The following is a 57671-nucleotide window of genomic DNA, read 5'->3' as shown; positions in this document are numbered from 1 at the left end:
GTTTGACGCTATCGATAATTGTATTCGTCTGTTCATCGACGAGAATGATGTTGCTGTGGCGGCCCATCATTTCAATAATGAGTTGCTTCGTACATACATCACCAAGCTCATTTCTTGCTTTCACGTGAATGATGATGATGCGATCAAAATCGACTTGCGTAATCGCCTCGATGATGCCCCCTTCCATATGTTTACGCAAAAGCATGCAAAACATCGGTGGTTCAGACGGGTTATCGTACGTCTCATTTGTTAAATGAATACGGGCGTAAATCGGATGTGCACATAATAACAATTTATAGTTACGTCCGTGCGAGCGAACATGAAATACTAATTCATATGAAGAGGGTTGATAAATTTTTGAAATGCGCCCCCCGACAAGCGTGCGCTGTAATTCTTTTGTCATCGCATATGTAAATACTCCGTCAAACGACATAAAAAAACACCTTTCTCTTTTTTCTTTTGATTATACCATATCATTTTTTTGTACATGCCTGAATAAGCTGTCATAGATAAGATAAGCGGAAGGGGGAAAGAAATGAGCTGGCACGGACTGCGTGTTGAACAAGTCGAACAACAAGTAAACACAACAATCGGTTTCGGATTAACGGAAAAAGAAGCGAAAAAACGATTAAAACAATTTGGAAAAAATGAGCTTTCAGAAGAAAAAAAGCCGTCTGCGTTCAAACAATTTATCGGGCAATTTCAAGACTTTATGGTGCTCGTTTTATTGGCGGCAACGGCGATTTCTGCCGTATTAGGGGAATACATCGATGCGATCGCCATCGTAGCGATTGTGATCATTAACGCATGCCTAGGATTTATACAAGAGCGGCGAGCGGAAAAGTCGCTTGAGGCGTTAAAAAAACTATCCGCCCCAGAATCGCTCGTTTTACGTGACGGTCAATGGATGAAAGTGCCGTCTGCCGACCTTGTCGTTGGCGACATTGTGAAATTCGCAAGCGGCGATCGTATCGGGGCTGACGTACGCCTTATTGAAGCGAAGGGACTATATATTGAAGAATCGTCTTTGACAGGGGAGTCGCTTCCGGTTGAAAAACAAACAGCGCCACTTCCCCAAGACGTTTCGTTAGGTGATCGGACGAATATGGCGTTTATGGGCACGCTCGTGGCGAAAGGAAGCGGTGCAGGTATTGTCGTAGCGACAGGGATGAATACAGCGATGGGACAAATCGCCCATTTATTGCAATCTGCACCAACGATGACAACACCGTTGCAGCGAAAGCTTGAACAGCTCGGCAAAATTTTAATTGTCATCGCTTTAGCGCTCACAGCGCTCGTTGTCGTGCTTGGTGTATGGCAAGGACATGAACTGTATGACATGTTTTTGGCAGGCGTGTCGCTTGCGGTTGCGGCGATTCCTGAAGGATTACCAGCTATTGTCACTGTCGTATTAGCGCTCGGTGTGCAGCGAATGATGAAACGAAACGCCATCGTGCGCAAACTTCCGGCCGTTGAAACGCTCGGGTGCGCGTCCGTCATTTGTTCTGATAAAACAGGAACGATGACAGAAAATCAAATGACCGTCACACACGTATGGGTGAATCATCGCTTATGGACAGTAAGCGGGACGGGCTATGAACCAAAAGGAACGTTTTTGTTAAATGGTAAACAAGAAAAAATAGACACATCGTTGCAACAACTGTTACTGTTCGGGGCGTTGTGCAATCATGCTGAGCTGAAGAAAAAAGGGAAAGCGTATATGATTGATGGCGACCCGACCGAAGGGGCACTCGTTGTAGCTGCGGCGAAAGCAGGATGGACGAAAGACAAAATCGCTAATGAGTTTACGATTGAACATGAATTTCCGTTTGATTCGACGCGCAAAATGATGACCGTCATCGTGAAAGATCGTTCGAATCGGCGCTTTATCGTGACAAAAGGAGCACCAGATATGTTGCTCGAACGATGCCGTTTCCTATACATGAACGGTCAAGCCAAACCGCTTCGCGACCAAGAACGAAAAACGGTACAACAAACGGTCAATATGCTCGCCTCACAGGCGCTTCGAACGATTGCGATCGCGTATCGTCCGCTTTCATTCGCCGAAGCGATCAACGATGAAACGAAAGCAGAAAGCGACTTAACGTTCATCGGTTTACAAGGGATGATCGACCCACCGCGAAAAGAAGTGAAACAAGCGATAGCCGAATGTAAAAAAGCAGGCATTAAAACGGTGATGATTACAGGAGATCACGTATTAACAGCAAAAGCGATCGCTCAGCAACTACACATGTTGCCATCAAATGGAAAAGTGATGGACGGAAAGACGTTATCGCAACTCACTGTCGATGAGTTAGAAGACGTTGTAGAGGATGTATATGTTTTTGCGCGCGTATCGCCAGAACATAAATTAAAAATCGTGCAAGCGTTGCAAAAAAGAGGGCATATTGTGGCGATGACAGGCGATGGGGTCAACGATGCCCCGGCTATTAAAACAGCAAACATTGGCATTGCGATGGGGATCACAGGAACGGACGTCTCAAAAGAAGCGGCTTCCCTCGTTTTGTTAGACGATAACTTTGCGACCATTAAAGCTGCCATTGAAGAAGGGCGAAACATTTACGAAAACATTCGTAAATTTATTCGCTATTTGCTTGCATCAAACGTCGGAGAAATTTTAGTCATGTTATTTGCGATGATTTTAGCTCTTCCACTCCCGCTTGTACCGATTCAAATTTTATGGGTCAATCTTGTGACAGATGGATTGCCTGCCATGGCGCTCGGATTAGACCCTGCAGAAGAAAACGTCATGAAACGGCCGCCACGCCATCCGAAAGAAGGGGTGTTTGCGCGCGGGCTCGGTTGGAAAATTGTTAGCCGTGGCTTTCTTATCGGTATGGTGACGCTTATCGCGTTTCTCGTTGTGCATACGCGACATCCGGAAAACTTAACGTATGCGCAGACGGTCGCCTTTGCGACGCTCGTGCTCGCTCAGCTCATCCACGTCTTTGATTGTCGAAGCGAGCGATCGGTGTTTGACCGCAATCCGTTTGAAAATATATATTTAGTGCTTGCCGTTTTGTCGTCGCTTTTATTGCTGCTTGTCGTTATTTATTATCCGCCGTTACAACCAATTTTCCATACCGTTTCGCTTCCGCTTGCAGATTGGTTGTTAATTGTCGGCTTATCGGCTATTCCGACGTTTTTACTGGCAGGTTCGCTATTTGCGCGTCGCCGTTCATGAAATGTTTTCGCTATATAGTGATATATGTTATAATGAAAGAGGGTAATGGAGCGAATCTATTACCTTCTTTTATTGTCGATAACGTAGCAATGGATGTGAGAACATGATCATGAGTATGACAGGATTTGGTCGAGGGAAAAAAGAAGGCGAAAACGTACGCGTTACGGTGGAAATGAAATCTGTTAATCACCGTTTTTGTGAAATTTCGATCCGCATACCTAGACAGTGGATGATGTTTGAAGATAAAATAAAAAGAGTGATTACTGAACATATTGCACGTGGACGTGTTGAGGTGTTTGTGACGATTGAAGGAGAACAGCTCGTTGAACGAACGCTACACGTTGACTGGCAGCTTGTCGATGCGTATTATCGGATGCTGACTGATGTGCGCAGCCGGTTTCATTTGAAAGACGATGTATCGCTTCGAGATGTTGTACACATGCTATCAGATGCGGTGGAAATGACAGAACAGCCTGTGCAGAACGATGCGCTTCTCTCTTTACTTTTAGAAGCGACAAAAGAAGCGGTGGAGCAACTAAAATATATGCGCGAACAAGAAGGAAAAGCGCTATTAGCAGATATGCTGACGCAATTGGAAACGATTGAAAAAAGTGCACGTTGCATTGAACAACTTGCGCCAACGGTCGTCGCTTCTTACCGCGATCGCATACATAAACGGGTGCACGAGTTTGTACAAGGTATCGTCGACGAACAACGGCTATTAACAGAAGTTGCTTTATTTGCAGAAAAAGTCGACATTAATGAAGAATTAAAACGCATATATAGCCATATCGAGCAATTCCGTCGCATCGTTTCCGAAGGAGGATCTGTCGGACGAAAGCTCGACTTTCTCGTTCAAGAGCTCCATCGCGAAACGAATACGATCGGTGCTAAAGCAAACGATAGCCACATTGCTTCGGAAGTTGTTAACATGAAAAGCGCCCTTGAAAAAATTAAAGAACAAGTGCAAAATGTGGAGTAGTTTGTTTATTACAGAAGGGTAGGGATCAACATGAAAGAGCGAGGTTTATTAATCGTTTTATCAGGTCCGTCCGGTGTCGGAAAAGGGACGGTGCGTAAAGCTTTATTTTCACAGCCAGACATTCAATTGCAATATTCGATTTCCGTCACAACGCGCAAACCGCGCGAAGGTGAAGTGGATGGCGTTGATTACTTTTTCAAAACGCGCGAACAGTTTGAACAAATGATTCGTGAAAATGAGCTGTTAGAATGGGCGGAATATGTTGGGAATTACTACGGTACGCCAATCGCGTACGTGGAAAAAACGTTGCAAGAAGGAAAAGACGTCTTTTTAGAAATTGAAGTGCAAGGAGCGATGCAAGTTCGCAAAGTGTTCCCAGAGGCGCTCTTTATTTTCTTAGCCCCGCCAAGTTTAAGCGAATTGCGAAAACGAATCGAAATGCGCGGAACTGAATCGGAAGAACTCATTCGCGATCGGTTAAAGGCGGCAAAAGAAGAACTAGAAATGATGGATGCGTACGATTACGTCGTCGAAAACGACCAAGTCGAGCTTGCGTGTGAACGCATTAAAGCGATTGTGATGGCAGAGCATTGCCGACGCGAACGCGTCGCACAACGATACAAAAAGATGTTGGAGGTTGAGTAATATGTTGTACCCTTCCATTGATTTACTTATGACAAAATTAGATTCAAAATATACGCTTGTGACCGTGGCGGCGAAACGCGCCCGTCAATTGCAAGTCAAAAACGATTTAACAATCGAAAAACCTGTGTCGAAAAAATTTGTCGGCAAAGCGTTAGAAGAAATTGCGGCGGGTCATATTGAAGTCGTTAGCGAAGAAGAAGCAACGCAATAACCTACTTACGACAACCTAGTTTTAGGTTGTTATTTTTTTACAAATATCAAAACGAAAGGGGCAACGCTGATGCTTCAGCAAAAAAACATTTTATTATGTGTTACAGGTGGCATTGCTGTATATAAAGCTGCAGCGCTCACAAGCAAACTTGTGCAAGCGGGGGCGAACGTCAAAGTCGTCATGACGGAAGCTGCTTGTCAATTCGTCACACCGCTTACGTTTCAAGCGTTATCAAAAAATGAGGTGTACGTCGATACATTTGATGAAAAAAAGCCAAACGTCATCGCACACATTGATTTAGCTGATTGGGCACATGTCGTACTCGTTGCCCCTGCAACTGCAAACACGATCGCAAAGCTCGCACACGGTTTAGCTGACAATATGGTGACAACGATTTTGCTTGCGACAAAAGCACCGGTGTGGATTGCACCAGCGATGAACGTCCATATGTACGAACACCCAGCCGTCCAACAAAATATGCGCACGTTGCAGTCGTTCGGTTATCGCTTCATTGAACCAGCCGAAGGGATGCTTGCGTGCGGCTATGTTGGAAAAGGACGATTAGAAGAACCGGAAACGATCGTTACGTTGCTTGAACAACATTTTGCAACAAATCACATATTAAAAGGAAAAAAAGTGTTAGTAACCGCTGGTCCAACGCGTGAAAAACTTGACCCTGTTCGCTTTTTCAGCAATCATTCAACCGGAAAAATGGGCTATGCACTTGCAGAAGCCGCACGTGATTTTGGAGCGAATGTCGTTCTTATTTCTGGTCCGACGGCGCTTCCTAGCCCTCCGGGTGTACAAATGATTCGCGTTGAAAGTGCGCAACACATGTACGAAGAAGTGATGAACCATTTTCACGATAGTGACATCGTCATTAAAACAGCAGCGGTGGCGGATTATCGCCCAAAATACGTCGCTGACAATAAAATAAAAAAGCAACAAGGGGACTATACCGTTGTTTTGGAACGAACGATCGACATTTTACAAACGCTCGGTGAACAAAAAACGCATCAATTTTTAGTCGGCTTTGCGGCAGAGACGAACGATGTCGAACAATATGCCAAAGATAAGCTTGCGCGCAAAAACGCCGATATGATTGTCGCTAATAACGTCGTACAAGAAGGGGCGGGATTCGGAACGGATACAAACATTGTGACGCTGTTTAAACGAGACGGAACAGTGAAAAGCCTTCCGCTTTTACCAAAATCGGAAGTGGCAAAAGAAATTTTACGCGAAGTTCATCGTGAAATCGAGGGACGCGTATGACCATTGCTTCTGTCATTGTTGATATTCCAGCTAGTCAAACGGATCGCCCGTTTGATTATATCATCCCGCCTAAGTTTGTCGATATCGTACAACCAGGCATGCGCGTCGTCGTGCCATTTGGCAATAGACTTTTACAAGGATTTGTCATCGAAGTAAAAGAAACGACCGATATGTCCATCGAGCAACTAAAGCCAATCCATTCCCTTCTTGATGTCGTTCCTGTATTAAACGAGGAATTAATTCAATTAGGGAGGTGGCTAACCGAAACGACACTTTGTTTTATGGTATCTGCCTTTCAAGCGATGTTACCTGCGGCGATGAAAGCGAAATATGAGAAAGATATTCGACTCATCGAACAACATATGCCGCTCGTCCACGAAAACGTGCGCGCGCTGTTTCGTGACCGTCTCACCATCCCATGGAGCGAGGTTGAGCAAACGCCATACGTGCGCCTATTGCAACAAGAAATTGCAAATGGTCATATTGAAGTCGTTTATCGAGTTGAAGAAAAAGGAAAAATAAAAACAGAAAAATGGGTCGAATTATGTGCAAATGACGAACATGTCGCACATGCGCTTGCGTCGCTTTCAACGCGCGCAATGAAACAAAAGCAAGTGCTCGAACATTTGTTGACAGCACGGGCTTTACCTTTAAAACAGTTGTTGAGCGAAACAAATAGCGCATGGGCAACTGTTCAAACGCTCATTAAAAAACAACTTGTCGCTGTGAAAGAGAAAGAAATATATCGTGATCCGTACGCGAACCACTCATTTTCCAAAACAAAACCACTCGTCTTAACAGAGGAACAACGACAAGCGCTACATGCGATCGGACAAGCCATTGAACAAAACGTACACGACGTATTTTTAATGTACGGCGTCACCGGAAGCGGAAAAACGGAAGTGTATATGCAAGCGATCGATCTCGTTTTAAAAAAAGGAAAAGAAGCGATTGTGCTCGTCCCCGAAATTTCGCTTACGCCTCAAATGGTCAGACGGTTTAAAGAACGATTCGGCTCTAAAGTAGCTGTTCTTCATAGTGGATTATCACTTGGAGAAAAGTATGATGAATGGCGGAAAATTCAACGAAAAGAAGTGCAGCTTGTCGTTGGTGCTCGCTCTGCCATTTTTGCACCGTTTGAAAACATCGGTATCATCATTATTGATGAAGAGCATGAAACGAGCTATAAACAAGAAGAATCGCCTCGCTATCATGCGCGCGATGTTGCGATTTTTCGCGGCCGTTACCATCGTTGTCCGGTTGTGCTCGGCAGCGCTACGCCATCACTTGAATCGTTTGCGCGCGCGAAAAAAGGGGTATATAAGCAAGTGACGTTAACGAGACGAATGAATGATCATGCGCTTCCACCTGTTGAGATTGTCGATATGCGCGAAGAACTGCGCGCAGGAAACCGTTCCATGTTTTCTCGCCTTTTATATGAAAAATTAACGGAGCGGCTACAAAAAGGGGAGCAGTCTGTTTTGTTTTTAAATCGTCGTGGCTATTCATCTTTTGTCATGTGTCGTGATTGCGGTCACGTCATTCAATGTCCACATTGCGATATTTCGCTCACGTATCATCGCGTGCAGCAGCAACTGAAATGCCATTATTGTGGATACGAACAGCGCATGTCTGCCCATTGTCCTGCTTGTCAAAGCGAACATATTCGTTTTTTCGGAACAGGAACACAAAAGGTGGAAGAAGAATTAACTAAACTTCTCCCTCATGCTCGCGTCATTCGCATGGATGTCGATACAACGAGCCGAAAAGGAGCACATGAACGGCTGTTAAACGAGTTTGGCGACGGAAAAGCGGACATTTTACTCGGCACGCAAATGATAGCGAAAGGGCTTGATTTTCCGAACGTCACATTAGTTGGCGTATTAGCGGCAGACACGATGCTTCATGTCCCTGACTTTCGGGCGGCCGAAAAAACGTTTCAACTGTTGACGCAAGTGAGTGGCCGAGCGGGGCGGCATCATTTGCCGGGAGAAGTCGTCATTCAAACGTATACGCCCGAACATTACAGCATTCAACTAGCAGCCGATCATCACTTCGAAGCATTTTATGAGCGCGAAATGATGAACAGAAAAAAACATGGATATCCACCGTTTTACTATTTAACGCTCATTACCGTATCCCATGTCGATGCGCTGAAAGGAATAAGCATCGCTGAAAAAATCGCTGCACATGTGAAAAAACATTTGTCAGCTGAAGCGGTCGTGTTAGGACCTGTTGCTTCGCCAATTGCACGCATGAACGATAGATATCGTTACCAATGCATGATAAAATACAAGCGAGAAACGAACTTAACGACAGCGCTTCGCGCGATTGTCGAACATTATCAGCGCGACATGGCGCGCGGCGATGTGACGATTACGATCGATTTAAATCCATATATGATGATGTAAATAAGGGAGGAACCATTTTGGCCATTTTACCGATTGTGACATATCCTGCACCCATTTTAGAAACGGTTTGTCAACCAGTCACCGTATTTGACCGAAAGCTAATCAAGTTATTAAATGATATGTACGATACGATGCTTGCGGCCGATGGAGTTGGATTAGCTGCTCCACAAATTGGTGTCGATCAACAAATTGCCATTGTCGACATTGGCGACCGTCATGGGCGCATTGAATTAATTAATCCTGTCATCGTGGAACAGAGCGGCGAACAAATCGGGCCAGAAGGATGTTTAAGTTTTCCGGGATTATTTGGGGAAGTGAAACGTTTCCAATACGTGAAAGTACGTGCGCAAAATCGTCGCGGTCGCCCGTTTGAAATCGAAGCGACCGGCTTTTTAGCGCGCGCGTTACAACATGAGATTGACCATTTACATGGCATATTATTTACGTCAAAAGTGATTCGCTATTATGAAGAAGGGGAGTTCGAAGGATGAACATTGTGTTTATGGGAACACCTGATTTTGCTGTTCCGATTTTAGAACAATTGATCAAAGACGGATATAACGTCGTTGGCGTCGTTACACAGCCAGATAAACCGAAAGGGCGAAAACAACAATTGACGCCACCACCTGTCAAAGTGGCAGCGGAATCGTACGGCATTCCGGTATTTCAACCAACGAAAATTCGCGAGAAAGAACAATACGAGCACGTCATCGCTCTACAGCCTGATTTAATTGTGACCGCTGCATTCGGACAAATTTTACCGAAACCGCTTCTTGACGCACCAACGTACGGTTGTATTAACGTGCATGCCTCGCTTTTGCCTGAGTTGCGTGGAGGGGCACCGATTCATTACGCCATTTTACAAGGAAAAGAAAAAACAGGTATTACCATTATGTATATGGTTGAAAAACTAGATGCAGGCGATATATTAACGCAAGTGGAAGTGCCAATCGATGAGCGCGATACCGTCGGAACATTGCACGACAAACTAAGCCAAGCAGGAGCACGACTACTTTCTGAGACGCTCCCAAAACTGCTTCGAGGCGACATTACACCAATCAAACAAAATGATGAACAAGCGACGTTTGCGTACAACATTAAACCAGAACAAGAGCGAATCGATTGGACAAAAACAGGAGAAGACATTTACAACCATATTCGCGGCATGAATCCGTGGCCTGTTGCCTATACGATGTATGGTGAGGAACGGTGGAAAATTTGGTGGGGAGAAAAAGTACCCGCTTCTTCACAAGCGAAACCTGGTACCATTGTCGCCGTTGAACAAGATGGCATCATCGTTGCGACAGGGAATGAAACGGCAATTAAAATTACGGAACTACAACCAGCTGGGAAACGGAAAATGAGCGCAACTGACTTTTTGCGCGGCACGACGATTTCCATCGGGACAGTATTAGGAGGAACGAATGAGTAACGTGCGAAATGTAGCATTAGATGTGCTAATCGATATTGAAAAAAAACGAGCATATAGCAATTTATCATTACATCATGTGATCGAAACGAACGAATTATCCGCCCAAGACGTTGCCCTTTTAACAGAATTAGTATACGGCACGATTCAGCGACGCGATACGCTTGATTACTATTTACAGCCGTTTATCAAAGGAAAAATCGAGCCGTGGGTGCACCTACTACTTCGCATGTCGCTTTATCAAATGGTATATTTAGATCGAATCCCTGATCGGGCGGTGTTATTTGAAGCAGTCGAAATTGCCAAGCGTCGTGGTCATCGTGGCATCGCTTCGCTCGTCAACGGCATATTACGTTCTGTTCAACGGCAAGGATTGCGCTCCTTGGACGACATAAAAGATGAGAGCGAACGGTTAGCCATCGCGACAAGTCATCCCGTATGGCTTGTGCGCCGATGGATCGAACAGTTTGGCTTCGATGAAACGAAACGGATGTGCGAAGTAAACAACTTCCCACCAGAACAAACAGCGCGAGTAAACGTGATGCGCGTAACCGTTGAAGAAGTTATCGATCGCCTAAAAGAAGAGGGGATAGAAGCTATCCCTTCTTCCATCGTTCCGATTGGCATTAAAATAACAAAAGGAAATGCCGCTAAAACGAGCGTGTTTCGCGAAGGGCTTATAACGATTCAAGATGAAAGTTCGATGCTTGTCGCTTATGCCCTTTCTCCAAACGAAACAGATGTCGTGTTAGACTGTTGTGCGGCTCCAGGCGGAAAAACGACGCATATCGCAGAGCGCATGAACAATCGCGGGCGCGTTGTCGCGTTAGATATTCACGATCATAAAGTAAAACTGATTGAACAGCAGGCGAAGCGACTCGGTTTGTCGAATATAGAAGCGAAACAGCTCGATAGCCGTCAAGCGCATACGCAATTTGCCACTGAAACGTTCGATCGCATATTAGTTGATGCCCCGTGTTCAGGGCTTGGTGTCATTCGTCGCAAACCGGAAATTAAATATGCGAAAAATGAAAAAGATATTACACAACTTGCGGACGTTCAACTCAATATTTTACGATCGGTTGCCCCGCTTTTAAAGCGTGGCGGAACGCTTGTATATAGCACATGTACCGTTGATCGCGAAGAAAATGAACAAGTCATCGCCCAGTTTTTAGCTGAACATCCCGAATATGATCGCGACGAAACACTTGCTTCGCGTCTACCATCGTCTGTTGCGTCATATGTAGATCGCGGCATGTTGCAATTGCTTCCTCATCACGTATATAGCGACGGATTTTTTATCGCAACATTGAAAAAGAAAGGTGACATCATATGAAACCATCCATTTACTCAATGCGTTTAGAAGATTTACAAAGTTGGGTGGAACAGCAAGGAGAAAAGCCGTTTCGCGCCACACAAATTTTTGAATGGCTATATAAAAAACGGGTGACGTCATTTGAAGACATGACGAATATTCCAAAAGCATTACGCGAGCGGTTAGCTGAACATTTTGTCATTACAACGTTAAAAACGCTCGTACAGCAAACATCAAAAGACGGAACGATGAAATTTTTATTTGAGCTTCATGACGGTTATTCGATTGAAACGGTGCTTATGCGCCATGATTACGGAAATTCAATTTGTGTCACGACCCAAGTCGGCTGTCGGATCGGGTGTACGTTTTGCGCTTCGACATTAGGCGGATTAAAGCGCAATTTACAAGCAGGTGAAATCGTTGCTCAAGTCGTCAAAGTGCAAAAGGCGCTCGATGAAACGAATGAACGTGTAAGCAGCATCGTTGTAATGGGAATAGGCGAACCGTTCGATAACTATGATGAGCTAATCAAGTTTTTAAAAATCGTCAACCACCCAAAAGGGTTGCATATCGGCGCGCGTCATATTACTGTATCGACGAGCGGCATCATCCCGAAAATTTATCAATTTGCTGACGAAAATATGCAAATTAATTTTGCGATTTCGCTTCATGCGCCAAATACAGAATTGCGCTCAAAACTAATGCCGATTAATCGAGCTTATAAATTGCCAGAACTCATGGAAGCGGTGCGCTACTACATTGAAAAAACGGGACGACGCGTCACATTTGAATACGGTTTATTTGGCGGTGTAAACGATCAAATTGAACATGCAGAAGAGCTTGCGGAGCTCATTAAAGGATTGAAATGCCATGTCAATTTAATTCCAGTCAACTACGTACCTGAACGCAACTACGTTCGTACACCGCGTGAACAAATTTTTGCGTTTGAGAAAACGTTAAAAAAACATGGCATTAATGTTACGATTCGTCGCGAGCAAGGACACGATATTGATGCTGCATGCGGACAGCTGCGCGCAAAAGAACGAAAAGAGGAGACGAAAGCGTAAGATGTAGCAACACCTATATGAAGGGAGGAAGCGATACTCTTGTGAGTGTCGTGCGTGTATGAAGGCGGTGTTTCAAACGGATGTCGGGAAAATTCGGTCACATAATGAAGATAATGGTGGAGTTTTTATTAATCAGGCAGGCAATTATTTAGCTGTTGTCGCTGACGGGATGGGGGGGCATCTCGCTGGCGACGTGGCGAGTGAAATGACGATGACGCAACTAAAACAATTTTGGGAAGAAACAGGCGAAATGACCTCGCCGCAACAGGCAGAAATGTGGTTAAAAGAACATGTCATGAAAGTAAACGAATCGCTTTTTCATCATTCGCAAACGAACGAGCATTGTCAAGGAATGGGTACGACCGTTGTTGCTGCTATTTGTACAAATCAGTTTGCGACAATTGGACATATCGGTGATAGCCGTTGTTATTTATTGAACGCAAACGGATTTCAACAAATGACCGAAGACCATTCCCTTGTGAATGAATTAGTGAAAAGTGGACAACTATCAAAAGAAGATGCGGAGTACCATCCGCGTAAACATGTACTATTGCGTGCGCTCGGAACGGAACAGACGATTCAGTTAGATGTCAAAACGGTTACGATCGACAAAGGAGATATGTTGCTCCTTTGTTCTGATGGGCTTTCTAATAAAGTGACGGAACAGACGATGATCGACGTATTAACGTCCGACCGTTCGCTTGAGGAAAAAGCGCAAGCGCTTATCAACGTCGCAAACGAGCACGGCGGCGAAGATAATATTACGTTAGCGATCATACAATTTGTAGATGTGGATGAAAGTAGGTGATCGCTCGTGCTCATCGGCAAACGATTAAACGATCGCTATAAATTGTTGCAACTTATCGGCGGCGGTGGAATGGCGAACGTTTATTTAGCTAGAGATATCATTTTAGATCGCGACGTTGCTGTCAAAGTGTTACGCTTAGATTTTGTAAACGATGAATTATTTATTAAACGTTTTCGCCGCGAAGCACAAGCCGCAACAAGTTTAAATCATGAAAATATTGTCACGATTTACGATGTTGGGGAAGATGACGGCATTTATTATATGGTCATGGAATATGTGCGCGGCTGTACGTTAAAACAATATATTCAACAACATGCCCCGCTTCCTGTGCAAGAGGCGCTACGCATGATGGATCAACTAACAGGAGCAATTGCTCACGCGCATCAAAACGGTGTTATTCATCGTGATATTAAGCCGCAAAATATTTTAGTGTCAGAAGACGGAACATTGAAAATTACAGATTTCGGTATCGCTGTCGCGTTAAGTTCAACAACGATTACACAAACGAACTCGGTGTTAGGATCGGTTCATTATTTATCACCGGAGCAAGCAAAAGGCGGAATGGCAACGGAAAAGTCGGATATTTATTCACTTGGTATCGTCATGTTTGAACTATTGACCGGTCAGTTGCCTTTTTTAGGTGAATCGGCTGTCGCGATTGTGTTAAAACATTTGCAAACGGAGACGCCATCTGTACGACGATGGAATCCGAATATTCCACAAAGCGTGGAAAACATTGTGCTAAAAGCAACGGCGAAAAATCCGTTGCATCGCTACAATAGCGCGTTAGATATGCGACAACATATTCGTACCGCTCTTTCACCTGAACGTATAAACGAAGCAAAATTCACGCTCCCTATCGAAGACGATGATGAGGAAACAAAAGTAGTGCCGATTATTAAATCACCTCCTCCATCGCTGGAAAAAAGGGAAAACGTGCCCGCTCCAAAAGAAAAAAGGTCAAAAAAATGGATCGCTTTATGGGCGCTGTTTCTTTTGTTGTTCATCGGGGTTGGAGCGAGTGCGGTCACATGGCTTCCCGATTTATTTTTCCCGAAAGATGTTACTGTACCGGATGTGACGAACAAACATTATGATGATGCGATCGCGGAACTGACATCATTAGGTTTAAAAATCGAAGAAACGATCGAACAAGAACATGATGACATCACCGAAGGATTTGTTATCCGTACGAATCCACAAGCTGGAAAAGTCGTGAAAGCAGGAACGGCTGTCACCATTTATAAAAGTATCGGAAAGAAAAAAGTCGCGTTCGAAAATTATGTGGGTGAACAAATTGCTGATGTCGAACCGCAATTGCGTTCAGAAAAATATTTGCTTATCGATAAAAAAGAAGTATATAGCGATAAGCCAGCAGGGACGATTATTGAACAATTTCCGCTTCCGGGTGAAAAAGTTGTACCAGAAGAAACAGAAGTGCGCTTTACGGTAAGCCTTGGACCAGAAAAAATCATTTTAAAAGATTTAACCGGATATACGGAAAAGAGCGTACGTGACTACGCGGCAGATCAACAATTGTATGTCATCGTCAAACAACAATATTCCGATACGGTCGAAAAAGGACTCGTTATTTCTCAAACGCCACAAGCGAATGCAAAACTAGAAAAAGGAGCAACCGTTACGGTCGTCATTTCCCTCGGAAAAGAGCCGGTACAAACAAAGAAAGTAATTCAAGACATCGACATTCCGTATGAACCGCCTGTTGATGTGAACGAACCAGTCATGGCAGAATTATATATTGAAGACGAAAATCATTCGTTCGCTCAACCGTACAAACGTTATCGCTTAACTAATGACGTGAAAGAGCGTGTCGAATTCGTCATTCAACAAGGAAAACAAGGAAAATATCGCGTCGTTGTAAACGGCACGACGGTGCGCGAAGGTATTGTTCCATATCCAACAACACCGTAGAAGGAGGGAAGCTATGGCGGAAGGAAAAATTATTAAAGCGTTAAGCGGCTTTTATTACGTGTTAAGTGACGGGCAAGTGTATCAATGTCGTGGTCGTGGGGTGTTTCGCAAGCGAAAAGTGACGCCGCTTGTTGGCGATTACGTTTCTTTTCAGGCGGAAAATGAACGAGAAGGTTACATATTAGACGTGTTTGAGCGGAAAAATGAACTTGTTCGCCCGCCGATTGCGAATATTGATCAAGCGATCTTAGTGTTTTCAGCCGTCGAGCCGGATTTTAGCCCAGGATTACTTGACCGCTTTCTCGTGCTCATTGAAGCAAAAAACATTCGTCCGATTATCGTCGTCAGTAAAATGGATTTAGTCGACGATGAAACGAAGCCGCGCATCGAACAATATATTCGCGACTACCGTCAAATTGGATATGACGTGTTAGAAGTATCTGTCAAGACGCGTGCAGGAGTTGACGTGTTATTGCCTTACTTGGAAGGAAAAGTGTCCGTATTTGCTGGGCAATCTGGTGTCGGAAAATCGTCTTTACTCAATGCGTTACGTCCAGGATTACAGCTCAAAACAGGCGACATTTCCCATCACCTTGGACGTGGAAAACATACGACAAGACATGTCGAGTTCATTGAAATTGCCGGCGGCTTTGTCGCAGATACACCAGGATTTAGTGCGCTAGAATTCGATGAGATAGAACTCGAACAATTGCCGCTCTGTTTTCCGGAGTTTGTAGCTAGAAGTGCCGATTGTAAATTCCGCGGTTGTACGCATACAGCTGAGCCGAAATGTGCGGTGAAAGAGGCGTTAGCGTCAGGAGACATTCCATCTTATCGTTATGAACATTACGTAAGCTTTATCGAGGAAATAAAAGAACGAAAGCCGAGGTATTAAACATGGTTAAAATTGCGCCATCCATTTTATCTGCTAATTTTGCTAAACTTGGCGAAGAAATTATCGACGTAGAGCGCGGGGGAGCGGATTATATTCATGTTGATGTCATGGACGGGCATTTCGTCCCAAATATCACCATCGGACCGCTCATCGTCGAGGCGATTCGTCCTGTGACGACATTGCCGCTTGACGTTCATTTAATGATTGAACAACCCGATCGTTATATCCCGACATTTGCAAAAGCAGGAGCAGATTATTTGACGGTGCATGTTGAAGCATGTCCGCATTTACATCGCACGATCCATCTTATTAAAGAACATGGGGTGAAAGCAGGAGTAGCGTTAAATCCGCATACGCCGATTTCGATGGTTGAACATGTGATTGAAGACCTCGACCTCGTTTTATTTATGACGGTCAACCCTGGTTTTGGCGGACAATCGTTTATTCCAGCAGTGCTTCCAAAAATTCACGCATTCTCAACACTCGTTCGTGAACGAGGGGTTTCTGTTGAAATCGAAGTCGACGGCGGCATTCACGCAGAAACGGCAAAGCTTTGCGTCGAAGCCGGTGCGAACGTGCTCGTTGCTGGATCAGCCATTTATAATCAAGCCGATCGTGCTAAAGCGATTCGCGCTATTCGTGAGGGTGTGTCATCTTGACACATCCTTCTTTCTTAGGAGGTGAGCCCATTGATTATTCATCTTGTAGCAGGCGGACCGACCAATCTTTTGCCACATTTACAAGCTTATGACGGAGAAGATGTATGTTGGGTAGGAGTAGATCGCGGCGTTTTAGCGTTGCTTGATGCGGGAATCATGCCAAAGCGAGCATTTGGCGATTTTGACTCAATTGATGAACAAGAGTTACAACAATTGAAAAACAAATTACCTCACATCGACATATGGCCAGCGGAAAAAGATCAAACCGACACAGACATTGCGCTCGATTGGGCGCTGGAACAAAAGGCAACGAAAATTCGTTTGTTTGGGGTGACCGGCGGACGACTTGACCATTTATTCGGGAACGTACAGCTTTTGTTTAAAGGAAAAGACGGGCAAATTGAATTAATTGATCGCCAAAACGTCGTTACGCTTTATCGAAGCGGCGAACATACGGTTAAAAACGAGGGGAATTATTCGTATATTTCCTTTATCCCAATGACCCCGATTCGCGCTTTAACGCTTCGCGGATTTAAATATCCGCTTAATGCGCACGATATACCACTCGGCTCAACATTATGCGTAAGTAATGAACTCATCCATCATTTTGGTACTTTTTCGTTTACTGAAGGCATATTAATGATGATAAGAAGCAAGGATGAAAAATAAACGCTTCGAGGTACGATTTGTGCGGAGATGAATATAATGGTGGAAGAGTGTGCACAGTAGGGAGGGAATCATAGTGAAATTTTATACGATTAAGTTGCCAAAATTTTTAGGTGGAATTGTACGAGCGATGTTAAACTCGTTCAAAAAAGGATAAAAAGCACCAAATGATTGGTGCTTTTTTCTATTACACACGTTCTACTTTTCCGGATTTTAATGCGCGAGCAGAAACCCAAACGCGCTTTGGCTTTCCGTCAACTAAAATGCGAACTTTTTGAAGGTTCGCTTTCCATGTACGGCGGTTCGCATTCATTGCGTGAGAACGAGCGTTTCCGAATGATTTTTTCTTACCAGTTACAAAGCATTTTGCCATTTTGTTTCCCTCCTCACTTGCCAAACTACGTGCTCAAAACACTACTATAATTTATCATACATAAAAACGGATTGCAATACTTCCGATCAACTGTTTCAAGAAAATAACCTTGACATCTGTTTTCTGTTTCGGGTAAATATACTATGGGTAGAAGCTTTTAAAAATAAGCGGAGTATAGTACAATGGCGTTAGCTACCTAACAAGAAAGGGGACTTGAGCGATGTCCATTGAATTACAAACGAAATACGGTCGTGTTGAAATTAGTAACGATGTGATTGCAGCGATTGCTGGAGGAGCCGCGGTCGATTGCTACGGCATTGTCGGCATGGCATCAAAAAATCAATTAAAAGACGGCATTGCTGAAATTTTACGCCGCGAAAACTTTGCAAAAGGCATTGTCGTTCGCCAAGAAAACGATGAAGTGCACATTGATTTATACGTCATTGTTAGCTACGGCACAAAAATTTCGGAAGTTGCGCACAACGTACAAACGAAAGTCAAGTATACGCTAGACAAAACGTTAGGTTTATCTGTTCAATCGATCAACATCTATGTTCAAGGGGTTCGTGTCACGAATCCGTAGTGAGGAGGAACTAATCTGTGGCAATGACAACATTAGATGGGAAACGCTTTGCACAAATGGTGTTGCAAGGCGCGACACATTTAGCGAACAACGCAAAAACGGTAGACGCATTAAACGTTTTTCCAGTTCCGGATGGGGATACAGGAACGAATATGAATTTGTCGATGACGTCCGGTGCGAAAGAAGTAAAAAACCACGTATCTGATCATATCGGAAAAGTGGCGGGCGCATTAGCGAAAGGATTGCTAATGGGAGCGCGCGGCAACTCGGGCGTTATTTTATCACAACTATTTCGTGGATTTGCGAAAGCGATTGAACAAAAAAGCGAAATTAACAGCAAAGAGTTTGCAGCTGCGCTTGAAGCGGGCGTGCAGACAGCGTATAAAGCGGTGATGAAACCGGTTGAAGGCACGATTTTAACGGTTGCGAAAGATGCGGCAAAGCGCGCAGTAGCTGTGGCGAAAAAAGAAGCTGACATCGTCGTTGTAATGACGGAAGTATTAAAAGAGGCAAAAGCATCGCTGAAGCGCACCCCTGATTTACTTCCTGTATTAAAAGAAGTAGGTGTCGTCGACAGCGGCGGCCAAGGTCTCGTATTTGTGTACGAAGGATTTTTAGCGGCGTTAAAAGGTGAAACGATTGCAGAAACAGAAGCGTTGTCGATGGGACAGCTCGTTCGTACCGAACATCACCGCAACGTGCAAAGCCATCTTAGCGCAGATGATATTGAATTTGGGTATTGTACGGAATTTATGGTGAAGTTTGAACAAGATAAAGTAGCGAAACATCCATTTCGTGAAGAGACGTTCCGTCAAGATTTGAGCCGCTTCGGCGATTCGCTACTTGTCATTGCAGATGATGAAGTAGTGAAAGTGCATATTCACGCAGAACAACCGGGCGAAGTGCTCACATACGCGCAACGTTACGGAAGCTTAATTAATATTAAAATCGAAAATATGCGTGAACAGCATGCAAATATCGTCCATCAAGAGATGCAGCCGCCGAAAAAACAAGAGCGCATCCCATACGGCATCGTTGCGGTAGCCATGGGCGATGGCATTGCTGAATTATTTAAAAGCATTGGTGCTCATGCGGTCATCGAAGGCGGACAAACGATGAATCCGAGCACAGAAGACATCGTAAAAGCAATTGAAGAAGTAAATGCGCAAACGGTATTTGTGTTGCCAAACAATAAAAACATCATTTTAGCAGCCCAACAAGCCGCTTCTGTCGCTTCATGTGATGTGGTCGTCATTCCGTCGAAAACGGTGCCACAAGGCATGACCGCTTTGCTTTCATTTAACCCTTCTGCGACAAAAGAGGAAAATGAGCAAGCGATGACGGAGGCACTTGCGCGCGTGAAAACAGGACAAGTGACGTTTGCTGTCCGCGACACACATATTGACGGAGTAGAAATCGCGAAAGACGATTATATGGGAATTGCCGATGGCAAAATTGTCGTATCTCATAAAGAGCTTTATTCTGTCGTTGAGACGCTACTTACGCATATGATTGGCGAAGAAGATGAAATTGTAACAATTCTTTCTGGTGAAGATGCAACCGAAGAACAAACTGCGCACATCGTTCAATTTATTGAACAACAATTCCCGCATGTGGAAGTTGAAACACATCATGGCGGTCAGCCGTTATATCCGTTTATTTTTGCGATTGAATAAAACGCATGGTTGCTATTCACATACGATAAAAGAAGGGGAACGTTCCCCTTCTTTTTCGTGAAGATGACAAAGGGGAGGAAAAAATGAAATATCGCAGTGTATTTGATATTATCGGTCCGATTATGATTGGTCCGTCGAGCTCGCATACGGCAGGAGCAGTACGCATCGGCAAAGTGGCACGCAACTTATTCGGCAGAAAACCAACGTGGGCGGATATTTTCTTTTACGGTTCATTTGCCCAAACGTATAAAGGACACGGAACAGATGTCGCCATCGTCGGCGGTTTATTAAATTTCGATACGTTTGATGAACGAATGAAAACATCGTTGCAAATCGCCAAACAAGAAGGGATTCGCATCACGTTTCATGAAGAGGAAGCCATTCCTCCTCACCCAAATACAGCAAAAATTCGCCTCGGCGATGAACAAGGTGAGCTTGAGCTTGTCGGCATTTCCATTGGCGGTGGGAAAATCGAAATTATTGAGCTAAACGGTTTCGAGCTGAAGCTTTCTGGTCATCATCCTGCCCTTTTAATTATGCATAATGACCGTTACGGTGCCATCGCAGGAGTAGCGAACGTGCTAGCGAAATATGCGATTAATATCGGCCATATGGAAGTATCGCGAAAAGAAAAAGGAAAACAGGCGTTAATGGCGATCGAAGTCGATCAAAATATTGATGATGCGATCGTTGAGCAATTAAAAGCGTTACCACATATTATTGATGTAACAAAAATTGTTGAGTAAAGCGGTGCAAAGGGGAGGCAACGATGTTTCGAAATGTAGCAGAACTTGTCGAACGAGCAGAACGAGAACAAATGAAAATTGCAGAAGTAATGATTCGTCAAGAGATGGAAGTGACAGAGCGCAGCCGAGAGGACATTATTGCGCAAATGGAGAAAAACTTACAAGTGATGGAGCAAGCCGTCATTCGCGGACTAGCGGGTGTTCGTTCGCATTCCGGATTGACAGGCGGCGATGCGACACGTTTGCAACAATATATTGCACGCGGCCAATTTTTATCGGGAGAAACGATTTTAGATGCCGTCAGTAAAGCGATGGCAACGAACGAAGTAAACGCAGCGATGGGAATGATTTGTGCAACACCAACAGCAGGATCAGCTGGTGTCGTTCCAGGCACATTATTTGCGGTGAAAGAAAAACTGCAGCCGACGCGTGAACAAATGGTTGAGTTTTTATTTACAGCTGGTGCGTTCGGATTTGTTGTCGCAAACAATGCATCCATTTCCGGTGCGGCAGGAGGTTGCCAGGCGGAAGTCGGTTCAGCGGCAGGTATGGCGGCGGCAGCGCTTGTCGAGATGGCTGGCGGTACGCCAAGACAAGCGGCAGAGGCGATGGCGATCGCTTTAAAAAATATGCTTGGACTCGTTTGTGACCCCGTTGCAGGGTTAGTGGAAGTACCGTGTGTCAAGCGAAATGCAATTGGAGCGGCAAATGCAATGATTGCTGCTGACATGGCGCTTGCTGGCATACAAAGCCGCATTCCGTGCGATGAAGTCATTGAAGCGATGTTCCGCATCGGCCAGACGATGCCAGTGTCATTAAAAGAAACAGCACAAGGAGGGTTAGCGGCGACGCCGACCGCTCGCAAATTCGAAGCGGATATTTTCGGTAAGCCAAACAACGAACGTGAGTGACGTATTACATCAATCAGTCACAGCGATTAAAGGAATTGGAGAAGAAACAGCCGCCGCGCTTCATGAAATGGGGATTGATACAATTGAACAACTGTTGTATCATTTCCCTTTTCGTTACGAAGATTATCGCATATGTGCATTAGAAGAAGCAAAGCACGATGAAAAAATTACGATCATTGGCAAAGTGTATAGTGAGCCTGTGCTTACGTATTATAGCCGCAAAAAGTCGCGCTTAACGTTTCGCGTCCTTGTTGACCGATTTTTAGTGACGGCTGTTTGTTTTAACCAACCGTATTTGAAAAAAAAGCTCACCCTGCACGAAACGGTGACGATCACAGGCAAGTGGGACAAACATCGTCAAACGATCACCGTACAGCAGCTGCATATCGGCGAAATGAAGCGACAAAAAGAAATCGAACCGGTCTATTCAACGCGTGGCGACTTGACAGTAAAAGGCATGCGGCGCTTTATTGCACTCGCTTTACAACAATACGGTGATGCGATTGTCGACCCGTTGCCGAGCGAGCTATTGCAAACATATCGCCTTATATCAAAACGTGATGCGATTCGGGTGATTCATATGCCGCTTTCGCACGAGCAACTAAAGCAAGCACGACGCCGTCTCGTTTACGAAGAGTTTTTACTTTTTCAATTAAAAATGCAAGCGTTAAAAAAATATCGTCGTGAACAGTCACCAGGTATTGCGCATCGCTTTTCAGATGGGCAACTTCAATCGTTTATTCAATCGCTTCCGTTTCCGCTAACGAATGCTCAGCAACGCGTTGTACGTGAAATTGTGCAAGATTTAAAATCGCCATATCGCATGAATCGCCTACTACAAGGAGATGTCGGTTCCGGAAAAACAGTCGTTGCTGCCATTGCATTATATGCGGTGTATTTATCAGGGTATCAAGGAGCGTTAATGGTACCGACGGAAATTTTAGCCGAGCAACATGCTGAATCGCTTCGTGCGCTGCTTGAGCCGATGGGTATTCGTGTCGAACTGTTGACAAGTTCGGTAAAAGGAAAAAGGCGCAAACAGCTACTTGAACAGCTCGCTTTAGGTGACGTTCATGTTGTTGTCGGCACGCATGCCCTTATTCAAGACGACGTGAATTTTGCGAAACTTGGCGTTGTCATCACAGACGAACAACATCGCTTTGGAGTAGAGCAGCGACGCATTTTACGTGAAAAAGGACAATCGCCTGATGTGCTATTTATGACCGCCACTCCGATTCCACGCACGCTTGCCATTACGGCATTTGGAGAAATGGACGTGTCCATCATTGATGAAATGCCAAAAGGAAGGAAAAAAATTGAAACGTATTGGGTGAAACACGATATGCTTGAGCGTGTATTTCAATTTATGGCGAAACAAGTTGATGCGGGTCATCAAGCATACGTCATTTGCCCGCTCATTGAGGAATCGGAAAAACTGGATGTCCAAAACGCGATCGACGTGCATGCGATGTTGACGCACTACTATAAAGGGCGGTATCGCATCGGGCTTATGCACGGCCGTCTATCTTCAGAAGAAAAAGAAGAAGTGATGCGTGCATTTAGCGCCAATGACATTCATATTTTAGTATCAACAACGGTCGTAGAAGTCGGTGTAAACGTCCCGAACGCAACCGTGATGGTCATTTACGATGCCGACCGTTTTGGTCTTTCGCAACTTCATCAGCTACGCGGACGAGTTGGGCGCGGACAAGCCCAATCGTACTGTATTTTAGTCGCTGATCCAAAATCAGAAGCAGGAAAAGAGCGAATGCGCATTATGACAGAAACGAACGACGGTTTTGTGCTATCAGAAAAAGATTTAGAGCTGCGCGGACCGGGCGATTTTTTCGGCACGAAACAAAGCGGCATGCCTGAATTTCGTCTCGGCGACATCGTTCACGATTATCGCATTTTAGAAGTGGCGCGACAAGATGCGGAACGCCTCATTGCCTCGCCTTCGTTTTGGCGCGAAGAAAAATACGCTTTTCTTCGCGAACATTTACAACAATCAGGCGTTTTAAACGGCGAAAAATTAGATTAAAAGTTGTTGAAATGGAAGCACGGGTGTTATATACTACTATTAGTACCTAGTAATAATTCGGATGGTGGATCGAAAATGAGAAGAAATAAACGCGAACGGCAACGACTACTGCAAGCAACGATTGAAGAAAATCCATTTATTACGGACGAACAACTTGCCGAAAAATTTTCAGTCAGCATTCAAACGATCCGCCTCGATCGCTTAGAACTATCGATTCCGGAGTTGCGTGAGCGCATTAAACATGTTGCTGAGCGCACATTTGCTGATGAAGTGAAGTCGTTGCCTATTGAAGAAGTGATCGGAGAAATTATCGATATGCAGTTGGACGAAAGTGCAATTTCCATTTTCGATGTAAAAAAAGAACATGTATTTAAACGAAATCAAATTGCACGAGGACATCATTTGTTTGCGCAAGCGAACTCGCTCGCAGTCGCGGTCATTAACGATGAATTAGCATTGACCACCAAAGCAAACATTCGCTTTATGCGCCCGGTAAAAGAAGGGGAGCGAGTCGTTGCCAAAGCAAAAGTAAAAAATTTAAACGAAAACGGTCGCACGATCGTCGAAGTGAATAGTTACGTAGGTCAAGAGCTTGTTTTTCAAGGAGAATTTCATATGTACCGCTCAAACGTTGTTAAAAAGGATGGAGAAAATGATGAAAATCGCAATTGATGCCATGGGAGGAGATCACGCACCAAAAGAAGTCGTGATCGGTGCACAAAAGGCGATTGAGCATTTCAACGATATCGAAATTACGCTTATTGGGAACGAATCGCTCATTCGCCCGTACATAACAAACAATGAACGACTATCGATCATTCATACGGAACAAGTCATTGAAGCAACAGATGAGCCCGTTCGTGCCGTTCGCCGCAAAAAAGAGGCGTCCATGGTGCTAATGGCAAATGAAGTAAGCGAAGGACGTGCCGATGCGTGCATTTCAGCTGGGAATACAGGCGCTTTAATGGCGGCGGGGCTGTTTATCGTCGGTCGCATCGAAGGCATTGACCGTCCAGCGCTTGCGCCGACGCTCCCAACGATTGATGGAAAAGGGTTTGTACTGTTAGATGTTGGTGCTAACGTAGACGCCCGTCCAGAACATATATTGCAATATGCGTTTATGGGTGCAGCATACGCCGAAAAAGTACGCGGGGTTGAACGACCGCGCGTCGGGCTGCTAAACGTAGGGACAGAAGACCAAAAAGGCAATGAGCTAGCTAAAAAAGCGTTTCAGCTTATCCAACATACATCGTTAAATTTTGTCGGCAACGTAGAGGCGCGCGATTTATTAGAAGGCGTAGCTGATGTTGTTGTTACTGACGGATTCACCGGCAACGTCGCACTAAAAACGATCGAAGGCACGGCAATCGCTATTTTCTCGATGTTAAAATCGGCATTGACAAGCAATGTTGTAAGCAAAATGGCGGCGCTTGCGTTAAAGCCACAACTTATGCAGTTGAAGAAAAAAATGGATTATGCAGAATATGGCGGTGCAGCACTGTTCGGTTTACGAGCACCTGTCATTAAAGCGCACGGTTCATCTGATGCTCACGCGATGTTTCACGCTGTGCGTCAGGCGCGAGAAATGGTTGCAAACGAAGTAGTACAAACGGTAAAGCAATCGATAGCGGAAATAAAACAATAAGAGGTGACATGATGGGGAAAATTGCATTTATTTTTCCAGGACAAGGTTCACAAACGGTCGGCATGGGGAAAGAATGGGCAGAAAAAGACGAGGCGGTAGCTGCGATCTTTCGCCTAGCAGATGAACGGTTGCAAATGTCTTTGTCACAACTTATTTTTGAAGGACCACAAGATGTATTAACAAAAACAGAAAATGCCCAACCGGCATTACTCACGACAAGCATCGCGTTTTTGCAAAAAGTAAAAGAAGCAGGTATTGCCCCTCATTATGTGGCAGGACATAGCCTCGGGGAATACAGTGCACTTGTTGCAGCATCGGTGCTGTCGTTTTCTGACGCTGTATATGCGGTGCGTAAGCGCGGAGAATTTATGGAAAAAGCAGTGCCGTCAGGACAAGGAACGATGGCTGCGGTGCTTGGGATGGATGAAGCTTTATTGCAACAAGTAGTCGATGAAGCTTCAACGGAATCATCTCCGGTTCAATTAGCGAACTTAAACTGCCCGGGACAAATTGTCATTTCAGGAGCGAAAGAAGCGGTTGAGCGAGCGTCACAACTAGCAAAAGAAAAAGGAGCGAAGCGAGTCATTCCGCTCGAAGTAAGCGGGCCGTTCCACTCCATTTTAATGAAACCGGCGGCAGAACAGTTTTTATCGGTACTTGATACGTTGGCGTTTCAAGAAAGCGCTGTGCCAGTCATTTCAAATGTGACAGCTGAGCCGATGGTCGATCCAACTGAAATGAAACAGCGCCTTGTTGAACAATTATATTCGCCTGTTCGTTGGGAGCAATCTGTTCAAACGATGATTGACTTGGGTGTAGATACGTTTATCGAAATCGGTCCTGGAAAAGTATTAAGCGGTCTAGTGAAAAAAATAAACCGTCATGTCAACGTCCATTCGATTTTTGATGAAGCTTCGTTTATAGCGACAGTGACGGCGTTGAAAGGGGAATGAAGCATGGAAGGGAAAGTAGCGATTGTGACCGGGGCGTCACGTGGGATTGGGCGTGAAATTGCTTTACATTTAGCTCGTCTTGGTGCAAAAGTAGCGGTCAATTATGCAGGAAGTGAAGCGAAAGCAAATGAAGTTGTCGCTCAAATTGTTGAGCATGGTGGCGAAGCGTTTGCTGTGCAAGCGGACGTCGCAAATAACGAGGCAGTCGAACGCATGGTGAAAGAAGTGCTTGAGCGCTGGGGTCGCGTTGATATTTTAGTGAACAACGCAGGCATTACGCGCGACAACTTGCTTATGCGCATGAAAGAAGAAGAATGGGATGCGGTCATTAATACGAACTTAAAAGGTGTCTTTTTATGTACAAAAGCCGTCACACGCCCAATGATGAAACAGCGATACGGTCGAATTGTGAACGTAGCGTCCATTGTCGGTGTAAGCGGCAACCCAGGGCAAGCAAACTATGTCGCAGCGAAAGCAGGTGTGATCGGACTGACGAAAACAGCAGCAAAAGAACTCGCGAGTCGAAACATTACCGTCAATGCCGTTGCGCCTGGATTTATTACGACAGATATGACCGATCAACTAAGCGAAGATGTGCGCCAGGCGATGTTGCAGCAAATCCCCCTCGCTCGTTTCGGTAACCCAGAAGATATTGCACATGTCGTCGCGTTTCTCGTCTCAGACGGGGCAAGCTATATAACAGGACAAACAATTCACGTCGACGGCGGTATGGTGATGTAAAAATTCGTTTTATTTTCTGATATAATTCATTATAATAGCTTGAGGGGAGGTGAATAAAATGGCAGACGTATTAGAGCGTGTAACGAAAATTATCGTTGATCGCCTTGGTGTTGAAGAGTCACAAGTGACGCTCGAGTCTTCATTTAAAGAAGATTTAGGAGCAGACTCACTTGATGTTGTTGAGCTTGTTATGGAATTAGAAGATGAGTTTGATATGGAAATTTCAGATGAAGAGGCGGAAAAAATCGTGACTGTAGGTGACGCAGTTAACTACATAAAGAGCCGTCTATCATAATAAGCAAAGTCCCGTTTTGTAAGCGGGGCTTTCTATGCTTTTTACGTTTATAGTTGGGGGTTCATATGCATGTCAAAACAACGACCGTACGTGAAATTTAAACAATTTCAAGAACAAATAGGTATTTTTTTTCGTAATGAAAAACTACTCATTCAAGCATTTACCCATTCATCATATGTGAATGAGCATCGCAAGTGGCTGTATGAAGACAATGAGCGTCTTGAATTTTTAGGGGATGCTGTCTTAGAATTGACCGTTTCACAATATTTATTTGAACAGTTTCCACAAATGAGCGAAGGGGAATTAACAAAAATGCGGGCAGCGATCGTCTGTGAGCCGTCGCTTGTTACGTTTGCCCATGCATTGTCTTTTGGCGATCTCGTGTTGCTCGGTAAAGGGGAAGAACTAACGGGTGGTCGCATGCGTCCGTCGTTGTTAGCTGACGTATTTGAAGCTTTTATCGGGGCGCTTTATTTAGATCAAGGTATGGAGACGGTCGTGCAATTTTTAGGGAAAACGATTTTCCCAAAAATCCGCGAAGGTGCTTTTTCTCATGTGATGGATTACAAAAGTCAACTACAAGAATTTGTACAACGTGATGGAAGTGGAGTATTAGAATATAAAATTTTACAAGAACGAGGTCCTGCTCATAATAAAGAGTTCGTATCGCGCGTATCGTTAAATGGCGAGGAGCTCGGTGTTGGAGTTGGGCGCTCGAAAAAAGAGGCAGAGCAGCGCGCCGCGCAAATGGCATTAGCTAAGCTAAAACAATTACAACAAGGCTGATCCGGTGCGAAAGGACAGCCTTGCTTGTTGTGACATCTTTTAGATAAAGGGGGATATATGTGTTCCTCAAACGGTTAGAAGCTATCGGATTTAAATCTTTTGCGGATCGTATTTCCATCGATTTTGTTTCGGGGATGACGGCAATCGTCGGTCCGAACGGAAGTGGAAAAAGCAACATTACAGACGCGATTCGTTGGGTGCTTGGTGAACAGTCCGCCAAGTCGCTTCGCGGCGCAAAAATGGAAGACGTCATTTTTTCGGGAAGTGAATCACGCAAGCCGTTAAACATGGCGGAAGTGACATTAACGCTCGATAATAGCGATCAATTTTTGCCGCTCGAATACGAAGAAGTAAGTATAACAAGACGTGTCTATCGTTCCGGCGATAGCGAATTTTTTATTAATAACCAGCCTTGCCGTTTAAAAGATATTGTCGATTTATTTATGGATTCTGGCGTTGGTCGTGAAGCTTTTTCCATCATTAGTCAAGGAAAAGTAGAAGAAATTTTAAGCAGTAAAGCAGAAGATCGCCGCATGATTTTTGAAGATGCAGCTGGCGTCTTAAAATATAAAACAAGGAAAAAAAAGGCAGAGCAAAAACTAAACGAAACAGAAGATCATTTGCAGCGTGTGCAAGATATTTTACACGAACTAAACCAGCAGCTCGAGCCGTTGAAACAACAAGCGTCAATCGCCAACGAATATCTTGAGAAAAAAGAGCAGCTACAAACATATGAAGTCGGCTTAATTGTTTATGAAATCGAGCAGCTACATGAAAAATGGGAAGCGTTGAAAAAACAACTCGCTTTACATCAACAAAACGAAATGGAATTAGCGACGACGTTACAAAAAGAAGAAGCGCACATCGCTCAGTTGCGTCATGAACTGACAGCGCTTGATGAGTCGATAGATGGTTTACAGCAAGTATTGTTGCTTGTTAGCGAAGAGCTTGAGAAAATGGAAGGGAAAAAACAGTTATTAAAAGAGCGAAAAAGCAACGCCTATAAGCAACAACAGCAAATGGAGCAAACGATGGGGCAACTTGCTGAGCGAGAACGTGCACTTGAAGCGACAATTGCTGAAAAAAAGAAAGTGCTGCAACAGCTTCAAACAGATGTGCAAGCGCTTCAAGCGCAATTAAAAGAACAAAACAACATCCTTTCTGCTTACGGTCCAAAAGCGGAGGAAGAAATTGAACGGCTAAAAAGCGAATACATTGACCTCGTTCACGAACAAGCGACGTTAAAAAATGAGCGCATGCACATTGAGTCCCAGTTGCAAAAAAATGAAGAAAAACAACAGCAGCTCATCACTACAAACAACGAACATATTCAAGCATACGAACAGATCGTTGAACAATGGGAACAAAAACAAAAACTCATCCATGAGTTGCAAGAACGCATCGCTAAACAAGAGCAAACGCTTCAAACAAAAGAAGAACAATTGACCGCACGAAAAGAACAATATCGAAAAAAAGAAACGACGTTATATGAAGCGTATCAATATGTACAAAAAGTAAAATCAAAAAAAGAAATGTTAGAGGCGATGCAACAAGAGTATGCTGGATTTTTCCAAGGGGTAAAAGAAGTATTAAAAGCAAAGGATCGGTTAAACGGCATTCATGGAGCAGTTGTTGAGTTGATGACGGTGCCATCTGAGCTTGAAACAGCGATCGAAGTGGCGCTCGGGGGAGCGGCGCAACATATCGTCGTAAAAAACGAACAAAGCGCACGTGAAGCCATTCAATTTTTAAAACAAAATAAGTATGGACGAGCGACGTTTTTGCCGCTCGACGTTATTCAGCGAAAACTATTTCCTCCATCCGTTCGGGAAAACATTGCCAAACACCCCGCTTACGTTGGCATTGCTTCCGAATTAATTTCGTATGAAGCAACGTACGAAAACATTATGACAAACATTCTTGGAACAGTCATTGTTACACGTGATTTAAAAGGGGCAAATGAACTTGCTCGCCAATTGCAATACCGCTATCGTCTCGTCACGCTAGAAGGGGATGTTGTGAATCCAGGCGGGGCGATGACGGGAGGAACGGTAAATAAACAGACAAACTCATTATTTAGTCGTGCGCGTGAGCTTGAAGAAGTGACAGCACATTGGCGCGATGCTGAGCGAAAAACGCTGGAGCTTGAACAGCTTGTGCAACGAGAAAAAGAAGCCATTGCACAAGCTGAGCAAGAGCGAACAGCGCTTTATACTGAGCTAGAAGCAAGCCGTATGGAGCTACAAGAAGAAAAAAGCGCATGGATGGAACTCGATCTTCGCAAAAAGCATATGGACGAACGACTCGCTGTGTATCGCTATGAAAGACAGACACTCGAAGAAGAAAAGAAACAATTGACTGCTCGACTTCACGATATTATGCATTCGCTCCATGCACTTGAGAAACATATTGCTTCTATCGATGAACAAGTGAAACAATGGACAGAAAAAAAACAGTTAGAGCAGCAATCGAAGGAGCAAATACAAGAAAAGTTGACCGCATTGAAAGTCGCGCTCGCTGAAAAGCAAGAACATGTCAGAAATGAAGAGCAACATGTGCATCGACTAACGGAAGAATGGGAGGAAGTGAAGCGAACACTTACGCACATCGAAAAAGAACGCAATGAACTTGTACGCCATACGAACGAACAAACGGAAGATGAGCAACAACTTGAACGAATATGTGAAGAAAAAATGAAGCAAAAAGAAGAAACGATTCAGCTCATCGCTAGCCGACGCGAACAGCGGTTACATTATCAAACAAAGCTTGAGCAACTCGAAAAAGAAATAAAAGAATTGAAACGACAACATAAACAACTCACAGATACGCTAAAAGACGAGGAAGTGAAGCTTGCTCGCTTCGATATGGAGCTTGACCACTTACTAAACCGCCTTCGTGAAGAATACAAACTGTCATTTGAAGCCGCAAAAGAAGCGTTTCCATTGACGATTTCAGCGCAAGAAGCGCGGAAAAAAGTAAAGCTCATTCAACTCGCTATCGACGAGCTTGGAACGGTTAACCTTGGGGCTATTGAAGAATATGAGCGAGTGTCGGAGCGTCATCGCTTTTTAACGGAGCAAAAAGAAGATTTACAACGTGCGAAAGATACACTTTATCAAGTCATTGACGAAATGGATGATGAAATGAAACGAAGATTTGCGACAACGTTTGAGCAAATTCGGACGCAATTTGCACGCGTGTTCGTTGAATTGTTTGGAGGAGGAAAGGCCGATTTACAGTTGACTGATCCGAACGATTTACTCCATACGGGTGTCGACATTGTCGCACAGCCACCGGGAAAAAAACTGCAACATTTAAGTTTATTATCAGGCGGGGAGCGAGCATTGACGGCGATTGCGCTTTTATTCGCCATTTTAAATGTTCGACCTGTTCCGTTTTGCGTGCTTGATGAAGTAGAAGCAGCACTTGATGAGGCGAACGTACAACGATATGCGAAATATTTAAAGAAGTTTAGCGACGATACACAATTTATCGTCATTACCCATCGAAAAGGAACGATGGAAGAAGCAGATGTACTATATGGGGTAACGATGCAACAATCAGGTGTATCGAAGCTCGTTTCTGTTCGACTAGAAGAAGTAGATGAAAAGAAAGGATGAGAAACGGTGAGCTTTTTTAAAAAATTAAAAGAAAAAATCGCAAAACAAGCAGATACAGTAACGGAAAAGTTTAAACGTGGTTTAGAAAAAACGCGCGACTCTTTCGCAGGAAAAGTAAACGATCTAATCGCGCGTTATCGAAAAGTAGATGAAGAGTTTTTTGAGGAGCTAGAAGAAATTTTAATCGCCTCAGACGTTGGTGTCGCAACGGTCATGGATTTTATCGATGAGTTAAAAATGGAAGTGAAACGTCGCAACATTCAAGACCCGAAAGAAATGTATAGCGTCATTTCCGAAAAATTGATTGACATTTACGAAGCAAGCGGCGATGAAACGACAGAACTAAACATTCAACCAAACGGCTTGACGGTCATTTTATTTGTCGGTGTCAACGGCGTCGGAAAAACGACGACGATCGGGAAACTCGCGTACAAATTAAAAAGCGAAGGAAAAAAAGTGATGCTTGCCGCTGGCGATACGTTCCGGGCAGGTGCAATTGAACAGCTTGAAGTATGGGGCGAGCGCGTTGGTGTGGAAGTCATTAAACAGTCTGCTGGCTCTGATCCAGCGGCGGTGATGTATGATGCGATTCAAGCAGCCAAATCGCGCAACGTTGACATTTTGTTGTGTGATACAGCTGGCCGCTTACAAAACAAAGTGAATTTAATGAAAGAACTTGAAAAAGTGAAACGTGTCATTGAACGAGAAGTGCCGGGCGCACCGCACGAAGTATTGCTCGTATTGGATGCAACGACAGGGCAAAATGCGATGAGCCAAGCAAAAACATTTAAAGAAGCAACGAATGTCACCGGCATTGTGCTTACGAAACTGGATGGAACAGCAAAAGGCGGCATCGTATTAGCGATCCGCCATGAGTTAAACATTCCGGTGAAATTTGTCGGTTTAGGAGAGAAAATGGACGATTTAGAGCCGTTTAACGCCGAACAATTCGTGTATGGGTTATTTGCATCGTTTATGGAACGAGAAGAGGCGCAAGGAGAATAACTTGACAGCATCGGTTAAAACATATACACTAAATTCATGTAAAGGCGTTTCACTTAACAGGGGGGAGTTTCATGCTAGAAAAAACAACGAGAATGAACTATTTATACGACTTTTACCAATCGTTGTTGACGCCGAAGCAACGAAACTATATGTCCCTTTACTATTTAGACGATTACTCCCTCGGTGAAATTGCCGAAGAGTACGAAGTGAGTCGTCAAGCTGTATACGATAACATTAAACGGACGGAAGCGATGCTAGAAGATTATGAGCAAAAGCTATTGCTCTTTCAAAAGTTTCAACAACGTCACAAACTATTGCACCGATTAAAAACGCATATAGCTGAACGCTATCCGAACGATGAGGAGCTGATGAGGCTCGTTATGGAGTTGGAGAAATTAGAGTAGGGGGCGGTAACGATGGCATTTGAAGGATTGGCCGACCGTCTGCAACATGTCATGAATAAAATTCGTGGCAAAGGCAAAGTCACGGAAGCCGATGTAAAAGAAATGATGCGTGAAGTGCGGCTCGCGCTATTAGAAGCGGATGTCAATTTTAAAGTCGTCAAAGACTTCGTGAAAAAAGTAAGCGAACGAGCTGTCGGGCAAGAAGTAATGAAAAGTTTGACCCCAGGACAGCAAGTCATTAAAGTCGTCAAAGAAGAATTGACGGAGCTGATGGGGGGAGAAAATAGCAAAATCGCTGTAGCGAGCCGCCCGCCAACTGTCGTCATGATGGTCGGTTTGCAAGGGGCAGGAAAAACGACAACGACAGGGAAGTTAGCGAACTTATTGCGCAAAAAACATAATCGGAAGCCGTTGCTTGTCGCAGCTGACATTTATCGGCCGGCAGCGATTAAACAGCTTGAGACGTTAGGGAAGCAGTTGGACATCCCTGTGTTTTCGCTCGGCGATCAAGTGAGCCCGGTGGAAATTGCGAAACAAGCGATCGTAAAAGCAAAAGAAGAGCATTATGATTACGTATTAATCGATACGGCCGGACGCTTGCACATTGACGAAGCGCTCATGGACGAACTAAAGCAAATTAAAGAAGTGACGAAACCTGATGAAATTTTTCTCGTTGTCGATGCGATGACGGGACAAGATGCGGTCAATGTCGCGCAAAGCTTTAACGAACAACTTGGACTGACGGGCGTCATTTTGACGAAGCTTGATGGTGATACGCGAGGCGGGGCAGCCTTATCGATTAAAGCGGTCACAAATACGCCAATTAAGTTTGTCGGTATGGGCGAAAAGCTCGATGCGCTTGAGCCGTTTCATCCGGAGCGGATGGCGTCGCGCATTTTAGGTATGGGGGACGTGTTGACGCTCATTGAAAAAGCGCAAACGGCCGTCGATGAAGAAAAGGCAAAAGAGCTCGAACAAAAAATGCGTACCGCATCATTTACACTTGACGACTTTTTAGAACAGCTTGGGCAAGTGCGCAAACTCGGTCCGCTCGATGAACTTTTAAAAATGTTGCCGGGCGCTAACAAAGTGAAAGGTTTAAACAACTTACAAATTGACGAAAAGCAAATTAGCCGCGTCGAAGCGATTATTCGTTCGATGACAAAAGAAGAAAAAATGAACCCAGACATCATTAACTCTAGTCGCAAAAAGCGAATTGCAAAAGGGAGCGGAACGACGGTTCAAGACGTCAACCGCTTATTGAAACAGTTTGACGAGATGAAAAAGATGATGAAAATGATGACAACCATGCCAAAGGGGAAAAAGAAAGGGTTCCGTTTCCCGTTCATGTAAACAAAATAACAGTGTTAAGAAAAAACACTTTACAAACAAAACGTTTATTGCTAATATACTATCTTGTGTGAAATATTTTCGGAGGTGCTATAATCATGGCAGTAAAAATTCGTTTAAAACGTATGGGTGCAAAAAAATCACCGTTTTATCGTATCGTTGTTGCAGACTCTCGTTCTCCACGTGACGGTCGTTTCATCGAAACAATCGGCACATACAATCCGTTAACAGAGCCTGCAGAAATTAAAATTAATGAAGAGCTTGCATTAAAATGGTTGCAAAACGGCGCAAAACCATCTGACACAGTGCGCAACTTGCTTTCAAAACAAGGAATTTTAGAAAAATTCCACAACTTAAAGTACGGAAAGTAATATATGAAAACGTTGCTTGAGACGATCGTTCGGTCACTTGTCGATCATCCAGAATGCGTCGTCATTCGCGAAACAGAACAACAACAATCGATCACATATTCGATTGCCCTTCATCACGAAGACGTTGGGAAAGTGATCGGAAAAAACGGGCGAATCATTCAAGCCATTCGCACCGTTGTTCAAGCAGCAAATGAGTCGAAGAAGCGAATAGACGTACGCATCGAAGAGTAAGGGAGAGGGAAGACACCTCCCCTTTTTTCGTTCAGAAAGGCGGTGCGCCATGAAAATCATTCAAACGGTTGAAGTGAGACAACGATTAACGGAAAAAAGCAAGCAACAACTCATGCAACAATTTACGGCACAAAAACAGCAGCTTGAACAACAATGTGAGCAGCTCATCTTTGAACAAAAACGAATGGAAAAGCACACTTCGTTTTCACAAAAACAAATTAAAGAAAAATTTGGACGAGAAATGCAAATTCGTCGTCAAAAAATAGAAGAGCTTGATTTCCTTCTTGAACAATTGCGCATATTACCGATAGGAAGTGAAATAAAAGAAAGAGATGTCGAGGCGATTATCGACGTTCACATTGGTGCGCGTTGGTCGCCTCCGAAAACGATTGTCATTGAAGACGGAATCGTTGTGGATATACGCGAGGGGTGATCGTTGTGAAATGGTTTCATGTCGGAAAAATTGTGAATACGCACGGTATTCGCGGTGAAGTGCGCGTTATTTCACGCACAGATTTTGCAGAAGAGCGGTATAAAATCGGGAATGTATTATATATTTTTATGGAAAATAAGCCACCGGTTGAAGTCAAAGTGGCGAGCCATCGAGTTCATAAGTCGTTCGATTTATTAACGTTCGAAGGATACGATAACATCAACTTAGTCGAACCATTTAAAGGGGCGATGATTAAAATACCAGAAACGCAATTGCAACCGCTTAACGAAGGTGAATATTATTTTCACGAAATTATCGGTTGCACAGTTGTGACCGAGGATGGTGAACCGATTGGCGAAATAAAAGAAATTTTAACGCCAGGTGCAAATGACGTATGGGTCGTCAAACGAAAAAAAGGCGGAGATGTGTTAATCCCTTACATTGATGATGTCGTCAAACAAGTCGATATTGAAAACAAAACGATTACGATTCATGTGATGGAAGGATTGCTCGACGAATGAAAATCGATGTGCTCACCTTATTTCCAAATATGTTTACTGGCGTGTTGAACGAGTCGATTTTAAAACGTGCGCAAGAAAAGGGTGCCGTTACATTTCAGCTCGTCAATTTTCGCGAATTTGCCGATAATAAACATCAGACGGTAGACGACTACCCTTACGGCGGTGGGGCTGGCATGGTATTGAAGCCGCAACCGATTTTTGATGCGGTTGATCATTTAACGAAGCAAAGCGAGCATCGTCCGCGCGTGATTTTGCTTTGTCCTCAAGGTGAACGATATACGCAAAAAAAAGCAGAGGAACTCGCTAAAGAACGACACATCATTTTCATTTGCGGACATTACGAAGGATATGACGAACGCATTCGTGAACATCTCGTGACGGACGAAATTTCCATTGGTGATTACGTCTTAACGGGCGGAGAACTGGCAGCGATGGTCGTCATTGATAGCGTCGTTCGTTTGCTTCCTGGCGTGCTCGGCAACGAGCATTCCTCTATGCTTGATTCTTATAGCTCTGGTTTGCTCGAACACCCACATTATACGCGCCCAGCCGATTTTCGTGGCATGAAAGTACCAGATGTCCTTCTTTCAGGTAATCACCGTTTAATTGAAGAGTGGCGTCAAAAAGAATCGTTGCGCCGCACATGGTTGCGCCGGCCAGATTTGCTCGAAACGTATGAGTTAACGGAACAACAAAAAAAATGGATCGAACAATGGAAAAAAAACGAACGGTAACTATTGCATCCGTTACATCTTTATGATAGTATAAACGTTGTGACTTATGTCGCACGTAAAACGATGTTCCGCTGCTATGAACGATACACATAAGCATGAGCATCTGTTGGAAGGAGATGAAGATGATGCATCATTTAATTCAAGAAATTACAAAAGAACAACTACGTAACGATCTTCCAGAATTTCGCCCTGGTGACACAGTGCGCGTTCACGTGAAAGTTGTTGAAGGAAACCGTGAACGTATCCAAGTATTCGAGGGCGTTGTTATCAAGCGCCGTGGTGGTGGAATTAGCGAAACATTTACAGTTCGTAAAGTATCTTACGGTGTAGGTGTTGAGCGTACATTCCCATTACACACGCCGAAGATTGCTAAATTAGAAGTTGTTCGTCGCGGTAAAGTTCGTCGTGCGAAATTGTACTACTTGCGTCAACTCCGCGGTAAAGCAGCACGCATCAAAGAAATCATCTAACACAAAAGAAATGATTGCAAGGAGCTTGATCATCAAGCTCCTTTTTCAACATTCATCATATAGGTGGGAGAAGGATGGAAAAACAAAAGAATGAATGGTTTGAATGGTTAAAAGCGATTTTCATTGCGGTGGCATTAGCGGGAGGTATTCGCTATTTCATTTTCGCCCCAATCATCGTTGAAGGGGAGTCGATGATGCCGACGTTACATAATCAAGACCGAATGATCGTCAATAAAATCGCCTATAAAATTGGCGAGCCAGAACGGTTTGATATTATTGTGTTTCATGCCGAAGAAGGAAAAGATTATATTAAGCGCGTCATTGGATTGCCAGGCGACCGGATTGAATATAAAAATGATACGTTATACGTCAACGGGAAGCCGTATAAAGAACCATACTTAGATGAAGAAAAAAAACAACTGTTTGATGGCCCATTAACAGAGTCGTTTACACTTGAAGAATTGTGGGGACGAAAAACCGTTCCTGAAGGTCATTTATTCGTGCTCGGGGATAATCGCAGATACAGCAAAGATAGCCGCCATATCGGATTTATCCCGATGGACAAAGTTGTTGGCAAAACGTCGGTCGTTTATTGGCCCCTTTCTGATGCTCGCATTGTCGAATAACATAATAAAAGTAGGTGGCAACGATGACGATTCAATGGTTTCCCGGCCATATGGCGAAAGCGAAACGGGAAGTAACGGAAAAGCTAAAGCTCATTGATATCGTATTTGAACTTGTTGATGCGCGCATTCCGCTTTCATCGCGCAATCCGTTAATTGATGAAATTGTGGCAAATAAACCGCGCATCATATTGTTAAACAAAGCGGATATGGCTGATCCCGATGTGACAAAACAATGGATCGACTTTTTCGCTGCGCAGCAAATTGAAGCGATTGCGATCGACTCACAAAGCGGAACAGGCGTCAAGCAAATGGTAGCGGTAGCCAAAGAGAAGTTGCGCCCAAAATTTGAAAAAATGATAGCAAAGGGAATTAAACGTCCTCGGGCGATGCGTGCGCTTATTGTCGGCATTCCAAACGTCGGAAAATCAACGCTCATTAACCGACTCGCAGGAAAACATATTGCCAAAACAGGCGATACACCGGGAGTGACAAAAGCGCAACAATGGATTAAAGTCGGCAAAGAGCTCGAGCTACTTGATACGCCTGGAATTTTATGGCCGAAGTTTGAAGATGAAGGAGTCGGATACAAACTTGCAACAACGGGAGCGATTAAAGATACCATTTTAAACTTACAAGACGTTGCTGTGTATGCGTTACGTTTTTTATCTACTCATTATCCCGATCGTTTAAAAGAACGATATGCGCTTGCGGACATTCCAGAAGACATCGTCCAATTGTTTGATGACATCGGAAAAAAACGAGGCTGTTTAGCCGCTGGTGGTGTCGTCGACTACGATAAAGTTGCTGAGCTTGTGTTGCGCGATATTCGTACAGAAAAATTAGGCCGGCTCAGTTTTGATCGCCTGTAAGGTTCGCATACGCGAGCCTTTATTTTTTTGTTTATTTGTCGATATAAGGGATAAGGAGTGATGACGGTGAATATACAAGAAATAAAAAAAAGACTACAAACGATTCACGATGAAACAGATGAATGGTTTCAAAAACTATTACACGATGAGCGAAAAGGCGTCCAACGCCTCGTTCAACAATGGTATAAGCAAAAAGAAGAAGAAAAACGGGAACGCGAACGTTTTTTGCATATGTTGCGATATGAACAGGCGCTATACGACAAAGGAATCTGCTACATCGCGGGGGTAGATGAAGTAGGACGAGGGCCGCTAGCTGGTCCGGTTGTTGCCGCAGCAGTGATTTTACCAAAAGATGTGTATCTCCCTCATGTAGACGATTCAAAAAAACTATCGGAAATGAAGCGAGAGCAGTTGTTTTCTATCATTCAACAAACGGCGCTTGCGATCGGTATTGGCATCGTTAGCGCACGCGAAATTGATGAGCTAAACATTTACGAAGCGACGAAAAAAGCGATGATGCAAGCTGTCCACGCGCTTGCGATCGCTCCCGAGCATTTGCTCATTGATGCGATGCACATTCCACTATCTATTCCACAAACATCGATCATTAAAGGGGATGCGCATAGCGTCTCCATTGCAGCAAGTTCCATTATCGCGAAAGTGACGCGCGATCGCATGATGAAACAGTTAGGTGAGAAATATCCACAATACGGATTTGAAAAGCATATGGGATACGGCACGAAAGAGCATTTGCAAGCGATTGAGCGATATGGAGTCATTGAAGAACATCGTCGTTCGTTTGCGCCGATTCGCGAACGATTAAAGCGGGGGAAATGAGATGAAACGAAAACGTGCCGTTGCTTTGTCGTACGACGAACAACATATCGCCCCTGTCGTTGTAGCAAAAGGAGAAGGAGCTGTGGCTGATCGCATCATTGAACGCGCGAAACAATACGACGTCCCCATTTATGAAGATGAAACGCTCGCGACGATGCTCGGTCAATTACAATTAAACGAAACGATTCCAGAAGAACTGTACAAAGTTGTTGCTGAAGTATTTGCATTTATTTATCAAGTCGAAAAAAAGGCAGAGGGGCGATGACAACGATCGCTTCTTTTTCTTTTGTTAAAGAATTTTCTGTCTAAATGGTAGACAACTGACAAAGTATCATTATACAATGAAAGCGCTAGTACTTTTATTTTTATACATAGGAGGATGGGGTATGAATATTCATGAGTATCAAGGAAAAGAGATCCTCAGAAGCTACGGAGTGAGCGTGCCGAACGGCCGTGTGGCGTTCACGGTTGAAGAAGCGGTTGAGGCGGCGAAAGAGCTCGGCAGTAGCGTTTGTGTCGTGAAAGCGCAAATTCATGCCGGCGGTCGCGGAAAAGCAGGGGGAGTAAAAGTCGCAAAAAGTTTAGAAGAAGTTCGTACATATGCGAGTGAGCTGTTAGGGAAAGTGCTTGTCACACATCAAACAGGTCCAGAAGGAAAAGAAGTAAAGCGTCTTTTAATCGAAGAAGGATGCGACATTAAAAAGGAATATTACATCGGGCTTGTTGTGGATCGTGCGACGTCCCGCGTAGTATTAATGGGATCAGAAGAAGGCGGAACAGAAATCGAAGAAGTGGCTGCAAAAACGCCGGAGAAAATTTTTAAAGAGTATATCGACCCAGCTGTCGGCTTACAAGCGTTCCAAGCGCGCCGCATGGCGTTTAACATCAACATTCCAAAGGAGCTTGTCAACCAAGCGGTAAAATTTATGTTAGGCTTATATCAAGTGTTCGTTGAAAAAGACTGCTCAATCGCTGAAATTAACCCGCTTGTCGTAACGGGTGATGGAAAAGTCATGGCGCTTGATGCGAAGCTTAACTTTGATTCAAACGCGTTATATCGTCATAAAGACATTTTAGAATACCGCGATTTAGATGAAGAAGATCCAAAAGAAATTGAAGCGTCAAAATACGATTTAAACTACATTTCGCTCGATGGGAACATCGGCTGCATGGTTAACGGTGCAGGCTTAGCGATGGCGACGATGGACATCATTAAATATTACGGTGGCGAGCCGGCAAACTTTTTAGATGTTGGTGGCGGTGCGACGACAGAAAAAGTAACAGAAGCGTTTAAAATCATTTTATCTGACCCGAATGTTAAAGGTATTTTCGTTAACATTTTCGGGGGCATTATGAAATGTGACGTCATCGCTAACGGAATTGTTGAGGCAACGAAACAAGTTGGTTTAAATCTTCCGCTTGTCGTTCGTTTAGAAGGAACGAACGTTGAATTAGGGAAAAAGATTTTAGAAGAGTCCGGATTAAATATTACAGCCGCTGAATCGATGGCAGACGGCGCGCAAAAAATCGTTTCGCTAGTAAGCTAATAGAAGGGATGGGAGAAACGTGAGCGTTTTTGTTAATAAAGAGACGAAAGTGATCGTGCAAGGAATTACAGGTTCACAAGGATTGTTCCATACAAAGCAAATGATCGAGTACGGCACAAACATTGTTGGTGGGGTAACACCAGGAAAAGGTGGCACGGAAGTTGAAGGGGTGCCTGTGTTTGATACGGTTTCTGAAGCGGTTGAAAAAACAGGTGCGAACGCCTCTGTCATTTACGTTCCGCCAGCATTTGCTGCCGATGCAATTATGGAAGCAGTTGATGCAGAAATCGACTTAGTTGTTTGTATTACAGAAGGCATTCCGGTACTAGACATGGTAAAAGTGAAGCGCTATATGGAGGGAAAGAAAACGCGCTTAATCGGACCAAACTGCCCAGGCGTTATCACACCAGAAGAATGCAAAATTGGTATTATGCCAGGCTATATTCATAAAAAAGGGCATGTCGGCATCGTTTCACGCTCCGGTACGTTAACGTATGAAGCGGTTCACCAATTAACACAAGCAGGCATCGGGCAATCGACAGCGGTTGGGATTGGCGGTGACCCAGTCAATGGAACAAACTTCATCGACGTATTAAAGGCGTTTAACGAAGATGAAGACACATATGCGGTCATTATGATCGGAGAAATTGGTGGAACGGCAGAAGAAGAAGCGGCCGAATGGGTAAAAGCGAACATGACAAAACCGGTTGTCGGCTTTATCGGCGGACAAACAGCTCCTCCAGGAAAGCGCATGGGACATGCTGGTGCGATCATTTCTGGCGGAAAAGGAACGGCGGAAGAAAAAATTAAAACGATGACAGCATGCGGCATTAAAGTCGCAGAAACGCCAGCAGTGATTGGCGAAACGCTCATCTCTGTATTAAAAGAACGCGGCTTATACGAAAAGTGTAAAACACATTAATAATCGCGAATCGTCCTAAGGCACAAACCTTAGGACGATTTTTATAAATAGGAGGGATATCATGTACGATACAACTCGCGAACGGCTCATCCATTTGCATCATTGTCGCGGCATCGGGTGGAAAAGTATCGCACGCTTGCTTCATGCAGACCCATCGCTAGCCTCTATTTTTCATCTTTCGTTACAACAACTTCAACGACTACTTCCGATCCCCCAAAAACATTTCACTGCTTTTTTCCATGATTTGCATTGTCACAAATTGAAACGTATGATAAAAACATATGAGGAACAAAACATTCATATTGTAACAATAAAAGATGATGGCTATCCGGAGTGGCTAAAACATATATATGATCCACCGTGGGTACTATATGCGAAAGGAAACGTAGCGTTGCTTAAGCGAAAAAAAATAATTAGCGTCGTAGGGACACGGACGCCAACGCGCCAAGGAATCGCAGCGATGCATATCGTCCTTCCACCCCTCATCCAAAACGGCTGGATCGTTGTGAGCGGACTAGCAAAAGGTATTGATGCTGAAGCACATCGTTTATGTTTACGGCATCATGGTGAAACAATTGCGGTCATTGCGGGCGGATTGTATTATATGTACCCACCTGAAAACGAATCATTATTTCGACAATTAGCGACAACGCAATTAATTATTTCAGAATATCCACCATTCGTTCGCCCACAGACGTGGCATTTTCCGATGCGTAATCGCATCATTAGCGGTTTATCGCTCGGTACGCTTGTTGTACAAGCAAAAGAGCGAAGCGGCTCGCTCATCACCGCTCATTTTGCGCTCCAGCAAGGAAGAGAAGTGTTTGCGATTCCCGGCGACATCACAACAAAAGAAGCGCTCGGGACTAATCGGTTGATTCAACAAGGAGCAAAATTAATATTGTCAAGTGAAGATATTGAAGAGGAATTTCGACATCTTTTTACATGAATGAAAGAAAAAATCGAAAAATGATGTTTGACAAATGAATACATCATCATTAATAATAATGAAGATTTTACTTTACGAATTACCTCTTGAGGGAGGGCAAAATAATGTCAGACTACTTAGTCATTGTAGAGTCGCCAGCCAAGGCGAAAACGATTGAAAGATATTTAGGAAAAAAGTATAAAGTAAAAGCATCAATGGGCCACGTGCGCGATTTGCCAAAAAGTCAAATGGGCGTTGACATACAAAACGACTATGAGCCGAAGTATATTACGATTCGCGGGAAAGGCTCGGTTATTAAAGAATTGAAAGCGGCAGCGAAAAAAGCAAAAAAAGTATTTCTTGCGGCCGACCCCGATCGCGAAGGGGAAGCGATTGCTTGGCATTTAGCACATGTACTTGATTTAAATACGGATTCACCATGTCGCGTCGTGTTTAACGAAATTACGAAAGATGCGATTAAACAGTCATTTGAGCAGCCGCGTGCCATCAATATGCATTTAGTTCATGCCCAGCAAGCGCGGCGTGTGCTCGATCGTCTCGTCGGCTACAATATTAGCCCGTTGCTTTGGAAAAAAGTAAAAAAAGGATTAAGTGCAGGGCGTGTACAATCCGTTGCGCTTCGCTTAATTATCGATCGCGAAAAAGAAATTCAATCGTTTCAACCTGAAGAATATTGGACGATTCAAGGCACGTTCATGAAGGGAAACGACACATTTGAAGCACAATTTTACCGACTTGATAGCGAAACGTTCGATTTAAAAACAGAGCAAGATGTCCAACATGTGTTAAGCCATATTCAAGGCAATGAATTTGTTGTTACGGCGGTAACGAAAAAAGAGCGAAAGCGCAATCCCGTCGCCCCGTTTATTACATCGTCTTTACAACAAGAAGCAGCGCGGAAATTAAACTTCCGCACGAAAAAAACGATGATGGTTGCTCAGCAACTATACGAAGGGATTGACCTTGGAAGCGAAGGAACGGTCGGTTTAATTACATATATGCGTACAGACTCGACGCGCGTATCCGAAAGCGCTCAACAAGAGGCGGTACAGTATATTGAACAGACGTTCGGTACATCATATGTACCAACAGAAAAAAGAAAAGAAAAACAAAAAGCGAACGCTCAAGACGCGCACGAAGCGATTCGGCCAACGTCCGTCTGGCGTCATCCTAGCGCGATTAAGCCGCATGTCACACGCGATCAATATCAGCTATACAAACTCATTTGGGAGCGCTTTATCGCAAGCCAAATGGCGCCGGCTGTGCTCGACACAGTAGCAGTGGAACTATCAAACGGAACTGTCATCTTCCGTGCGACTGGTTCGACGGTTAAGTTTCCTGGCTTTATGAAAGTGTATGTAGAAGGAACGGACGATCCGAAAGACGAACAACAACGACTATTGCCAGACTTTGTTGAAGGAGAGCGCGTATTTAGTAAAGATATTGAAGGAAAGCAACATTTCACACAGCCTCCACCGCGCTATACGGAAGCTCGGCTCGTAAAAACGTTGGAAGAGCTCGGCATCGGTCGCCCATCGACGTATGCCCCGACGCTCGATACGATTCAAAAACGCAATTATGTAACGCTTGAAAATAAGCGATTTGTGCCAACGGAACTTGGCGAAATTGTACTTGATTTAATGATGCAATTTTTCCCGGAAATTTTAGATGTCGAATTTACAGCAAAAATGGAAAAAAACTTAGACGACATCGAAGAAGGAAAAGTCGAATGGGTGCGCATTATTGATGAATTTTATCGTGAGTTTGAAAAACGGTTAAAGATTGCTGAAGTAGAAATGGAGAAAGTAGAAATAGCCGATGAATCAGCAGATGTAGATTGCGACGTATGCGGAAGCCCGATGGTATATAAAATGGGGCGTTTTGGAAAGTTTATCGCTTGTTCAAACTTCCCACAATGTCGCAATACAAAAGCGATTGTCAAAGATATTGGCGTGAAATGTCCGCGCTGTCATGAAGGAAACATCGTCGAACGAAAAAGTAAAAAGAAACGCATGTTTTATGGTTGCGACCGTTTCCCGACGTGCGATTTTGTTTCGTGGGATAAACCGATCAGTCGACCGTGTCCAAAGTGCGGCGGCATGCTTGTTGAGAAAAAAGGGAAAAAAAGCGTGCACATTCAATGTACGCAATGTGAATATAACGAACAACAGTAAGGTGAGGCGCATATCCTCACCCATTTTATCGAGGAGGGACTATTCTATGGAAGTCACAGTCATTGGAGCAGGATTAGCAGGAAGTGAGGCCGCATGGCAACTGGCGAAGCGCGGTGTTCGTGTTCGATTGTATGAAATGCGTCCGGTCAAACAAACCCCAGCGCATCATACCGACAAATTTGCTGAACTCGTATGCAGTAACTCGTTGCGTGCGAATACATTAACGAATGCAGTTGGCGTGTTAAAAGAAGAAATGCGTCGATTAGACTCTGTCATTATGAAAGCAGCAGACTCTTGTTCTGTCCCAGCCGGTGGGGCTTTAGCTGTCGATCGTCACGAATTTGCTGCAAAAGTAACAGAAATGGTGGCAAATCATCCGAATGTGACCGTTGTGCGTGAAGAAGTGACAACGATCCCAACAGGTCCGACGATTATTGCGACAGGTCCGTTAACATCGCAACCGCTTTCGGAACAGCTTCAGGCGTTAACAGGAGAAGCATATTTATATTTTTACGATGCCGCTGCACCGATTGTTGAGAAAGAAAGCATTGATATGGAAAAAGTATATATAAAGTCTCGCTATGACAAAGGGGAAGCAGCATATATTAACTGCCCGATGACAGAAGAGGAGTTTGAACGATTTTACGATGCGCTCATCTCTGCTGAAACGGTGCCGTTAAAAGAGTTTGAAAAAGAAATTTATTTTGAAGGATGCATGCCAATTGAAGTAATGGCGCGACGCGGAAAGAAAACGTTGCTGTTTGGACCAATGAAACCTGTCGGCTTAGAAGATCCACGTACAGGCAAACGTCCTTTTGCTGTTGTCCAACTTCGCCAAGATGATGCCGCAGGAACGTTGTACAACATTGTCGGGTTTCAAACGCATTTAAAATGGGGGGCGCAAAAAGAAGTCATTCGGCTTATTCCCGGGCTTGAACAAGCAGAAATTGTGCGCTACGGTGTGATGCACCGCAATACGTTTATTAATTCGCCGAAGTTACTAAAACCGACATACCAATATAAAGAAAGAGACGATTTATTTTTTGCAGGACAAATGACCGGTGTCGAAGGATATGTTGAGTCAGCGGCATCAGGACTTGTGGCGGGGATTAATGCGGCACATTACGTACTCGGAAAAGAACTTGTGGTGTTTCCGCAAGAAACAGCGATCGGCAGCATGGCGCACTATATCACATCAGCCAATCCGAAACATTTTCAACCGATGAATGCGAATTTCGGCTTATTTGCGCCGCTCGATGAGCCGATTAAAGATAAAAAGAAAAAAAATGAACAGTATGCAGAACGAGCATTGAGAACAATTCAGAATTTTTTAAAAAAGTTGTGAAATTCATTGCAAGAGCTGCTAAATTATGCTACTATTTAGTAGCTCTTGTGAGGTGATCGAATGGAAAATGTGAATTTTACGTTAAATTTGTTCATTGAATATTTACAAATAGAAAAAAATTATTCAGAATATACAATTGCGTGTTATAAGCATGATATTGGCGAATTTTTTGAATTTATGGAGCGCGAACAAGTGAAACGATTGCAAGATGTTTCTTATAGCGACGTTCGCTTGTTTTTAACCGAGCTTCATAAGCGAAAGCAATCAAGCCGTTCGATTGCCCGGAAAATGTCGAGCCTGCGCAGCTTTTACAAATTTTTAGTGCGGGAGAAAATCGTTTCTGAAAATCCGTTTGCGCTTGCTTCGTTGCCGAAGAAAGAACAGAAAATTCCACATTTTTTGTATCCAGATGAATTAGAACAATTGTTTGTTGTCAATGATTTGAATACAGCGATCGGTCAACGAAATCAAGCGATCATCGAGCTGTTATATGCCACAGGCATTCGTGTAAGTGAATGTTGTAACATTCGCCTGTCGCACATTGATTTTTCTGTATGCACCATTTTAATTTACGGAAAGGGAAATAAACAGCGATATGTCCCGTTCGGTACGTACGCCAAAGAAGCGCTCGAACGATATATACAAGACGGACGTCAGCAACTAATAAGCAAAGCAAAAGTGCCGACGGATGTGCTTTTTTTAAATGCGCGCGGTGGCGCGTTAACACCAAGAGGGGTGCGTCATATTTTAAATGACATCGTCGAACGAGCGGCACTTTCTTTGAAAGTAAGTCCCCATGTGTTTCGACATACATTTGCGACCCATTTGTTAAACGAAGGCGCTGATTTACGTTCTGTGCAGGAATTGTTAGGTCATGCACATCTTTCATCAACGCAAGTGTATACACATGTAACGAAAGATCATTTGCGCTACGTTTATTTACATTCCCATCCGCGGGCATAAAAAGGAGGATGTTTATGAGTCAATTTCATGCGACGACGATATTTGCGATTCGCCATCAAGGAAAAGGAGCGATGGCAGGCGATGGTCAAGTGACGTTCGGCAATGCTGTCGTGATGAAACATACCGCCCGGAAAATTCGTAAACTTTTTCATGGCAACGTGTTAGCTGGTTTTGCAGGAGCAGTGGCGGATGCGTTTACGCTGTTTGAAATGTTTGAAGGGAAGTTAGAAGAATATAACGGAAATTTACAGCGTGCTGCGGTTGAATTGGCGAAAGAATGGCGGAGCGACAAAGTGTTGCGCCGATTAGAAGCGATGTTGATCGTCATGGACGCCACGCATTTACTCCTCATTTCCGGAACGGGAGAAGTGATCGAACCAGACGATGGCATATTAGCGATCGGCTCAGGGGGCAACTATGCGCTAGCGGCAGGGAGAGCGTTAAAGGCGTATGCGGGTGAGCATTTAACAGCGAAGCAAATTGCAGAAGCCGCATTAAAAGTGGCGAGCGATATTTGCGTATACACAAACGATTGCATTATTGTCGAAGAGCTGTAAGGGGGGAGCGGCATGTTAACGCCAAAACAAATTGTTGAAAAGCTTGATCAGTTTATCGTCGGTCAGCATGAAGCAAAAAAAGCGGTGGCCATTGCGCTGAGAAATCGTTACCGTCGCAGTTTATTAGATGAAAAATTGCGCGATGAAGTCGTGCCGAAAAACATTTTAATGATTGGACCGACGGGCGTAGGAAAAACGGAAATTGCGCGGCGATTAGCGAAACTTGTTGGCGCTCCATTCGTAAAAGTAGAGGCAACAAAATTTACGGAAGTCGGTTATGTTGGTCGTGACGTTGAATCGATGGTACGCGACCTCGTTGAAACGTCTGTGCGCATCGTCAAAGAGAAAAAAATGAACGAAGTAAAAGATCGCGCGCAAGAGTTGGCGAATAAGCGTCTTGTTGAATTGCTCGTGCCTGGAAAAGCGAAGCAGCCGATGAAAAATCCGTTTGAACTTTTGTTTGGTGGTACGCAAGAGCAGGTGGATGGCGGGCACGAAGAACAGCATATTGCTGAGAAGCGGAGACAAATCGCTTGGAAACTAGCAAACGGTGAGCTGGAGGATGAATTGGTCACCGTGGAAATTGAAGAACAACAACCGCTCATGTTTGATTTATTTCAAGGCGCTGGCATCGAGCAAATGGGCGTCAATATGCAAGATATGCTCAGTAGCTTTATGCCGAAAAAACGAAAAAAACGAAAATTAAAAGTGAAAGAAGCCCGTCATGTACTAGCAAACGAAGAAGCGCAAAAGCTTATTGACATGGATGAAGTGACACAAGAAGCGATTCGATTAGCTGAACAATCAGGTATTATTTTTATTGATGAAATCGATAAAATTGCGCGAAAAGGGCAAGCTGGTTCATCAGCTGACGTTTCGCGTGAAGGCGTGCAGCGCGACATTTTGCCGATTGTTGAAGGTTCAACCGTCATGACGAAATATGGACCAGTTAAAACGGACTACATATTATTTATTGCGGCCGGGGCGTTTCATATGGCGAAACCGTCTGATTTAATTCCAGAATTGCAAGGACGTTTTCCGATTCGCGTCGAGCTGACGAAGCTGACTGTGGATGATTTTGTGAAAATATTAGTGGAACCAAACAATGCGCTTTTAAAACAATACGTTGCTTTACTTGCTACGGAAGGTATACAACTTGAATTTTCTGACGATTCTATTCGTAAAATTGCCGAAGTTGCTTTTGAAGTCAATCAACAAACAGATAACATTGGCGCGCGCCGTCTTCATACGATTATGGAAAAACTGTTAGAAGATTTATTGTACGAAGCACCAGATGTGCATCTTGAAAAAATTGTTATCACCCCGCAGTATGTGGAGCAAAAACTTGGAAATATTGTGCGGAATAAAGATTTAAGTCAGTTTATTTTATAAGGAGGATGCAATATGAATTTACTTGAAAAAACAAGAAAAATTAATGCGATGTTACAAAACGCAGCTGGAAAACCAGTAAACTTTAAAGAAATGGCAGAGACGCTTTGCGAAGTCATCGAAGCAAACGTGTTCGTCGTTAGCCGTCGGGGCAAATTGCTTGGCTTTGCGATTAAACAAACGATTGAAAACGAACGAATGAAAAAAATGTTAGCGGATCGTCAATTCCCAGAAGAATATACAAAAAATTTATTTAACATTACAGAAACGTCGCCAAACCTTGATATTCATAGCGAGTATACGGCATTTCCTGTCGAAAATAAAGATTTATTTAAAAACGGGCTAACGACGATCGTGCCGATTATCGGTGGCGGTGAACGTCTAGGAACACTTATTTTATCTCGCTTAGACAAAGAGTTTCATGATGACGATTTAATTTTAGCTGAATACGGAGCAACTGTTGTCGGAATGGAAATTTTGCGTGAAAAAGCGGAAGAAATTGAAGAAGAAGCGCGCAGCAAAGCTGTTGTTCAAATGGCAATTAGCTCGCTTTCGTATAGTGAATTAGAAGCAATTGAGCATATTTTTGAAGAGTTAGATGGGACAGAAGGATTGCTTGTTGCAAGTAAAATTGCTGACCGCGTCGGTATTACACGTTCAGTCATTGTTAATGCGCTTCGCAAACTAGAAAGTGCCGGAGTTATTGAATCTCGTTCGCTCGGGATGAAAGGAACGTACATTAAAGTATTAAACGATAAGTTTTTAACAGAACTTGAAAAATTAAAACATCATTAAAAACAAGAAGGCATCTTTGCAAGAAAGATGCCTCTTTTGTTAAAGTATGTGAAAAATAGTCCAATGTTCCCTATGTACATATTGGAAATAATTTTTTACAATAAAGGTGTCGAACGGTGTCTATGTGAGGAGGAATATGTCGTGAAATTGTTTTCAAATACATTCCAAATATTAGAACAAGGGTTAAATTATTCATCGTTGAAACAAAAAGTAATCGCAAACAATATTGCGAATGTCGATACACCAAATTTTCAAGCAAAAGACGTTCAATTTCGCACAGAATTTCATCAAGCATTGCAAGCGTACCGCACAGATCCGCGTCATTTTGAGTTTAAAGGAAGCACAAACAAATTTTTCATGACGACTAAAAACGATCTCGTTTACAATCATAATAAGAATAATGTCGATCTAGATCAAGAAATGTCGGATTTAGCGCAAAACCAAATTTATTACAACGCGTTAGTTGAACGGTTGAATGGAAAGTTTAACTCCTTAAAAACGGTCATTAAAGGAGGAAAATAATATATGTTTCAAAGTTTCAATGTGTCTGCTTCTGCATTAACTGCTCAACGGTTGCGCATGGATGTCATTTCTGCAAATATGGCAAACGTCGATACGACGCGGGCGAAAATGGTCGATGGGAAATGGCAGCCATATCGTCGCAAAATGGTTGTCATGCAACCAAACGAATCGTTTTCTTCTTTTTTAAGTCAGGCCATGAACGAGCGGTCGGCAGGTGGAGTAAAGGTAACGAAAATTGTTGAGGATCAAACGCCATTTAAACTTGTCTATGACCCATCTCATCCGGATGCAGATGAAAACGGATATGTGCAGCTACCAAATGTTGATCCGTTAAAAGAAATGGTCGATTTAATGAGCGCCACACGCTCGTATGAAGCGAATGTGACGGTGTTAAACGCAACGAAAGGAATGTTAATGAAGGCGTTAGAAATCGGGAAATAGGGGGAATAAGCGATGATTGATCGCATCCAACGTACAGTTTTATCACCAGCTGTACAGCAGCAATCGATAAAGCCCGCGGAAGCACAACGGGCGTTTTCTCAATTTTTAAAAGAAGCGATTAACGAAGTAAATAAACAGCAAATTCAATCAGATCAACTGACAACAAAGTTAGCAAAAGGAGAAAACGTTGATTTGCACAATGTGATGATCGCTTCACAAAAAGCAAGTGTGTCGCTTCAATTAGCGATTGAAGTGCGTAATAAAGTGATCGAAGCATATCAAGAAGTGATGAGAATGCAAGTATAGACCTCATGAGATAGCGGAGGAAGCATATGAACGAGCGATTAAAACAAGCGATAGAACGATTAAAATTGTTTTGGAGCGAGAGAACAAAACAACAAAAAATGATGGCTTTAGGTCTTGTGGGATTGTTGGTTGTTGCCGTTGCGCTTACCGCTTTTTTGGCGACGCGAACGAATTTTGTTCCTCTCTACAGCAATTTATCGCCGCAAGAAGCGGGACAAATTAAGGCAACGCTTGATCAGCGCGGTATTCAGTCGCAAGTTGCCGATAACGGCACGACGATTTTAGTGCCCGAACAGCTTGTCAATACGTTAAAAGTCGAACTAGCCGCTGAAGGCATTCCCGATAGCGGAAGCATCGATTATTCGTTTTTCGGAAAAAACTCTGGTTTCGGCATGACAGATAACGAATTTAACGTATTAAAAATTGAGGCGATGCAAACCGAACTTGCTAATTTAATAAAAAGTATCGACGGGGTAGAAGACGCAAAGGTGATGATTAATCTACCCCAGCCGACGATCTTTGTTGGCGACCAACAGGAAGAGGCATCTGCATCGATCGTTTTGAAAACAAAGGCAGGGTATAAATTTAATGAGCAGCAAATTAAATCATTATACCACCTTGTTTCCAAAAGCGTGCCGAACCTTCCTACTGATAATATCGTCATTATGAACCAATATTTTGAGTACTTTGATTTAAAAAATGATGAAAATTTTTCGTCTGGCAAAACGTTTGCTGAACAATATGAAGTGAAACAACAAATTGAACGCGACATTCAACGTCGCGTGCAACAAATGTTAGGAACGATGATGGGACAAGATAAAGTCGTCGTTTCTGTCACAGCCGACGTTGATTTCACGCAAGAAAATCGCCAAGAAGAGCTTGTTGAGCCAGTAGATAAAGAAAATATGGAAGGCATTGCAGTAAGCATACAGCGCATTACTGAAACGTTTTCCGGTCAAGGGGCTCAACCGGGCGGCACAGCGGGCGTAGGGGAAAACGAGGTGCCAGGGTATGAAGGAGCAAATGGCGAGACAAATGGGGATTATGAGCGAATTGAGGAAACGATTAATAACGAGGTTAATAGAATAAAAAGGGAAATTGTTTCAAGTCCTTATAAAATAAAAGATTTAGGTATTCAAGTAATGGTTGAACCGCCAAAACCTAATGATCCGAATTCGCTTCCTGCACAAACGGTTGATGACATTACAAAAATTTTAGGTACGATCGTGCGTACGTCAGTCGACAAAGAAATTGCAGGACAATGGACGGACAACGATTTGCAAAATCGCGTTGTCGTTTCTGTACAACCGTTTAACGGAAAGGTGCAGTTTGACGAAGAAACTACAACGATTCCGACATGGGCATATATAGCTGGTGGCGGAGCGCTTATTTTGCTTCTTGCTTTGATCGTCTTTTTATGGTTGCGCAAACGCAAGAAAGAAGAAATGGACGAACAACCAGTGCAAGAACAACAAGTGGCAGTAGAAATTCCAGACGTCAACGAAGAAGTCGAAACAGAATCCACATTGCGTCGCAAGCAACTTGAAAAACTCGCAAAAGAAAAACCAGAAGAATTTGCGAAATTGCTAAGAACATGGCTTGCAGAGGAATAAAGGAGGGGATTGTATGGCAAAAAAAGGCGAACTAACAGGAAAACAAAAAGCGGCCATCCTCCTCATTTCGTTAGGTCCTGACGTGTCAGCATCTGTATATAAACATTTATCTGAAGAAGAAATTGAAAAGCTAACGCTTGAAATTTCTAACGTTCGTCAAGTTGATGCTGAGAAAAAAGAAACGATTTTAGAAGAGTTTCATCAAATCGCCTTAGCGCAAGACTACATTTCACAAGGCGGTATTGCTTATGCGAAACAAGTGCTTGAAAAAGCGCTCGGTCCAGAGCAAGCGATGAACATTATTAATCGTTTAACGTCTGCCTTGCAAGTGCGTCCGTTTGATTTTGCACGGAAAGCCGATCCGGCGCAAATTTTAAACTTTTTACAAAACGAACATCCACAAACGATTGCACTCGTGCTGTCGTATTTAGAACCAGAGCAAGCCGGTCAAATTTTATCTGCGCTTCCGCAAGAAATGCAAGCGGATGTCGCACGCCGCATTGCGTTGATGGATCGCACATCGCCAGAAATAATTAATGAAGTCGAACAAGTGCTTGAACGGAAACTATCGACGACAGTTGTACAAGATTACACGCAAACTGGCGGCATTGAAGCTGTTGTTGAAGTGTTGAACGGTGTCGATCGCGCAACCGAGCGCGCCATTTTAGATGCCCTTGAAATTCAAGATCCAGAGCTAGCAGAAGAAATTAAAAAGCGCATGTTTGTATTTGAAGATATCGTTACGCTTGATAATCGTGCGATTCAACGCGTTATTCGCGAAGTGGACAATGCAGACTTGTTGCTTGCGTTGAAAGTGTCTAGCGATGAGGTGAAGGAAGTTATATTCCGCAACATGTCTTCTCGTATGGCGGAAACGTTCAAAGAAGAAATGGAGTTTATGGGTCCTGTTCGCCTTCGCGACGTAGAAGAAGCACAATCTCGTATTGTTGCAGTCATTCGCCGTCTCGAAGAAGCGGGTGAAATTGTCGTCGCTCGTGGCGGAGGAGATGATATTATTGTCTAAAGTCATTAAAGCCCCTTTTGCTCGCACGTGTACCGAGCAACAGGCGGTCATTCAAGTGAGAAAAGTATGGTCTGACGTGCAGCAAGAAGAACATGAACAACCTGCCGAAACGATGATGCAACATGCACAAATGTTAATCGAGCAAGCCGAGCAACAAGCGGCAAATATTCGTCAAGAAGCGGACATGTATTACGCATCTGTCCAACAACAGATTGCAGAAGAACGGAGAAAATGGGAAGAAGAACGAAACGAATGGATAAACGAAGCGCGTCAAGAAGGATATGCGGTCGGTTTAGAACAAGGGCGCGAAGAAGGATTTCAACAGTACATGGAGGCAATTCGTGAAGCGAAGAAGATTGCACAATCCGCCAATGAACAGTTTTATCACATGTTGCAGTCGGCCGATGAAACGATTTTACTTGTTGCATGCAAAGTAGCGGAACGAATTATCGGTGAGCGTCTTGCTGAAAACAAAGAACATTTTCTTGGCCTTGTGAAACAAGTCATTCAAGAAGTTCGTGAACATGAAGAAGTGAAAATATACGTTCATCCGGCTTATTATGACGTTGTCGTTCGTCAAAAAGAGGAGCTAAAAGCGCTATTTAGCCAAGACGTTCATTTGTTTATTTATCCTGATGAAACATTAGCTGAAACAAGTTGCATTGTCGAGTCGCCGTTTGGACGTATTGATGCAAGCGTTGACACGCAACTCGAGCAACTGAAGCAACAATTGCTCGAGCGGATCGAGGGGACGGACGAATGAATTGGCAGGCACTTATCAATGAAATTGAGTTGCTCGATCCGTATAAGCGATTTGGCAAAGTGACGCGTGTGATCGGCTTAATGATTGAAGCAAAAGGACCAGAAAGTTCCATTGGAGATGTTTGCTATATTCATATTGGCCATAAAAAAAAGAAGAAAATTCAAGCGGAAGTCGTCGGCTTTCGTGATGAATATGTGCTTTTAATGCCGTATGCAACCGTTCAAGACATCGCCCCAGGTTGCATTGTAGAGGCAACGGGGGCTCCACTTGAAATAAAAGTCGGTTCAGCGCTTGTCGGACGTGTTATTGACGCATTAGGAGCCCCGCTTGACGGTCAACCGCTTCCAAAAGGATTGACGGCCGTTCCGATCGATCGCCAACCGCCCAATCCAATGACGCGACCAACAATTTCGGAACCGATTGAAGTCGGCGTGAAAATGATCGATAGTTTATTAACGGTCGGAAAAGGGCAACGTGTCGGTATTTTTGCTGGTTCTGGCGTTGGAAAAAGTACGTTAATGGGGATGATTGCTCGCAATACAAATGCGGATTTAAACGTCATCGCACTCATCGGTGAACGCGGACGCGAAGTGCGAGAATTTATTGAACGCGATCTTGGTCCCGAAGGATTAAAACGCTCCATTGTCGTTGTTGCGACATCTGATCAGCCTGCCCTCATGCGCATCAAAGGAGCGTATACAGCGACAGCCATTGCGGAATATTTTCGCGATCAAGGGCTAAACGTCATGTTTATGATGGATTCCGTCACGCGTGTCGCGATGGCGCAACGTGAAGTTGGATTAGCTGTCGGTGAGCCACCGACAACGAAAGGATATACGCCGTCCGTTTTTGCGATTTTACCAAAACTACTTGAACGGACAGGAACGAATGAACATGGGACGATTACCGCTTTTTATACGGTGCTCGTTGATGGCGATGATATGAACGAGCCGATTGCTGATACCGTTCGCGGCATTTTAGATGGTCATTTCGTATTAGAACGCCAACTAGCCAATAAGGGTCAATATCCAGCAATTAACGTATTAAAAAGTGTAAGCCGCGTCATGAACTACATTGTGACGCCAGAGCATCGAAAAGTGGCAGAAAAGTTGCGTGAGTTGTTGGCGACGTATGTGCAGTCTGAAGATTTAATTCAAATCGGTGCCTATAAACGAGGATCGTCGCGAGAAATCGACGAAGCGATCCGTTATTATCCGAAAATTATTTCGTTTTTAAAGCAAGATGTTCATGAATGTTATACAATAAACGAAAGTGTTCAACAGTTGTTTCAACTTATCGAACAAGGGTGAATAGGCGATGACATCATTTCAATTAACGAAAATTTTAAATTTAAAAGAGTATGAAAAACAAAAAGCGCTACACGAATATGAAGAGGCGCGCCGTCGCTTTGAAGAAGTGGCAGAAAAACTGTACCACTTTTTAAAACAAAAAGAAGACTACGAGGAACAACATAAACAACAATTACAATCAGGGTTGGCTGTTCAACATATCCGTTCGTTTCAACAATTTATGAACAATTTGCAGCGCGTCATCGACCATTACCAGCATCTTGTTATGCAAGCGCGTCAACAAATGGAGTTGAAACAACTAAAGTTAGTTGAATTGAATGTAGAGGTGAAAAAATACGAAAAAATAAAAGAAAAACATGATGAAATGATCGCGCAACAAATGCGAATTGCAGAACAAAAACAAATGGATGATATTTCAATTCAACAATATTGTTATCGAGAAACAAGGTGAGCGTTGATGGAACAATTTGAAAAAAAAGAAGAAGAGACGAAAAAAGCGAGCAAGCTTCAATGGTTTCTTTTTGTCGTCTTCATCCCGCTTTTATTTACGATCTCGGTTGTTTTGTTGATTTTAACATTCTCTGGCATTAACGTATTTGAACAAGGGAAAAAATATGCAAGTCAATTGCCGTTTGTTTCGCAATGGATTGAAGGAACAGAAGCAAACGAAAAAAAGAAACTAGAAGAGCAAATCGTTGAGCTAAAAGCAACCATTGTTGAGAAAGAAAAGGAGCTTACAAAAACGAAAGATACTATAAAAGAAAAAGAAGCAGAAATTGATGCGCTTCAGCAAGAAATTGCCCGCTTGCAAGCGGAAAAGGAACAAGTGCAAGAGACGACAACAACACCGCCAGCTGAGCAAACAAGTGAGCCGCGTGTCGATGTTGTCAAAATGTACGAAACAATGTCAGCGCGTAAAGCAGCGGAAATTATTCCACAAATGTCGGATCAAGAAGCGGTCAATTTGTTGTCAAAATTGAAAGCAGACAAAGTGGCGGCCATTTTAGAAAAAATGGATGCACAAAATGCGGCGAAATATACGAGCTTGCTTGCGAAAAAAGCGAATAATTGAAAGGAGGTGAAAAAATGAATATCGCTGGGGTTTCTTTCATGGCTCCATTTGGATCTCATCAGCAAGCAACCGTTCAAACGGGTGATGGGGATGCATTTTCTCAATTGCTTTCCTCGTTGCGTCAAAAATCGGAGTCGGTACAACCGTTGTCCGAACAGTCGGAAGCGATGCAACGAATCGATTGGGAGCAGTTGCAGCAATGGTTTCAACAGCTGCCAACGCACGATGGGTATGCAGACAAGCACATATTATCAACTGAAA

The 57671-nt window shown here is 43.7% G+C and carries 62 protein-coding genes (2 of these 62 cut by a window edge); 60 read left to right on the top strand and 2 right to left on the bottom strand.

Going from position 1 to position 57671, the window contains the following annotated elements:
* On the bottom strand, nucleotides 1-433 hold the beginning of the coding sequence (locus tag NSQ23_RS09525; protein ID WP_339170426.1) for an NFACT RNA binding domain-containing protein. The gene continues 1280 nt to the left of window position 1, outside the view; the window shows 433 of its 1713 coding nt (coding positions 1-433); the start codon lies at nucleotides 431-433; its stop codon lies off the left edge, out of view.
* Nucleotides 434-535: 102 nt separating this feature from the next.
* Between NSQ23_RS09525 and NSQ23_RS09520 the strand changes: the two genes are divergently transcribed.
* From NSQ23_RS09520 to spoVM, 16 genes are all read left to right on the top strand, one after another.
* Complete coding sequence (locus NSQ23_RS09520) at nucleotides 536-3205, top strand: calcium-transporting P-type ATPase, PMR1-type (protein WP_339170424.1); 2670 nt, start codon at nucleotides 536-538, stop codon at nucleotides 3203-3205.
* Between the two features lie 103 nt (nucleotides 3206-3308).
* Nucleotides 3309-4187, top strand: a complete 879-nt coding sequence (locus NSQ23_RS09515) for a YicC/YloC family endoribonuclease (protein WP_339170423.1) — start codon at nucleotides 3309-3311, stop codon at nucleotides 4185-4187.
* Nucleotides 4188-4217: 30 nt separating this feature from the next.
* Nucleotides 4218-4832, top strand: a complete 615-nt coding sequence (gene gmk, locus NSQ23_RS09510) for a guanylate kinase (protein WP_006323143.1) — start codon at nucleotides 4218-4220, stop codon at nucleotides 4830-4832.
* A gap of 1 nt (nucleotide 4833) precedes the next feature.
* Nucleotides 4834-5043 (top strand): DNA-directed RNA polymerase subunit omega, encoded by a 210-nt coding sequence (rpoZ, locus tag NSQ23_RS09505; protein ID WP_003395016.1) that lies wholly within the window; start codon nucleotides 4834-4836, stop codon nucleotides 5041-5043.
* A 69-nt stretch (nucleotides 5044-5112) separates the two neighbouring features.
* Nucleotides 5113-6315 (top strand): bifunctional phosphopantothenoylcysteine decarboxylase/phosphopantothenate--cysteine ligase CoaBC, encoded by a 1203-nt coding sequence (gene coaBC, locus NSQ23_RS09500; RefSeq protein ID WP_339170420.1) that lies wholly within the window; start codon nucleotides 5113-5115, stop codon nucleotides 6313-6315.
* On the top strand, nucleotides 6312-8726 hold the full coding sequence (priA, locus tag NSQ23_RS09495; protein ID WP_339170418.1) for a primosomal protein N': 2415 nt from the start codon (nucleotides 6312-6314) through the stop codon (nucleotides 8724-8726). Before coaBC ends, priA begins: the two co-directional genes overlap by 4 nt.
* Nucleotides 8727-8743: 17 nt before the next feature.
* Complete coding sequence (gene def / locus NSQ23_RS09490) at nucleotides 8744-9217, top strand: peptide deformylase (protein WP_339170415.1); 474 nt, start codon at nucleotides 8744-8746, stop codon at nucleotides 9215-9217.
* Complete coding sequence (gene fmt / locus NSQ23_RS09485) at nucleotides 9214-10158, top strand: methionyl-tRNA formyltransferase (RefSeq protein WP_077429464.1); 945 nt, start codon at nucleotides 9214-9216, stop codon at nucleotides 10156-10158. Before def ends, fmt begins: the two co-directional genes overlap by 4 nt.
* Nucleotides 10151-11491, top strand: coding sequence for a 16S rRNA (cytosine(967)-C(5))-methyltransferase RsmB (gene rsmB, locus NSQ23_RS09480; RefSeq protein WP_077429463.1), 1341 nt, complete (start codon nucleotides 10151-10153; stop codon nucleotides 11489-11491). Before fmt ends, rsmB begins: the two co-directional genes overlap by 8 nt.
* Nucleotides 11488-12537 (top strand): 23S rRNA (adenine(2503)-C(2))-methyltransferase RlmN, encoded by a 1050-nt coding sequence (gene rlmN / locus NSQ23_RS09475; protein WP_339170413.1) that lies wholly within the window; start codon nucleotides 11488-11490, stop codon nucleotides 12535-12537. Before rsmB ends, rlmN begins: the two co-directional genes overlap by 4 nt.
* A 58-nt stretch (nucleotides 12538-12595) precedes the next feature.
* Nucleotides 12596-13345 carry a Stp1/IreP family PP2C-type Ser/Thr phosphatase gene (locus NSQ23_RS09470; protein ID WP_339170411.1) on the top strand — a complete coding sequence of 250 codons (750 nt, stop codon included), beginning with the start codon at nucleotides 12596-12598 and terminating at the stop codon, nucleotides 13343-13345.
* Nucleotides 13346-13351: 6 nt separating this feature from the next.
* Complete coding sequence (pknB, locus tag NSQ23_RS09465; RefSeq protein ID WP_339170409.1) at nucleotides 13352-15277, top strand: Stk1 family PASTA domain-containing Ser/Thr kinase; 1926 nt, start codon at nucleotides 13352-13354, stop codon at nucleotides 15275-15277.
* A gap of 13 nt (nucleotides 15278-15290) precedes the next feature.
* On the top strand, nucleotides 15291-16172 hold the full coding sequence (gene rsgA / locus NSQ23_RS09460) for a ribosome small subunit-dependent GTPase A (RefSeq protein ID WP_192954012.1): 882 nt from the start codon (nucleotides 15291-15293) through the stop codon (nucleotides 16170-16172).
* Nucleotides 16173-16174: 2 nt separating this feature from the next.
* Nucleotides 16175-16831, top strand: a complete 657-nt coding sequence (rpe, locus tag NSQ23_RS09455; RefSeq protein WP_129000108.1) for a ribulose-phosphate 3-epimerase — start codon at nucleotides 16175-16177, stop codon at nucleotides 16829-16831.
* A gap of 30 nt (nucleotides 16832-16861) precedes the next feature.
* Nucleotides 16862-17500, top strand: coding sequence for a thiamine diphosphokinase (locus tag NSQ23_RS09450; RefSeq protein ID WP_006323123.1), 639 nt, complete (start codon nucleotides 16862-16864; stop codon nucleotides 17498-17500).
* A gap of 73 nt (nucleotides 17501-17573) precedes the next feature.
* Complete coding sequence (gene spoVM / locus NSQ23_RS09445) at nucleotides 17574-17654, top strand: stage V sporulation protein SpoVM (protein ID WP_003394991.1); 81 nt, start codon at nucleotides 17574-17576, stop codon at nucleotides 17652-17654.
* Nucleotides 17655-17684: 30 nt separating this feature from the next.
* Here the strand turns inward: spoVM and rpmB are convergent, their stop codons facing one another.
* Entirely contained in the window at nucleotides 17685-17870 is a 186-nt protein-coding gene (gene rpmB / locus NSQ23_RS09440; RefSeq protein WP_021094248.1) for a 50S ribosomal protein L28, read from the bottom strand.
* Between the two features lie 220 nt (nucleotides 17871-18090).
* Between rpmB and NSQ23_RS09435 the strand changes: the two genes are divergently transcribed.
* The 44 genes from NSQ23_RS09435 to NSQ23_RS09220 all read left to right on the top strand — a co-directional run.
* Nucleotides 18091-18453 (top strand): Asp23/Gls24 family envelope stress response protein, encoded by a 363-nt coding sequence (locus NSQ23_RS09435; RefSeq protein WP_004891123.1) that lies wholly within the window; start codon nucleotides 18091-18093, stop codon nucleotides 18451-18453.
* 17 nt (nucleotides 18454-18470) lie between these two features.
* Nucleotides 18471-20129, top strand: a complete 1659-nt coding sequence (locus NSQ23_RS09430) for a DAK2 domain-containing protein (protein ID WP_339170407.1) — start codon at nucleotides 18471-18473, stop codon at nucleotides 20127-20129.
* Nucleotides 20130-20212: 83 nt separating this feature from the next.
* Nucleotides 20213-20875, top strand: a complete 663-nt coding sequence (gene sdaAB / locus NSQ23_RS09425) for an L-serine ammonia-lyase, iron-sulfur-dependent subunit beta (protein ID WP_129000111.1) — start codon at nucleotides 20213-20215, stop codon at nucleotides 20873-20875.
* A 23-nt stretch (nucleotides 20876-20898) separates the two neighbouring features.
* Nucleotides 20899-21786 (top strand): L-serine ammonia-lyase, iron-sulfur-dependent, subunit alpha, encoded by an 888-nt coding sequence (gene sdaAA / locus NSQ23_RS09420; RefSeq protein ID WP_004891117.1) that lies wholly within the window; start codon nucleotides 20899-20901, stop codon nucleotides 21784-21786.
* Nucleotides 21779-23827, top strand: coding sequence for an ATP-dependent DNA helicase RecG (gene recG, locus NSQ23_RS09415; RefSeq protein WP_064220612.1), 2049 nt, complete (start codon nucleotides 21779-21781; stop codon nucleotides 23825-23827). Before sdaAA ends, recG begins: the two co-directional genes overlap by 8 nt.
* Before the next feature lie 75 nt (nucleotides 23828-23902).
* A complete protein-coding gene (fapR, locus tag NSQ23_RS09410; RefSeq protein WP_035018741.1) occupies nucleotides 23903-24499 on the top strand; it encodes a transcription factor FapR in 597 nt (198 codons plus the stop codon).
* A complete protein-coding gene (gene plsX, locus NSQ23_RS09405) occupies nucleotides 24483-25472 on the top strand; it encodes a phosphate acyltransferase PlsX (RefSeq protein ID WP_192948323.1) in 990 nt (329 codons plus the stop codon). The genes fapR and plsX overlap by 17 nt, the downstream gene beginning before the upstream one ends.
* A gap of 11 nt (nucleotides 25473-25483) precedes the next feature.
* Nucleotides 25484-26425: an ACP S-malonyltransferase gene (gene fabD / locus NSQ23_RS09400; protein ID WP_339170403.1), complete on the top strand. Its 942-nt coding sequence runs from the start codon at nucleotides 25484-25486 to the stop codon at nucleotides 26423-26425.
* A 3-nt stretch (nucleotides 26426-26428) separates the two neighbouring features.
* Nucleotides 26429-27166 (top strand): 3-oxoacyl-[acyl-carrier-protein] reductase, encoded by a 738-nt coding sequence (gene fabG / locus NSQ23_RS09395; RefSeq protein ID WP_064220609.1) that lies wholly within the window; start codon nucleotides 26429-26431, stop codon nucleotides 27164-27166.
* A 58-nt stretch (nucleotides 27167-27224) separates the two neighbouring features.
* Nucleotides 27225-27461 carry an acyl carrier protein gene (gene acpP / locus NSQ23_RS09390; protein ID WP_003394967.1) on the top strand — a complete coding sequence of 79 codons (237 nt, stop codon included), beginning with the start codon at nucleotides 27225-27227 and terminating at the stop codon, nucleotides 27459-27461.
* A gap of 69 nt (nucleotides 27462-27530) precedes the next feature.
* The gene (gene rnc, locus NSQ23_RS09385; RefSeq protein WP_064220608.1) at nucleotides 27531-28247 is read left to right on the top strand and encodes a ribonuclease III; all 717 of its coding nucleotides are present in this window, start codon (nucleotides 27531-27533) and stop codon (nucleotides 28245-28247) included.
* A gap of 59 nt (nucleotides 28248-28306) precedes the next feature.
* Nucleotides 28307-31867, top strand: a complete 3561-nt coding sequence (smc, locus tag NSQ23_RS09380) for a chromosome segregation protein SMC (protein ID WP_339170400.1) — start codon at nucleotides 28307-28309, stop codon at nucleotides 31865-31867.
* A gap of 6 nt (nucleotides 31868-31873) precedes the next feature.
* Complete coding sequence (ftsY, locus tag NSQ23_RS09375) at nucleotides 31874-32872, top strand: signal recognition particle-docking protein FtsY (RefSeq protein ID WP_339170398.1); 999 nt, start codon at nucleotides 31874-31876, stop codon at nucleotides 32870-32872.
* Nucleotides 32873-32943: 71 nt separating this feature from the next.
* Entirely contained in the window at nucleotides 32944-33276 is a 333-nt protein-coding gene (locus NSQ23_RS09370; protein ID WP_004891101.1) for a putative DNA-binding protein, read from the top strand.
* A gap of 12 nt (nucleotides 33277-33288) precedes the next feature.
* Nucleotides 33289-34629, top strand: coding sequence for a signal recognition particle protein (gene ffh / locus NSQ23_RS09365; protein WP_004891100.1), 1341 nt, complete (start codon nucleotides 33289-33291; stop codon nucleotides 34627-34629).
* 95 nt (nucleotides 34630-34724) lie between these two features.
* Nucleotides 34725-34997, top strand: coding sequence for a 30S ribosomal protein S16 (rpsP, locus tag NSQ23_RS09360; protein WP_004891099.1), 273 nt, complete (start codon nucleotides 34725-34727; stop codon nucleotides 34995-34997).
* A gap of 3 nt (nucleotides 34998-35000) precedes the next feature.
* The gene (locus NSQ23_RS09355) at nucleotides 35001-35228 is read left to right on the top strand and encodes a KH domain-containing protein (RefSeq protein ID WP_009732863.1); all 228 of its coding nucleotides are present in this window, start codon (nucleotides 35001-35003) and stop codon (nucleotides 35226-35228) included.
* A gap of 49 nt (nucleotides 35229-35277) precedes the next feature.
* On the top strand, nucleotides 35278-35661 hold the full coding sequence (locus tag NSQ23_RS09350) for a YlqD family protein (RefSeq protein WP_339170394.1): 384 nt from the start codon (nucleotides 35278-35280) through the stop codon (nucleotides 35659-35661).
* Nucleotides 35661-36182 (top strand): ribosome maturation factor RimM, encoded by a 522-nt coding sequence (gene rimM / locus NSQ23_RS09345; protein WP_339174368.1) that lies wholly within the window; start codon nucleotides 35661-35663, stop codon nucleotides 36180-36182. Before NSQ23_RS09350 ends, rimM begins: the two co-directional genes overlap by 1 nt.
* Nucleotides 36179-36916: a tRNA (guanosine(37)-N1)-methyltransferase TrmD gene (trmD, locus tag NSQ23_RS09340; protein ID WP_077429208.1), complete on the top strand. Its 738-nt coding sequence runs from the start codon at nucleotides 36179-36181 to the stop codon at nucleotides 36914-36916. Before rimM ends, trmD begins: the two co-directional genes overlap by 4 nt.
* A gap of 125 nt (nucleotides 36917-37041) precedes the next feature.
* The gene (rplS, locus tag NSQ23_RS09335) at nucleotides 37042-37386 is read left to right on the top strand and encodes a 50S ribosomal protein L19 (RefSeq protein WP_003394943.1); all 345 of its coding nucleotides are present in this window, start codon (nucleotides 37042-37044) and stop codon (nucleotides 37384-37386) included.
* Between the two features lie 74 nt (nucleotides 37387-37460).
* Nucleotides 37461-38012 carry a signal peptidase I gene (gene lepB, locus NSQ23_RS09330; protein WP_339170391.1) on the top strand — a complete coding sequence of 184 codons (552 nt, stop codon included), beginning with the start codon at nucleotides 37461-37463 and terminating at the stop codon, nucleotides 38010-38012.
* Nucleotides 38013-38026: 14 nt separating this feature from the next.
* Nucleotides 38027-38881, top strand: coding sequence for a ribosome biogenesis GTPase YlqF (gene ylqF, locus NSQ23_RS09325; protein ID WP_339170389.1), 855 nt, complete (start codon nucleotides 38027-38029; stop codon nucleotides 38879-38881).
* A 57-nt stretch (nucleotides 38882-38938) separates the two neighbouring features.
* On the top strand, nucleotides 38939-39718 hold the full coding sequence (locus NSQ23_RS09320; RefSeq protein WP_339170387.1) for a ribonuclease HII: 780 nt from the start codon (nucleotides 38939-38941) through the stop codon (nucleotides 39716-39718).
* A gap of 1 nt (nucleotide 39719) precedes the next feature.
* On the top strand, nucleotides 39720-39983 hold the full coding sequence (locus NSQ23_RS09315; protein ID WP_339170385.1) for an EscU/YscU/HrcU family type III secretion system export apparatus switch protein: 264 nt from the start codon (nucleotides 39720-39722) through the stop codon (nucleotides 39981-39983).
* 121 nt (nucleotides 39984-40104) lie between these two features.
* Nucleotides 40105-41265 (top strand): ADP-forming succinate--CoA ligase subunit beta, encoded by a 1161-nt coding sequence (gene sucC, locus NSQ23_RS09310; protein ID WP_004891085.1) that lies wholly within the window; start codon nucleotides 40105-40107, stop codon nucleotides 41263-41265.
* 19 nt (nucleotides 41266-41284) lie between these two features.
* Nucleotides 41285-42187, top strand: a complete 903-nt coding sequence (gene sucD, locus NSQ23_RS09305) for a succinate--CoA ligase subunit alpha (protein ID WP_006323032.1) — start codon at nucleotides 41285-41287, stop codon at nucleotides 42185-42187.
* 61 nt (nucleotides 42188-42248) lie between these two features.
* The gene (dprA, locus tag NSQ23_RS09300; protein ID WP_004891083.1) at nucleotides 42249-43136 is read left to right on the top strand and encodes a DNA-processing protein DprA; all 888 of its coding nucleotides are present in this window, start codon (nucleotides 42249-42251) and stop codon (nucleotides 43134-43136) included.
* A gap of 104 nt (nucleotides 43137-43240) precedes the next feature.
* Nucleotides 43241-45310, top strand: coding sequence for a type I DNA topoisomerase (gene topA / locus NSQ23_RS09295; protein ID WP_339170381.1), 2070 nt, complete (start codon nucleotides 43241-43243; stop codon nucleotides 45308-45310).
* Between the two features lie 46 nt (nucleotides 45311-45356).
* The gene (trmFO, locus tag NSQ23_RS09290; protein WP_339170379.1) at nucleotides 45357-46655 is read left to right on the top strand and encodes an FADH(2)-oxidizing methylenetetrahydrofolate--tRNA-(uracil(54)-C(5))-methyltransferase TrmFO; all 1299 of its coding nucleotides are present in this window, start codon (nucleotides 45357-45359) and stop codon (nucleotides 46653-46655) included.
* Nucleotides 46656-46715: 60 nt separating this feature from the next.
* Nucleotides 46716-47618, top strand: coding sequence for a tyrosine recombinase XerC (xerC, locus tag NSQ23_RS09285; protein WP_339170377.1), 903 nt, complete (start codon nucleotides 46716-46718; stop codon nucleotides 47616-47618).
* A gap of 8 nt (nucleotides 47619-47626) precedes the next feature.
* Nucleotides 47627-48175: an ATP-dependent protease subunit HslV gene (gene hslV, locus NSQ23_RS09280; RefSeq protein ID WP_269767874.1), complete on the top strand. Its 549-nt coding sequence runs from the start codon at nucleotides 47627-47629 to the stop codon at nucleotides 48173-48175.
* Nucleotides 48176-48187: 12 nt separating this feature from the next.
* Nucleotides 48188-49567: an HslU--HslV peptidase ATPase subunit gene (hslU, locus tag NSQ23_RS09275; protein WP_339170372.1), complete on the top strand. Its 1380-nt coding sequence runs from the start codon at nucleotides 48188-48190 to the stop codon at nucleotides 49565-49567.
* 12 nt (nucleotides 49568-49579) lie between these two features.
* A complete protein-coding gene (codY, locus tag NSQ23_RS09270; protein WP_004891076.1) occupies nucleotides 49580-50359 on the top strand; it encodes a GTP-sensing pleiotropic transcriptional regulator CodY in 780 nt (259 codons plus the stop codon).
* 141 nt (nucleotides 50360-50500) lie between these two features.
* On the top strand, nucleotides 50501-50881 hold the full coding sequence (gene flgB / locus NSQ23_RS09265) for a flagellar basal body rod protein FlgB (protein WP_339170368.1): 381 nt from the start codon (nucleotides 50501-50503) through the stop codon (nucleotides 50879-50881).
* 3 nt (nucleotides 50882-50884) lie between these two features.
* Entirely contained in the window at nucleotides 50885-51322 is a 438-nt protein-coding gene (gene flgC / locus NSQ23_RS09260) for a flagellar basal body rod protein FlgC (RefSeq protein ID WP_339170366.1), read from the top strand.
* 12 nt (nucleotides 51323-51334) lie between these two features.
* On the top strand, nucleotides 51335-51628 hold the full coding sequence (gene fliE / locus NSQ23_RS09255; protein WP_339170363.1) for a flagellar hook-basal body complex protein FliE: 294 nt from the start codon (nucleotides 51335-51337) through the stop codon (nucleotides 51626-51628).
* A gap of 26 nt (nucleotides 51629-51654) precedes the next feature.
* Entirely contained in the window at nucleotides 51655-53241 is a 1587-nt protein-coding gene (gene fliF / locus NSQ23_RS09250) for a flagellar basal-body MS-ring/collar protein FliF (protein WP_339170360.1), read from the top strand.
* Between the two features lie 13 nt (nucleotides 53242-53254).
* Nucleotides 53255-54265: a flagellar motor switch protein FliG gene (gene fliG / locus NSQ23_RS09245; RefSeq protein WP_339170357.1), complete on the top strand. Its 1011-nt coding sequence runs from the start codon at nucleotides 53255-53257 to the stop codon at nucleotides 54263-54265.
* Nucleotides 54249-55028 (top strand): flagellar assembly protein FliH, encoded by a 780-nt coding sequence (gene fliH / locus NSQ23_RS09240; RefSeq protein WP_339174366.1) that lies wholly within the window; start codon nucleotides 54249-54251, stop codon nucleotides 55026-55028. The genes fliG and fliH overlap by 17 nt, the downstream gene beginning before the upstream one ends.
* The gene (gene fliI, locus NSQ23_RS09235) at nucleotides 55025-56338 is read left to right on the top strand and encodes a flagellar protein export ATPase FliI (RefSeq protein ID WP_339170355.1); all 1314 of its coding nucleotides are present in this window, start codon (nucleotides 55025-55027) and stop codon (nucleotides 56336-56338) included. The genes fliH and fliI overlap by 4 nt, the downstream gene beginning before the upstream one ends.
* A gap of 7 nt (nucleotides 56339-56345) precedes the next feature.
* The gene (gene fliJ / locus NSQ23_RS09230; protein WP_077429190.1) at nucleotides 56346-56789 is read left to right on the top strand and encodes a flagellar export protein FliJ; all 444 of its coding nucleotides are present in this window, start codon (nucleotides 56346-56348) and stop codon (nucleotides 56787-56789) included.
* Nucleotides 56790-56795: 6 nt separating this feature from the next.
* On the top strand, nucleotides 56796-57410 hold the full coding sequence (locus NSQ23_RS09225; protein WP_339170352.1) for a hypothetical protein: 615 nt from the start codon (nucleotides 56796-56798) through the stop codon (nucleotides 57408-57410).
* Nucleotides 57411-57424: 14 nt separating this feature from the next.
* A protein-coding gene (locus NSQ23_RS09220) for a flagellar hook-length control protein FliK (protein ID WP_339170349.1) crosses the window boundary here: on the top strand, nucleotides 57425-57671 show its 5' portion. It continues 1106 nt past the right edge of the window; only the first 247 of its 1353 coding nucleotides appear in the window; its start codon is at nucleotides 57425-57427; the stop codon falls past the right edge of the window.

It is taken from the genome of Anoxybacillus sp. FSL W8-1294 (genome assembly GCF_037965005.1).
GTDB lineage: Bacteria > Bacillota > Bacilli > Bacillales > Anoxybacillaceae > Anoxybacillus > Anoxybacillus flavithermus_G.
This window is presented reverse-complemented; position numbering and strand designations above follow the sequence as displayed.

Bases quoted from the DNA above. Each gene is read 5' to 3' on its own strand.
- NSQ23_RS09520 (WP_339170424.1), top strand. From the start codon at position 536: ATGAGCTGGCACGGACTGCGTGTTGAACAAGTCGAACAACAAGTAAAC.
- NSQ23_RS09515 (WP_339170423.1), top strand. From the start codon at position 3,309: ATGATCATGAGTATGACAGGATTTGGTCGAGGGAAAAAAGAAGGCGAA.
- gmk (WP_006323143.1), top strand. From the start codon at position 4,218: ATGAAAGAGCGAGGTTTATTAATCGTTTTATCAGGTCCGTCCGGTGTC.
- rpoZ (WP_003395016.1), top strand. From the start codon at position 4,834: ATGTTGTACCCTTCCATTGATTTACTTATGACAAAATTAGATTCAAAA.
- coaBC (WP_339170420.1), top strand. From the start codon at position 5,113: ATGCTTCAGCAAAAAAACATTTTATTATGTGTTACAGGTGGCATTGCT.
- priA (WP_339170418.1), top strand. From the start codon at position 6,312: ATGACCATTGCTTCTGTCATTGTTGATATTCCAGCTAGTCAAACGGAT.
- fmt (WP_077429464.1), top strand. From the start codon at position 9,214: ATGAACATTGTGTTTATGGGAACACCTGATTTTGCTGTTCCGATTTTA.
- rsmB (WP_077429463.1), top strand. From the start codon at position 10,151: ATGAGTAACGTGCGAAATGTAGCATTAGATGTGCTAATCGATATTGAA.
- rlmN (WP_339170413.1), top strand. From the start codon at position 11,488: ATGAAACCATCCATTTACTCAATGCGTTTAGAAGATTTACAAAGTTGG.
- NSQ23_RS09470 (WP_339170411.1), top strand. From the start codon at position 12,596: ATGAAGGCGGTGTTTCAAACGGATGTCGGGAAAATTCGGTCACATAAT.
- rsgA (WP_192954012.1), top strand. From the start codon at position 15,291: ATGGCGGAAGGAAAAATTATTAAAGCGTTAAGCGGCTTTTATTACGTG.
- rpe (WP_129000108.1), top strand. From the start codon at position 16,175: ATGGTTAAAATTGCGCCATCCATTTTATCTGCTAATTTTGCTAAACTT.
- rpmB (WP_021094248.1), bottom strand. From the start codon at position 17,870: ATGGCAAAATGCTTTGTAACTGGTAAGAAAAAATCATTCGGAAACGCT.
- NSQ23_RS09435 (WP_004891123.1), top strand. From the start codon at position 18,091: ATGTCCATTGAATTACAAACGAAATACGGTCGTGTTGAAATTAGTAAC.
- sdaAB (WP_129000111.1), top strand. From the start codon at position 20,213: ATGAAATATCGCAGTGTATTTGATATTATCGGTCCGATTATGATTGGT.
- sdaAA (WP_004891117.1), top strand. From the start codon at position 20,899: ATGTTTCGAAATGTAGCAGAACTTGTCGAACGAGCAGAACGAGAACAA.
- fapR (WP_035018741.1), top strand. From the start codon at position 23,903: ATGAGAAGAAATAAACGCGAACGGCAACGACTACTGCAAGCAACGATT.
- plsX (WP_192948323.1), top strand. From the start codon at position 24,483: ATGAAAATCGCAATTGATGCCATGGGAGGAGATCACGCACCAAAAGAA.
- fabD (WP_339170403.1), top strand. From the start codon at position 25,484: ATGGGGAAAATTGCATTTATTTTTCCAGGACAAGGTTCACAAACGGTC.
- fabG (WP_064220609.1), top strand. From the start codon at position 26,429: ATGGAAGGGAAAGTAGCGATTGTGACCGGGGCGTCACGTGGGATTGGG.
- acpP (WP_003394967.1), top strand. From the start codon at position 27,225: ATGGCAGACGTATTAGAGCGTGTAACGAAAATTATCGTTGATCGCCTT.
- rnc (WP_064220608.1), top strand. From the start codon at position 27,531: ATGTCAAAACAACGACCGTACGTGAAATTTAAACAATTTCAAGAACAA.
- NSQ23_RS09370 (WP_004891101.1), top strand. From the start codon at position 32,944: ATGCTAGAAAAAACAACGAGAATGAACTATTTATACGACTTTTACCAA.
- ffh (WP_004891100.1), top strand. From the start codon at position 33,289: ATGGCATTTGAAGGATTGGCCGACCGTCTGCAACATGTCATGAATAAA.
- rpsP (WP_004891099.1), top strand. From the start codon at position 34,725: ATGGCAGTAAAAATTCGTTTAAAACGTATGGGTGCAAAAAAATCACCG.
- NSQ23_RS09355 (WP_009732863.1), top strand. From the start codon at position 35,001: ATGAAAACGTTGCTTGAGACGATCGTTCGGTCACTTGTCGATCATCCA.
- NSQ23_RS09350 (WP_339170394.1), top strand. From the start codon at position 35,278: ATGAAAATCATTCAAACGGTTGAAGTGAGACAACGATTAACGGAAAAA.
- trmD (WP_077429208.1), top strand. From the start codon at position 36,179: ATGAAAATCGATGTGCTCACCTTATTTCCAAATATGTTTACTGGCGTG.
- rplS (WP_003394943.1), top strand. From the start codon at position 37,042: ATGCATCATTTAATTCAAGAAATTACAAAAGAACAACTACGTAACGAT.
- lepB (WP_339170391.1), top strand. From the start codon at position 37,461: ATGGAAAAACAAAAGAATGAATGGTTTGAATGGTTAAAAGCGATTTTC.
- NSQ23_RS09315 (WP_339170385.1), top strand. From the start codon at position 39,720: ATGAAACGAAAACGTGCCGTTGCTTTGTCGTACGACGAACAACATATC.
- sucC (WP_004891085.1), top strand. From the start codon at position 40,105: ATGAATATTCATGAGTATCAAGGAAAAGAGATCCTCAGAAGCTACGGA.
- dprA (WP_004891083.1), top strand. From the start codon at position 42,249: ATGTACGATACAACTCGCGAACGGCTCATCCATTTGCATCATTGTCGC.
- topA (WP_339170381.1), top strand. From the start codon at position 43,241: ATGTCAGACTACTTAGTCATTGTAGAGTCGCCAGCCAAGGCGAAAACG.
- trmFO (WP_339170379.1), top strand. From the start codon at position 45,357: ATGGAAGTCACAGTCATTGGAGCAGGATTAGCAGGAAGTGAGGCCGCA.
- xerC (WP_339170377.1), top strand. From the start codon at position 46,716: ATGGAAAATGTGAATTTTACGTTAAATTTGTTCATTGAATATTTACAA.
- hslV (WP_269767874.1), top strand. From the start codon at position 47,627: ATGTTTATGAGTCAATTTCATGCGACGACGATATTTGCGATTCGCCAT.
- hslU (WP_339170372.1), top strand. From the start codon at position 48,188: ATGTTAACGCCAAAACAAATTGTTGAAAAGCTTGATCAGTTTATCGTC.
- codY (WP_004891076.1), top strand. From the start codon at position 49,580: ATGAATTTACTTGAAAAAACAAGAAAAATTAATGCGATGTTACAAAAC.
- flgC (WP_339170366.1), top strand. From the start codon at position 50,885: ATGTTTCAAAGTTTCAATGTGTCTGCTTCTGCATTAACTGCTCAACGG.
- fliE (WP_339170363.1), top strand. From the start codon at position 51,335: ATGATTGATCGCATCCAACGTACAGTTTTATCACCAGCTGTACAGCAG.
- fliF (WP_339170360.1), top strand. From the start codon at position 51,655: ATGAACGAGCGATTAAAACAAGCGATAGAACGATTAAAATTGTTTTGG.
- fliG (WP_339170357.1), top strand. From the start codon at position 53,255: ATGGCAAAAAAAGGCGAACTAACAGGAAAACAAAAAGCGGCCATCCTC.
- fliH (WP_339174366.1), top strand. From the start codon at position 54,249: ATGATATTATTGTCTAAAGTCATTAAAGCCCCTTTTGCTCGCACGTGT.
- fliI (WP_339170355.1), top strand. From the start codon at position 55,025: ATGAATTGGCAGGCACTTATCAATGAAATTGAGTTGCTCGATCCGTAT.
- fliJ (WP_077429190.1), top strand. From the start codon at position 56,346: ATGACATCATTTCAATTAACGAAAATTTTAAATTTAAAAGAGTATGAA.
- NSQ23_RS09225 (WP_339170352.1), top strand. From the start codon at position 56,796: ATGGAACAATTTGAAAAAAAAGAAGAAGAGACGAAAAAAGCGAGCAAG.